Here is a 55347-nt window from a genome sequence, read left to right as displayed (position 1 = left end):
CCCTCGCCATCACCTCGCCGATCGACACTGACCCACAGGATCGTCGAGCCGGAGCGACGGCCACCGCGTGAGCCTTTGCCATCGAAAGGCTTCACCCTTGAACCGTGAACAGATCTCCCGTATCGCCCACACCGATCACCCGATCAAGTCACCGCTCGACGACGCTTCGGTCGATCAACTCCTCGACCGAGGGCTTCCCCGGGGCGACGAGCGCGTCCTCGACCTCGGTTGCGGCAGCGCGGAATGGCTTTTGCGCGCCTTGGCCACGCGGCCGCACCTGCTCGCCGAAGGCGTGGACGTCTCCGAGGACGCCTTGGCACAGGCGCGCCACGCGGCGGACGATCGCGGCGTCGCGGACCGCCTCGTCCTCCACCACCAGGAGGCAGCCGGCTTCGTCTCGGCCCGGCGATTCGACCTGGTGATCAGCGTCGGGGCCACCCACGCTTTCGGCGGGCTGCTCCCCACCCTTGCCGCGGCCAGGGAGCATCTTGCCCCCGGCGGCCGTGTCCTGATCGGGGAAGGCTTCTGGGATCGGACCCCGACCACCGAGGCCGTCGAAATGCTGGGCGAGTTCACCGACCTGGCCACCACAGTGGACCGGGTGGTCGCCGACGGGTGGACGCCGATCCACGGCCATGTCAGCGCCCGCCACGAACTGGACGCCTACGAGTGGGCGTGCTGGGGGTCGCTGGCCGCGTGGGCACTCGACCATCCCGCCGACCCGGACAGCGCGGAAGCGCTCTCGATGGCGAGCATTCGCCGGACCGAGTGGTTGCGCGTCTACCGGGGCACCTGGGGCTTCGTGTCCCTGGTCCTCGGCCGTACGCCCGGCCAAGGCTGAATCGGCACCCGCCCACCGGTCCGGAGCCGGACCGGTGGGCGGGGTCACGGGCGCCTTCGACCGAACTGCCCGTCTGCGGCTACCCCGGCGAAGTACGTCTTCGAGGCACGCTGCTGCGCCAGCCTGCGCAGCACCGAAAGCAGCCTGTCGCCGAGAACGGTCTCCACGACGGCGATCTCGATGATCTGCTCGAGCGACTCGATCCCGGCGATCCCTTCCAGATCCAGGTCGGCGATCCGGTCGGCGATCTCGGCGTAGTCGTCGAGTTTGTCGAGGTACCAGCCGTGCCCGACCTCGCGGATTGTGCACAGGACGCCGACCAGGGCCTGGATGACCAGGTCGTCACCGGACTTACAGGGCCAGCCGCGGCGTTCGGTGAGGTCACGGACCGTGGCGAGCGCCCATTCCCTGGCTTCGTCGTCGACGACCTGTGGGGAGGTGGTGATGCCCTGCTGGGCGATGCCGAGGACGTGGTGGGGGCTGGCTTCCCCGGTGTCGACCTCGGCGAGCACCTCGCCGACCGTCGCGAGTGAAAGGCCGCCGACGTCCATCAGCGCCCTGATCAGCTTGATCCGCTGGACGTGCCCGTCGTCGTACTTCGCCTGGTTGGGGCTGGTCCGCTCGCCCGGCGGGACCAGCCCTTCGCGCAGGTAGTACTTGATCGTGGCGACCGGAACACCGGTTTTCTCACTCAGTTCGGCCATCCGCACGCGTGCCAGCTCCGATCTCGGGGACGGTTCCAGGGTCATCCCTGAAGATTCCTCAGGATGGATAGTTTAGCTTCCCATAACGGAGAGCTTGACTATCCATTCCTGGAGGGATCCATGACCATCTTGACCGATCTCCACGAGAGAACCCGCACCTGGCATCGGGGTTCCTATCGCCTGGCCCAGGCCTTCGCCGTGATCACCGTGCTGTGCGTGCTCGCCATGCTGATCGACCAGCGGACGCTGAACGGCGCGCCGCTCTGGGCGAAGCCGTTCAAATTCGCCGTCTCCGCCGTCCTCTACTTCTTCACTTGGAGTTGGCTCGTCTCGCTGCTGCCCAAGTTCCGGCGGACCGCGAACTGGCTGGCGAACACGCTCGTCGTGATCTTCGCGGCCGAGTACGCGCTGGTGATCTTCCAGGCCGTCCGCGTCCGGGCGAGCCACTTCAACAACACGACCCCACTGGACAACACGATCTTCCAGGTCATGGGCGGGATGATCGCCACGCTGTGGATGGTCAACCTCGTACTGACGATCGCCGTGCTGTTCACCCGGCTTCCCGACCGCCCGACGGCGTGGGCGGCCAGGATCGGCGCGATCCTCGGCGTGATCGGGCTCTCGCTGGCGACGCTGATGAGCGGTCCCACCCCGGACCAGCAGGCACTGCTCGACGCGACCGGCCAGTCCGCGATGATCGGCGCGCATACCGTCGGCCTCCCCGACGGCGGCCCCGGCCTGCCGATCCTCGGCTGGAGCACGGTCGGCGGCGACCTGCGGATCCCGCATTTCGTCGGCCTGCACGGACTCCAGGCACTTCCGCTGCTCGCGCTCGCCCTGGGCGTCCTGGCCGCGCGCTACCCGCGGCTTCGCGACGACGTCCTCAGGCTGCGGCTCGTGGTGATCGCCGGCGTCGGCTACGCGGGCCTTCTCGCGCTGCTGACCTGGCAGGCCGTGCGCGGCCAGTCGATCGTCTCCCCCGACTCCCAGACGCTGACCGCCTTCGCCCTGCTCGTGGCGGGCGTCGCCGTTAGCGGGCTAATCGCGATCGGGCGGCCGTCGAGGGACCGGGAGCTGGAGGACTCGCTGCGATGAGCGTCGAGACACTGTTCACTTGGACCTTCCCGCTGGCGACGCCGTTCTGGCTGCTGATGATCTTCCTGCCGGGCTGGTCGTGGACCCGCCGGATCATGTCCTCGCCGTGGACGCCGCTGCTGCCGCTGATCCCGTACTTCGTGCTCGCCCTCACGCATCTCGGCGAACTCTGGACGGCGGTCAGCAGACCGGATCTCGACGTGCTCAGCGCGTTCACCGGCACGCCGTACGGGGCGGCCACGATCTGGGCCCATCTGATCGCCTTCGACCTGTTCATCGCCCGCTGGATGTACCTCGAATCCCGCGAGCACCGGATCCATCCGCTGGTGACCGGCCCGATCCTGGCACTCACGATCTTCCTTTCCCCGTTCGGGCTGGTGGCGTTCCTGCTCGTGAGAACCGTCCGGATACGCTCGTCGCATGAGTGAGAACGAGGTCGCGGCGGCCGCCGCCATCGCCGAGCGCACCGGCGTCGAGAAGCACGACATCGCCGTCGTGCTCGGTTCGGGCTGGCGCCCGGCGGCGGACGTCATCGGGGAGCCCGAGGCGGAGATCCCGCTGGGCGAACTGCCCGGATTCGTCGCGCCGGGCGCGGTCGGGCACGGGGGAACCGTCCGGTCGGTCCGCGTCGGCGAGAAGCGAGCGCTGATCCTGCTGGGCCGCACGCATTTCTACGAGGGCAAGGGCATCGACCCGGTCGTGCACAACGTGCGCACCGCCGCGGCGGCGGGCGCCAGGACGGTGCTGCTGACCAACGCCGCCGGCGGCCTGCGCGAGGGTTTCCGTGTCGGACAGCCGGTGCTGATCTCCGACCACCTGAACCTGACCGCGCGTTCGCCGATCGTCGGCGCGAACTTCGTCGACCTGACGGACCTCTACTCGAAGCGGCTGCGCGACATCGCGCGCGAAATCGACGCTTCGCTGGAAGAAGGCGTCTACGCGGGGCTGACCGGACCGCATTTCGAGACTCCGGCGGAGATCCACATGCTGCGGACGCTCGGCGCCGACCTCGTCGGCATGTCGACGGTGCTGGAGGCCATCGCCGCCCGCGCCGCCGGGGTCGAGGTGTTCGGGCTTTCGCTGGTGACCAACCTGGCGGCCGGGATGACCGGGGAGCCGCTGAACCACGAAGAGGTCCTCGAAGCGGGCCGCCAGTCGGCCACCCGCATGGGCACCTTGCTCAGGGAACTCGTCGCCCGCGCCTGAGAAGTGTCGTGAAAGGGTCGTTCAGGACATCTTTTGTCCTGAACGACCCTTTCACGACATCCGGAGAAGAGTGTCAGCCGGCGAACTCGGGAAGCCGCTGCGCGACCTCCGCGGGCGAAGGCATCGCGGCGACCTCGTCGGCGAGTTTCCGCGCCGCGCCGAGGACCGTTTCGTCGGTGAGCAGCTTCCGTGCCTGCTCGAAAATGACGTCCTCGACGACGTCGGCGCCGGTCAGCCGCCTGCCCACCCCGGCCGTGACGACGGCTTCGGCGTTGGTGAACTGATCCGCCCCCTGCGGCAGCACCAGCTGGGGCAGCCCGGCACCGAACGCGCCCAGCGTCGTCCCACTGCCACCGTGGTGGACCACGAGGTCGACGTGCGGCAGGAGATCGACCTGCGGCACCCAGACCTCGACGCGGACATTGCCAGGGAGTTCGCCCAGTGCCGCCGGATCCACCGTCGGGCCCGCCGCGAGGATGACGTCCCCGTCGAGCCGCGCCAGACCGCCGATGGCCCGCTTCACCACGTCTTCGTCACCGAACGCCGTCCCGAGGGTGAGGTAGATCAGCGGACGGCTCTTGTCCCGGCCGACCACGCCCGCCGGGAGGTCTCCCGGTTCGGCCCAGCCGACGGGACGCAACGGGATCCTGTTCGCCTCCGCCACGAAATCGGGCTCCTGCACCGATTCTGGGCAGATGTCGACGACAGGATCGCCGAAGGACGGCAGGTACACGCCCTCGAAACCGACTTCCGCGGCGAATTCCGCGAGGCGGCCATGGATGGCGTCTGTGATCCCACCCGGCGAAAACCGGCCGAAACCATGCCCGATCGCGGGGACGCCGGCGAGCCGGGCGGCGATGGCGCCCCCGGCGTTGCCGCTTTCGTACACCACGAGATCCGGCCGGAACCGCTCCAGCAGCGGCGTGAGATCGGCGACGAACCGCCGCGGCAGTACATTCCCGAATACTTGCCCGATCACGGGGTAAAACGACTCGGGCGGCCCGTCGGAGGCGTTGGGCCGGACGCCGGGACCGAGCACCGAAGCCATCGCCTCGTGCATGCCGAGTCCGGCGCTTTCCACGGCCAAACCGGCCTTTTCGACCACCGTCAGCATGTCGTCACCGGTGGCGAAGACGACTTCGTGCCCGGCGTCGCGAGCGGCGGCGGCGAGCGGTAGCAGGGGATAGAGATGACCATGACTCACCAGAGAAGTGAAGATCAATCGCACCCTCTCCAACGTACCCGTAGGCTGACTCGGTGACGACTTCTTTGCCCTCGGGGCTGCGGGATCGGGCGTTCCGCTGGATCGCCGACGACCCGGACGACGATTCCCGTGTCGAGCTGCAGAACATCCTCGCGCGCGCGATGGGCGGCGAACCCGGTGCGACGGAGGAACTCGCGGACCGGATGGCCGGTCCGCTCGAATTCGGCACCGCCGGGCTGCGCGGACCGGTGCGCGCGGGCCCCAACGGGATGAACGTCGCGGTCGTCACGCGGACGACGGCCGGGGTCGCGGCCTGGCTGACCGCACAAGGACATCCGGGTGGGGTCGTGGTGGTCGGCCGCGACGCGCGGCACGGTTCGGAGGCCTTCGCCAACGCCGCGGCCGAGGTGCTGACGGCCGCCGGGTTCGCGGTGAAGGTGCTGCCCGGCCCGCTGCCGACGCCGGTGCTCGCGTTCGCCGTACTGGAACTCGGCGCGGTCGCGGGGATCCAGATCACCGCGTCGCACAATCCCCCCGCTGACAACGGTTACAAGCTTTACGACGCGTCGGGCGGCCAGATCGTGCCGCCGTCGGACGGTCAGATCGAGCGGGCCATCGAAGCCGCTCTCCCGGCGATCAGCGTGCCGCGCGAGCCGGGTGCCGAGGTGCTGGGCGACGAACTCCGCGACGCGTACCTCGCGAAGGTCGCGCTTCTGCCGCGCGGCCCGGAGCGCGAGGTCAAGGTCGCCGCGACGGCGTTGCACGGCGTCGGCGCGGACACCCTGCGCGCGGCCTTCGAGCGCGCCGGTTTCGGCGATCTCCACGTGGTTGCCGAGCAGGCCACGCCGGATCCCGACTTCCCGACGGTCGCCTTCCCGAATCCGGAAGAACCGGGCGCGACGGACCTTTTGCTGGCGCTGGCGTCCGAAGTGGACGCCGATCTGGCCGTCGCGCTCGACCCCGACGCCGACCGCTGCGCGCTGGGCGTGCGCGAGCGGGACGGTTCGTGGCGGATGCTGCGCGGCGACGAAACCGGTGTGCTGCTCGGCTGGCACGTTCTGTCCACAGTAGACAAAGAAGACCCCTTGGTCGCCACGACGATCGTGTCGTCGTCGATGCTCGGCGAGATCGCGAAGGAATTCGGAGCGCGCTACGCGGAGACGTTGACCGGGTTCAAATGGCTGGTCCGCGCGGGTGAAGGTCTCGTATTCGCCTACGAAGAGGCGCTCGGCCTCTGCGTGAACCCCGGTTTCGTACGCGACAAGGACGGCATCTCCGCCGCCGTGTTCGCCGCGGGACTGGCCGCTTCCCTGCGTGCGGCGGGCCGCGGACCGCTGGACGTCCTCGACGAACTGGCCGTGAAGCACGGCGTGCACGTGACGGATCAGGTCTCGCTGCGGGTCACCGACCTCTCGGTGCGGGAGCGGCTGATGGCCGGCCTGCGCGCCGCTCCCCCGGCGTCGCTGGGCGGCACCGACGTCACGATGGAGGATCTGCTGCCCGGCGCCGACGTCCTCCGCCTGACCGGCGAAGGCCTGCGCGTCGTCATCAGGCCGTCCGGAACCGAGCCGAAACTGAAGGCGTATCTCCAGGTGACGGAACCGGTCTCCGGCGATCTCGCCGAGGCACACACCGCGGCGGACGCGCGGCTGGCCGCGCTCCGGGCCGACATCGAGTCCCGGCTGGCCTGAGCATGCCGAGGTTGCTGATCGTCCACCACACGCCGTCGCCCTCGACGCAGGCGATGTTCGAGGCCGTGCTCTCCGGCGCGAACCATCCGGACATCGAGGGCGTCGACGTGGTCCGCCGCGCGGCGTTGGGCGCGACGGTGCCCGACGTCCTCAAGGCGGACGGATACCTGCTCGGCACCCCGGCGAATCTCGGTTACATGTCCGGCGCGCTGAAGCATTTCTTCGACACCGTCTATTACCCGTGCCTGGATTCCACGCGGGGACGGCCGTTCGGCTTCTTCGTGCACGGCAACAACGACACCTCGGGCACCGTGCGCGGAATCGAGAGCATCACCACCGGACTCGGCTGGGAGAGCGCGGCGTCTCCGGTGCTCGTCACCGGAGAACCGGGCAAAGCGGATTTGGAAGCCTGTTTCGAGCTGGGCGGCACCCTGGCCGCCACCCTCATGCCCTGACCCCTCCACGCAATTCGTCACCTACTTGCGACAGCGATCGGCGCAAGTAGGTGACTAGTCGCGATCGCAAGTAGGTGACGAATTGCCCTGGAAAAGTAAGGGGCCTGTTACCGGAAGCCCTGGGGGTCGACCTCCGGCAACAGGCCTAGGCCAAGGGTTCGCCGTGATGGCGATCAACCTTGGCTGCCTCAGCGTACTACATCCGGCACGATCTTGTGCACCCGCCCGGAAAAACGCCTCTCACTCCGGTGTCCGTGCACCCCCAGGGCACGGATTCCGGAGCAAGAGGCCGGGACACGGTACGAAACCGCTTGACAACTGTAAACCACTGCATACATAGGCTGTCAACAGCTGCGAACAGGTCGAATCGCGTTACACTCCCACTACGGAACGGGACCTTGGAACGGATGGGGGGTCATGTCGCCGTACCAGACCTTCGCCCAGAAACTGAGCGCGCTGATCGATTCGGCGCGCGCGAACGAAGGCGCCCCGCACAGCTATCGCGAGCTGTCCGCGGCGATCGATCGCGCCGGCGGGCCCACCATGTCGCCCGCGTACCTCCAGCAGCTCGCCACGGGCAAACGCGTCAATCCGAAGATCCACTACGTCGAAGCGCTGGCGAGACTGTTCGGGGTCCCGATCACCTACTTCTTCGAAGATCAGGAAGCGCAACCCATCGGAGAGGCGAAGCTCATGGCCATGCGCGCGCAGGAGCTCTCCCCGCAAGGCCGTCGTCAGGTCATGGACCTGCTGGAACTCGTCGAACGGTACGAACGTGCCGAACGCGACCAGCCGGGCGAAAGCCGATGAAGGAACGGGAACTCCGCAAACGCTGCCGCAAGATGCTGAACAAGCTCGACATCGAACCACCGCTCGACGTCGGCGTGCTCTGCGAGCGGCTCGGCGAGCAGCGGGGCAGGCCGATCCGGCTGATGCCGTATCCGCTGGAGGTGCCCGGCCCCTTCGGCTGCTGGATCGCCACCGGTTCGGCGGATTACATCTTCTTCCAGCAGGAGACCACGAAGTCCCATCAGGACCACATCATCCTGCACGAACTCGGCCATATGCTCGCCGATCACCATCCCGGCGGCGACGCCGAACCCGCCGATTTCCTGCGCGGCCCGGCCACCGGCCTGGACAGCGACGCGGTACACCGGGCTTTACGCCGCACCTCCTACGATGAGGCGCACGAATGGGAAGCCGAGACCGTGGCGACCATCATCCTCGAATGGGCGTCGGTCTTGAACTACACGATTCCCCGTCGCGCCGACGACGATGACGTCCGCCGTGTCCAAGGCGCGCTGGGCGACCATCAAGGGTGGCTGTGAACTCGCTGTTCTCCCCTCTCAACGTCGTGGCGATGGTGCTGTTCGCGACCGCGCTCGCCTGGCGGATCTACCAGACGTACCGGGCGCCCCGGCTGCTGCCGAACTGGGCGATCACGATCACCATCGTCTGCGTCGCCGGTTCCTTCCTCGCCCAGCAGAAGGTGATCTCCGGCTGGCTGGACGGACTGACCGGCAAAGGCACCGGACGCCTGGTCAACAACATCCTGCTCGCCATCGGGGTCTGCGCGCTGCTGATCGTGTTCCTCGGTTCCGCGCTGGGGCCGCGGCGGCCGGGGCGGGTGCTGTTCGAGCTGATCCCGCTGTCCGGCGCGATCGCGCTGATGCTGGTCGCGATGACCCTCACGCCACCGGAGGTGCGAGGGCTCGCGCTGAGCCCGAAGCTCGTGCACGTGCCCGGGGTCGCGCTGTTCTACCTTGGCGCCGGGATCTACCTGATCTACGGCCTCGCCGCCTGCGCCTGGTGGATCTTCCGGTACATCCGCACCGCGGACCGCCATCTGAAAACCGGGCTGAAACTCAGTGCGGCCGGGCTGATCTGCCTTTCGGTCGGCAGTGTCTTCCGCGCGCTGTACATCGTGATCGCGTGGGCGTTCGGGCCGTCGATCCCGCTCCTGCTCACCGTCGCCGTCCCGCTGGTGCTCCTCGGAATCGTGCTCTTCCTCGCCGGGATCACCTATCCGGGTGTCCGCGCGCGGTTCGCCGCGCTGCGACGCCGCCGCCAGCACCGGCGCCACCACGACGAGCTCACCCCGTTGTGGACCGTGCTGGCCGGGATCTACCCGAACATCGTGCTGCGGACCACGCCTCAGGGACGGTGGGAACAGTGGCGTCCGCGCACCGTCCATCGCCGGTACTACCGCCGCGTGATCGAGATCCGGGACGGGCTCGTCCAGCTGAGTCCCTATCTGGAAACCGATCTGACCGCGCTCGCCGCCGACGATCCTCGCGCGGCCGCGGCCGCGCTGAAGACGGCGATCGCCAGGCAGACCGCGGGCGAGGAGACCGACGGGCGGGCGAAACTCGTGCTGCCCGGCGGCGCCGCGGACATCGAATCCGACGTGCGGCCGCTGCTCGCCCTCTCCGCCGCCGTCTCCGGGAGCGAAGCATGACAGCGCAGTTGCTGGTGACGGCGAGCCGGATCCTGCCTCGCCCGAGCACGCCGCTCGAAGACGGCGCCGTTCTCGTCGAGGGCGACCGGATCCTCGCGGCGGGTCTTCGCGCCGAAGTCGCCCCGCGGGCGGCACCGGACGCCGAACGGCTCGACTTCCCCGGCGCGACGTTGCTGCCCGGGCTGTTCAACGCCCACGTGCACCTGGCGTTCGACGCCACCCGCGAGATGCTGCCGAACTTCCTGGCGAGCGAAGACGAAGCGCTGCGCGCAGGCGCCAAAGACCGCTTGGGACAGCTGCTGCGCAGCGGCGTCACGACGGTGCGGGACCTCGGGGATCGCGACGCGCTGGGCGCGCGAGTCCGCACGGAGCTCGAAGCCGAAGGCACCACCGCCCCGCGGCTGCTGACCGCGGGATCGCCGTTGACCGTCCTCAAAGGACACTGCCATTTCTTCGGCGGCGAGGTCACCGGCGACGACGCGATCCGGGCCATGATCGACGCCAACGCGGCCGCCGGCGCGGACGTGATCAAGGTGATGGCCAGCGGCGGCCAGATCACCGAAGGCGGCGCGGACATGTGGGAGTCGCAGTTCGACGTCCGGGCGCTGCGTGTGATCGTCGAGCACGCGGCGCGCCACGGACTTCCGGTCGCGGCGCACGCCCACGGCGCCGACGCGATCGAGGCGTCGGTCGAGGCGGGCGTCCGCACGATCGAGCACTGCACCTGGATGACCGGGCCGCAGCGGCAGGACAGGCGCGAAGACGTCGCCGAGCGGATGGCGGCCGAGGGCATCGCGGCGTGTTCGACGAGCAGCCGCAACTGGCGGATGCTGGCCGAGCGCATGGGCGAGGAGCTCGCGAAGACCGTCTACGGCCGGCTGTCCTGGCTGGAGGAGCTGGGCGTCCCGCTCCTGGCGGGGACGGACGCCGGGCTGCCCGGTTCGGTTTTCGACGACCCCGTCGGCGCTCTCGAACTCTATGAATGGCTCGGTTTCGGACGGCGCCGGATCCTCGAGATCGCGACCGAGGACAGCGCCGCCGGCCTCGGCCTCGGCGAAGTGACCGGGCGGCTCGCTACGGGCCTGAGCGCCGACGTCCTGGTGGTCGACGGCGATCCGCTCGCCGATCTTTCCGCGCTCCGGAACGTCCGCCTGGTCCTTTCGCGCGGCGCCCGGGCCTGACTCCCGAACGTGGGACGGCAAGTTTGGTGACAGTGTTTTAAAACGGTGTTATTGTTGCCTCCACCTCCAGCGAAAGGAAAGCCATGGAAGGCCCGATCAGACTGTTCACCGTCATCGCGCTCGTTTCCCTGCCGACGGTGATGTACGGCGGTTACGCGCTGATGGGTGTCCTGCGCGACAGGAAACTGACCGAACACCAGCGCGGAATGTTCCGCGCCGGCCACGCGCACGCCGGTGTCCTGCTGGTTCTCGCGCTGGTCGCGTTGCAGATCCTCGGGCAGACCGGTCTCCCATCCGCCGCGCTGTGGATCGTGTGCTTCCTGCTGCTGTTCGGTGTGCTCGCCCAGTCCGGCGGCTTCTTCCTGCACCTGGCACCGGGCAAGGGCAAGCTCGGCGGCCGGGTCACCAGCGTCGGAGCGGTCCTGCTCGGGGCGGCGATCCTGACCACCGCGTACGGCGTGGCCTTCCCCTGACAAAAGCGGTGGAAACGGCTCGTTAAGCTTGCTGACGTGCCTGAATACCTGCCGACAGCCCCCGCCAAGGGGACCCGCGACTTCCTGCCCGCCGAGATGTCCGTCCGGACGCAGGTGTTCGGTCATCTCTACGACGTGCTCGAACTGCGGGGCTTCCTCCGCTACGACGGGCCGATCCTCGAACCCGCCGAGATCTACGAGCGGAAGTCCGGGCAGGAGATCGCGGACCAGCAGCTGTACACGCTGACCACCAAGGGCGGCGAGCGGCTGGCGCTGCGCCCGGAGATGACGCCGTCGGTCGCCAGGATGATCGCGGGCAACGCGAAGTCGCTGCAGTTCCCGGTGCGCTGGTACAGCCACCCGAACTGTCACCGCTACGAGCGGCCGCAGCGTGGCCGGGTCCGCGAGCACTGGCAGATCAACGCGGACATCTTCGGTTCGGACAGCGCGAACTGCGAGATCGAGATCTTCGAGCTCGTCCACGACATGATGAGCGCGCTCGGAGCGACCCCGGACATGTTCGGAGTGCGGGCCAACGACCGGAACCTGCTCTCGTCCGCGCTCACCGACATCGTCGGCGTGACCGCGGAGCAGCTCCCGCAGGTGTTCACCCTGGTGGACCGCTGGGAGAAGTCGGACCGCACGAAGCTGAGCGACACCGCGGCCGAGATCGGGCTGACCGACAAGCAGTTCGAGAAGCTGACCGAGATCCTGTCGTCCGGCGCGGCTTTGCTCGACGAGCTGCCGGACCAGGTCAAGGAGAACTCGAACCTGGTCAAGGTGCTGAACAGCGGTGCCGCGGACCTGATCACGTTCGACCCGATGATCGTGCGCGGGCTCGCGTACTACACGTCGACCGTGTTCGAGGTCTTCGACACCTCGCCGGAGAACCGTCGCGCCCTCTTCGGCGGCGGCCGGTACAGCGACCTGGCTTCGTTGTTCACGTCGCAGCAGATCCCCGGGATCGGCTTCGGCATGGGTGACGTCACGCTGATCGACTTCCTCGACACCCACGGCCTCACCCCGAAGCCGCGCAGTGAGGTCGATGTCGTGGTGATCCCAGTGGTCGAGGAGCTCACGGACGCCTCGCGCGAGGTCGCGGGGCGGTTGCGGAAGGCCGGTCTGCGTACGTCCACGCCCGTCGAACTCCGCAAACTGGGCAAGGAACTCACCCGGGCCGACAAGGCCGGGGCCCGGGCCGTGGTGATCGTCGGCCAGGAGGACTGGGACGCCGGGAACGTGACCGTCCGCGGACTCGCGACCCGCGAACAGCAGACCGTGGCCGTCGACGACGTGGTCGCGGCGGTCACGTCTTTAGTCTGACAGAGCCCTGCGCTGACAACGCAAAGCCGGCGCCCCTTCGACGGGGCGCCGGCTTTGTCGTGTTCAGCGTGACAGCAGGCGCATGGCCGCTTCGGGGTAGCGTTCCCCCGCGACCGCGTCGGCCGGGACCGCCTCCTCGATCGCCGCCACGTCCTCGGCGGTCAGCTTCAGCGCAACGGACCCGACGTTCTCCTCCAGGTACTTGCGCCGCTTGGTGCCCGGGATCGGCACGACGTCCTCGCCCTGGGCCTGCACCCAGGCCAGCGCCAGCTGCCCGGCGGTGACGCCCTTCTGCTCGGCCAGCGCGCGCAGCGCCTCGACCATCGCCAGATTCCGCTCCAGGTTGCCTTCGGCGAAGCGCGGCTGCGTCGTCTGCCGGAAGTCACCGTCCGCGAAGTCCTCTTTGGACTTGAAGCGGCCGGTGAGGAAACCGCGGCCCAGCGGGGAATACGGCACCAGCCCGATGCCCAGCTCACGACAGACCGGGACGACCTCGTTCTCGATGTCGCGCGACCACAGCGACCACTCGGTCTGCACGGCCGCCACCGGATGCACGGCGTGCGCCCGCCGGATCGTCTCCGGACCGGCCTCGGACAACCCGATGTGCCGGATCTTGCCCTGTTCGACCAGCGACGACAGCGCGCCCGCGGTCTCCTCGATCGGCACTTCCGGGTCGACGCGGTGCTGGTAGTAGAGGTCGATGTGATCGACGTTCAACCGGCGAAGCGACGCCTCGACCTGTTGGCGCACATAGAATTCGTCGCCCCGGATCCCGCGCTTCGAGGGATCCGCCTCGTCACGCACGATGCCGAACTTGGTCGCCAGCACGACCTGGTCCCGCTTGCCCGCCAGCGCGCGGCCGACCAGCTCCTCGTTGCGGCCGTAGCCGTACATGTCGGCGGTGTCGATCAGGGTGACGCCCAGTTCGATCGCGCGGTGGATCGTCGCGATCGATTCGGCGTCGTCACCTTGGCCGTAGAACTCGCTCATGCCCATGCAGCCGAGCCCCTGCGCGCCGACTTCCAGCGTGCCGAGCCTGCGGGTGGGCAGGGTGGAACCCGTCATGATCTTCTCTTTCGCGTTCGTGGGAGCTTTACTTACCGGCGGCGCGGGCGAGCCGCTCGGGATAACGCTCACCGGCGATCGCCTCGGCGGGCGCGGCCTTTTCGATGGCCTCGATGTCCACTTCGGACAGTTCCAGCTCCGCCGCGGCGGCGTTCTCTTCGAGATACTTGCGACGTTTGGTGCCCGGGATCGGCACGACGTCGTCACCCTGGGCCTGCACCCAGGCCAGCGCGAGCTGTCCGGCGGTGACGCCCTTCTGCTCGGCCAGCGCGCGCAACGCCTCGACGATCGCCATGTTGCGCTCGAAGTTGCCCTCGGCGAACCGGGGCAGCCGGCGGCGCATGTCGTCCGCCGGAAGGTCCTTCACCGACGTCACGCTGCCGGTGAGGAAACCGCGGCCCAGCGGCGAGAACGGCACGACGCCGATACCCAGCTCGCGAACGGTCGAGAGGATCTCGCCTTCGATACCGCGAGTCCACAGGGACCATTCGCTCTGCAGGGCCGTCACCGGGTGGACGGCGTGGGCGCGGCGGATGGTCTCGGCACCGGCCTCGGAGATCCCGGCGTAGCGGATCTTCCCCTCCTGGACCAGCTCCGCGAGCGCGCCCCAGGTCTCCTCGATCGGCGTGTTCGCGTCGACCCGGTGCTGGTAGAAGAGGTCGATGTGGTCGATGTTCAGCCGTCGAAGCGACTCTTCGCAGCTCTGCCTGACGTACGCCGCGTCGCCGCGAGCGGACATCCCGCCGTCCTTGTCCCAGACGATGCCGAACTTGGTCGCCAGCACGACCTGGTCCCGCTTGCCCGCGATCGCGCGGCCGACCAGCTCCTCGTTCGCTCCGTCGCCGTAGACGTTCGCGGTGTCGAGCAATGTCACGCCCAGTTCGAGGGCGCGGTGGACAGTGGCGATCGACTCCGTGTCGTCGTCGTGGACGCCGTAGGCCGCACTCATCCCCATGCAGCCGAGCCCCTGCGCCCCGACCTCCAGGCCGCCGAGCCTCCTGGTACTGATCACGCTGAAATTCCCTCCACAGTGGCTGCGGTGCCGAGCACCGCGCGCTCCACCTGGTCGTAGTGGTCGATCTTGTAGTCGAGGATGTCGAGGCAGGTCTGCAACTCGGCGATCCGGTCGGCGACCGATTTGCGCTGGTCGACGAGGATCGCCTTGCGCCGACCCGCGCTGGCCGCCCCGTGGTGGCGCAGGGAGGCGTACTCCCGCATCCGCTTGATGGGCATGCCGGTCAGGCGCAGCTTGGTCAGGAACCCCAGCCACCCGAGGTCGTCGTCGGTGTAGGCGCGGCGCCCCGCGGCGTCCCGCGCCGGGGGCTCGACGAGTTTGATGCGCTCGTAGTACCGGAGAGTGTCGATGGACAGTCCGCTACGTCGCGCGGCTTCCGCTATCGAGTAGCTCATGCGAACGACACTACGACCTGGAGTGCGCTCCAGGTCAACTCCGAATACGAGCGATTGATAACAGCGTTGCGTTACCCTGGGCGCATGCCCCGCCCCAGGACGCACGACGAGAATCTCCGGCTGAAACTACTGGACCGCGCCGGCGAGCTCATCTCGTCCGACGGCCCGAAGGCACTCAGCCTCCGCAAACTCGCCGCCGACGTCGGCACGTCCACCACCGCGGTCTATTCACTCTTCGGCGGGAAAACCGACCTCGTCGGCGCCCTCTTCGCCGAGGGCTTCCGACGCTTCGGCCGTCGGATGTCCCGGGTCACCCTGAGCGGCGATCCGATCGAGGACCTCGTCCGGCTCGGCGTCGCGTACCGGGAAAGCGCGCTGGCCGACCCGCACCTCTACGCGATCATGTTCACGAAGTCGGTGCCGGGTTTCGAGCCGGTGGAAGAGACCTCCGAGCAGGCTCGCGCCACGATGGCGCCGCTGGAGGAGACGATCCGCAAGGCCATCGCCGACGGCGTCTTCCTCGACCTGCCGCCCGAAGTCGTCACCGTGGCGTGCTGGGGATTCGTGCACGGGCTGGTGTCGCTGGAGCTGAACGGGAACCTGCCGGAGAAGTTCACCGTGAGCACCGCTTATGAGACCGCGCTGCGGGCGAACGCCTCCGGCTGGCTGCGCCGGTGACTCGCGTTTAGCCCGCTAAACGCGCTCTGCCGCCGGACCGGAACCCTGCTGCGGGATGCCGTGAGGGCCTCCTTGCCTACCTTCAGGGTAGGGAAGGAGGCCCTCACTTACCTCGCCACCTACGCGGCCGGGGTCGCGTCGCGTTTAGCGGGCTAAACGCGCTCAGCTCAGTAGAGCGGAAGCGACCCCTGGTACAGGGTCGCCCCAGCCGCGTCCACGACGGTGATGCCCACCCGCGCGTTCTCGTAGTCCTCACTGACCCCGTCCGGGATCCAGGCCGCGAAAGTCCCGTCCGCGACCGTCGCGTCGATCGTCGTGCCGGTCCCGAAGTCGAGCTTCACGCCCGCTGCGGCCTCGGGAACGACGCCCAGGTACGTGTTCCGGACCGGGACGGGGTCCCCGTTCCGGTCCACCCTGCCGACCGTTTCGGCCTGCAACGTGCGCACAGGCCCCGCGGACCGCCGCTGGTCGTCGAAGACCCGGTAGTACGCGGTCTTCCCGTCCCTGTACCCGAGTCCGCCCTGGCACACGATGGCCTGGCCACCCAGGCGAGCGACGACCACTCCGACATCCTGGCCTTCGAGGTACGCGCCGACCCGGTAGGCGTCCTCGTCGGCCACCGCTTCGGACGCTCCTCTCGTGCAGGTGTTGAAGAACTCACCCGCGGGCGTGGCACGGTCGGGAACCGGGAACACCGGTTTGTCGAGCCTCGACGCGGCAGGCTCCGGAGCGGGCCGAAGGGGATACGGCGCCTGGTACTCGGGCGGCCGGGATTGCTCCCCGGGGGTAGGCCCGACCGCGTAGGTGGTCCGCGACGGCTTCATCGGCGCGATGTGCACGAACAGGTTCTCCGGCCGGAAGACCGGGATGTCCCGTGTGGACAGTGACGCCTCGTTCTGGCCCGTCATCTCCACTTTCGGCCAGTCCGGATCGGCGATGCCCGCGACCGTCCCGGCCCTGGTCATCAGCAGGGCCGCGGTCCGCGCGCCGTCGGTGTAGGCGGGAACGGCGCTCGGGTCGGACACGGTCGCCGTCATCAGCGTGGTCTCGCAGAAGAAGGGTTTGCCGTCCGCCATCATCGCGACGACGGTGACCGGCGGCGAAACGACGGTGAACCGCGGCACCCATTGGTTCCGCGCCGGGAAGCTCGCGGCCCTTCCCTCGGATTGGACGACGGCCCAGCACCGGTTCATCGCCTCCTCCGCCTTCGGCCAGTCGAGGGAGAAGTCAGGGTTCGCGACGACGGGCCCCTGTCCGTCCGGCTTCCGGATGAGCACGGTCGTGATCAGAGCGCCCGCGAGGACCAGCACGACGGCGGCCGCCGCGGCGACGATCGGCCAGCGCCGCCGCGCGGGTTTTCCCATTCCCTCCCGCAGGGACATCCGCAGGTTGTCGAGCACTTCCGGGGGGAGTTCGCGCCTGCCGGGCAGGCCGAGGTCGTCGGTCATTTCTCCTCCAGGGCGGCCCGCAGCTGCGTACGGGCCCGCGAGATGTGGGCGCGAACGGTCACCTCGGCGACGCCGAGCAGTTCGGCGGCGTCGCCGAAGGAGAGATCGCCGAGCAGGCAGAGTTCGACGGCTTGCCGTTGCGATTTCGGCAGCTTCGCGACCAAGGCGAGCACCTGCCGAAGGCGGTCTTCGCCGTCGAGCTGGTCGACGACGGTGTCGGCATGGTCGGACACCGACCGGGGTTCCGGCAGCCGCCGGACGAGCCGGAGCCGCCGCCCGGCGCTGCGGTGTTCGCTGCGTGCGAGGTTGCCCGCGACGGTGTACAGCCAGGGCAGCGCGCTGTCGCGGATGAGCGTGATGTCCGCCCGGCGCCGCCAGGCGGTGAGAAACGTCGTCGAGGTCAGGTCTTCGGCCGACGCCCACGACCCCGTCAGCCGGTAGCCGTGGTTCCACACCGCTTGGGCGTGGCGTTCGAAGAGCTCGGTGAACGCCCCGTGGTCACCGCCCGCGGCCGCCTGCCAAAGCTCTGTGTCGCTCCTGTCGGGAGGAGGTTCGCACGAGTCCACCGGCACCCCCACCGATCCGGTCACTGTTCTGGTCACACCTGTCAGTGACCGGCAACGGCGGAGATGTTGCGAAACGGGTCAGACGGCCCCGTACTGCCGGTCTCCCGCGTCTCCGAGGCCCGGCACGATGAAGCCGGAGTCGTTCAGCCGCTCGTCGATGCTCGCGGTCACCACCCGCAGCGGCAGCCCGGTCTTCTCCAGGTGCTCGATGCCCTCGGGCGCGGCGAGCGCGCAGATCGCGGTGACGTCGGTGGCGCCCCGGTCGGTGAGCAGCCGGATCGTGTACTCCATCGAGCCGCCGGTCGCGAGCATCGGGTCGAGCACCATCACCGGCCGGTCGGCGAGCGATTCGGGCAGCGACTCGAGGTACGGCGTCGGCTTGAGCGTCTCTTCGTCGCGGGCGAGGCCGACGAAACCCATTTGGGCGTCCGGGATCAGCTTGTGCGCCTGATCCGCCATCCCGAGCCCGGCGCGCAGGACCGGCACCAGCAGCGGCGGACTCGCCAGCGCGTAGCCGTCGGTGCGCGCCACCGGCGTGTGGATCCGCTCGATCCGCACGGGCATGTCGCGCGTGGCTTCGTAGACCAGCATGACGGTCAGTTCGTGCAGCGCCGCGCGGAAGGCGGCGCTGTCGGTGCGCGCGTCGCGCATGGTGGAGAGCCTGGCCTTGGCCAGCGGGTGATCAACGACGTGCACATCCATGCCGGTCAATTTAGCCCGTCAGGCCTGGCGCGCGAACCAGCCGACCCAGCGGCGCTGCCACGGCGTCTCCACCGAACGCTTGTCGTGGTTGGCCCGCGCCCACGCCACCGCCTCTTCGGCGCTCAGCCCGGAAAGGGTGGCTAGACAGGACAGCACCGTGCCGGTGCGCCCCACTCCGCCGTAACACGCGACCTCGACGGCTTCGCCCGCCGCCGCCCGGGTGTGCAGATCGACGATCCGGCGCCGCGCGTCCGCCCAGTCCGTCGGCAGCAGGAAATCGGGCCAGCGGATCCACGCCCGCTCCCAGCCCATTTTGTGATCGTGCTTCCGGCGCAGCTTCGCGCCGCCCAAATACAGGCCGAAATCCGGCGAAGGTCCCTCTGGCCAGGGACGACCCAGGCCCCGTCCACGTACTTCGACCCCGTCCGGCAGCTCCACGGCGCCGGGTAGCGAGTTCCCCATCAACGGAGGATGCCACTGTCGACCATAAGATGGACGCTTGGCCCTCTTGTCGGCGCTAGGCTCCTCCAGGTGAGTGAAGAGCCGGCCCTGCCGGGCCCCGAACAGATGCGCATCTCCGACGCCGACCGTGAGCAGGTCGCGCAGGTGCTGCACGCGGCGATGTCCGAAGGGCGCATCACCATCAACGAGCTGGAAGAGCGGCTCACCATCGTGTACGCGGCCAAGACCGTCGGCGACCTCAAGCCGGTCACCGCGGATCTGCCGCAGTCCCGTTCGGCGATCCAGCCGGCGACGTCGCGCGCGCTCGGCCTGCCCGACGATCGCATCGGCGGGCATCCGGGCTCCGGCGCGTCGATCGCCGTCATGTCCGGCGCGTCGCGCAAGGGCAGCTGGGTCGTCCCGCCGCAGCACAACAGTTTCGCGTTCTGGGGCGGCGCCGAACTCGATCTGCGGTACGCGCGGTTCGCCGAGAAGCATTCGACGATCACCGCGGTCGCGATCATGGGCGGGATCGACATCATCGTGCCCGACGACATCAACGTGGACGTCACCGGAATCGGCTTCATGGGCGCCTTCGAGCTGGAGGACCGCGCCGGGACTCCCCCGGCGCCGCCGACCGCGCCGACGGTGAAGATCACCGGCCTGGCGTTCTGGGGTGGCGTCGTCGTGAAGCGGAAACCGCGTAAAAAGGACGTACCCGAACTGGAAGCCTGACCCGAACTGGGGGGTTCATCACATGCGCCGAAGTTTCGTCGCGATCGCTTGTGCCGCACTGCTTTCCGTCACCGCCTTCCCGGCGGTGGCCGCTGAGAAGATCGATCCGCGCCAAGCCGCCATGGACGCGGCGGTCGCCGCGGGCATTCCCGGCATGGTCGCCGTCTCCGACGGATTCCGCGGCGTCAGCGGCGTCGCGAACATCGAGCGCCCGGGCAAGCCCGACGCGTCCGGCCGCTGGCGGATCGCGAGTGTGTCGAAGGTGTTCGTCGCGACACTTGTCCTGCAACTAGTGGCCGAAAAGCGCGTCGGGCTGGACGAACCCGTGCAGCGTTATCTGCCAGGGCTGTTGCCGTATCCGGAGCCGATCACCGTCCGCCAGCTGCTGCAGCACACCAGTGGCCTCCCGCGCGACCTCGCCCCCGAGGACTCCTGGGCGACGGGGCCGGAAATCGACACTGAACGCTTCGAGCACTTCGACAGCGACGACCAGATCCGCCTGAGCGTGACGAAGCAGCCATTGCAATTCAAGCCCGGAACGAGCTGGGCGTACTCCAACACCGGCTACAACGTGCTCGCCCTGCTGGTCGAGAAGACCACCCGGAAACCACTGGAACGCGCGCTCGCCGAGCGCATCACCGGGCCGCTGCACCTGCGCGACACCTCGCTCCCCCGCGACTTCCCGTTCCTGATCGGCGCGGCCGCCCGCGGCTACGAGCAGCTGTACGACGCGCCGCGCGGCCTCACCGACGTCACCACCTACAACTACTCGCGCTACTACGGCGCGGGCGGCATGGTGTCTTCGGGCAAGGACCTCAACCGCTTCTTCGAGGCCCTGCTCGGCGGCCGCCTGCTGCCCGCGGAGCTGCTCGCGCAGATGAAGAAGACGGTCCCGGCGGGCGGCATGGAGTACGGCCTCGGCCTGATGAAGGTGAACCTCAAGAGCGCGGGGATCTGCGCCGAAGACGTCACCATTTGGGGGCACGGCGGTGACTTGCCCGGCTTCGCCACCCTCAGCTTCCGCGACGAATCCGGCAAGAACATCTCCACGATGGCCACTGTGGACCTCACCGCCTCGCCGGATGCCGCGCTCAAGCGTCAGCTGCCGATGATCAACGAGTTCTGCGCGCCGGTGATCCCGGCCAAGGCCGCCGCCCAGGCCCCGGTGCCCAGCCTGTAGGCCGCCTACACTCACCCGTATGACAGCTACGACCAGCTCGTCAGCGGCGACGGTCACCCCGTCGCCGCTGGCGGACGCGACTCGCGACGAGGCGAGCCTGCGCCGGTTCCTGCACGGGCTGCCTGGTGTCGACCAGGTCGGCGTCGAGCAGCGGGCGGCGGGACTCGGCACGCGCAGCATCAAGAAGGCCGCCAAGCTCTGGGCGATCGACACCGCCATTTCGATGGTCGACCTGACGACCCTCGAAGGCGCCGACACCCGGGGCAAGGTCCGCGCGCTCGCCGCGAAGGCCATGCGGCCGGATCCGGACCGCCCGGACACCCCGCAGGTCGCGGCCGTGTGCGTGTACCCGGACATGGTCGAGACGGCTGTCGAGGCGCTTCGCGGCACCGGCATCCACGTCGCGAGTGTCGCCACCGGCTTCCCGGCCGGCCGCACGAGCCGTGAGATCAAGCTGGCCGACACCAAGATCGCCGTCGACGCCGGAGCCGCCGAGATCGACATGGTGATCGATCGCGGCGCCTTCCTGGAGGGCCGCTACTCGGAGGTCTTCGAGGAGATCCAGGCCATCAAGGCGGCCTGTGGCGGCGCTCACCTGAAGGTCATCCTCGAAACCGGTGAGCTGGCCACCTACGACAACGTCCGCCGCGCGTCCTGGCTCGCGCTGCTGGCGGGCGGCGACTTCATCAAGACCTCCACCGGCAAGGTCTCGCCCGCCGCGACGCTGCCGGTCACCCACGTGATGCTGCAGGCCGTCCGTGACTGGTTCGTCCAGACCGGTGAACTGCGCGGCGTCAAACCCGCCGGTGGCATCCGGACGACCAAGGACGCGATCAAGTACCTCGTCGCGGTGCACGAGGTCGCCGGCGAGCAGTGGCTGAACCCGGACCTGTTCCGGTTCGGCGCGTCCAGCCTGCTCAACGACCTCCTGCTGCAGCGCCGCACCCAGGCCGACGGCCACTACAGCGGTCCCGACTACGTGACGGTGGACTGACCCATGGGCATCTTCGAGTACGCGCCCGCGCCCGAATCGCGCGACCTCGCCAACCTCAAACCGCATTACCGGCCGTTCGTCAACGGCGAATTCATCGACGGCTCGGGTGAGCCGCTCAAGACGATCAACCCGGCCACCGAAGAGGTGCTCGCCGAGGTCGGCACCGCGTCGGTGTCCGATGTGGACACAGCGGTGAAGGCCGCACGTAAGGCGTACAACACTGTCTGGTCCAAGATGCCGGGCTCGGAACGCGCCAAGTACCTGTTCCGCATCGCGCGCCTGATCCAGGAACGGTCGCGGGAGCTGGCCGTGCTGGAAAGCCTCGACAACGGCAAGCCGATCAAGGAATCGCGGGATTCCGACGTGCCGACGGCCGCCGCGCACTTCTTCTACCACGCGGGCTGGGCCGACAAGCTCGACTACGCGGGCTACGGCCCGAACCCGAAGCCGCTCGGCGTCGCGGGCCAGGTCATCCCGTGGAACTTCCCGCTGCTGATGCTGGCGTGGAAGATCGCGCCCGCGCTGGCCACCGGCAACACCGTGGTGCTCAAGCCGGCGGAGACCACGCCGCTGACCGCGCTGGTGTTCGCGGAGATCTGCCAGCAGGCCGAACTCCCGCCGGGTGTGGTCAACATCCTGCCCGGCGCCGGGGACATCGGCGCCGCGCTGGTGGGCCACGACGACGTCAACAAGGTCGCGTTCACCGGATCGACCGACGTCGGCAAGGCCATCCAGCGCCAGGTCGCGGGCACGTCGAAGAAGCTCACGCTGGAACTGGGCGGCAAGGCGGCGAACGTCGTCTTCGATGACGCTCCGCTGGACCAGGCCGTCGAGGGGATCGTCAACGGGATCTTCTTCAACCAGGGCCACGTCTGCTGCGCGGGCTCGCGTCTGCTGGTGCAGGAGTCCATCGCGGAAGAGGTGCTCGAAAAGCTCCGCTACCGCGTCTCGACACTGCGGCTGGGCGACCCGCTGGACAAGAACACCGACATCGGCGCGATCAACTCCGCCGAGCAGCTCGCGAAGATCAAGGGCCTGGTGGAGTCCGGCGACGCCGAGGGCGCGCAACGCTGGACCAGCCCGTGCCCGGTGCCGGAACGCGGTTTCTTCTTCGCTCCCACGGTGTTCTCCGACGTGCAGCAGTCGATGCGCATCGCCCGCGAAGAGATCTTCGGGCCGGTGCTTTCGGTGCTGACCTTCCGCACGCCGGACGAGGCCGTCACCAAGGCGAACAACACGCCGTACGGACTCTCCGCCGGGATCTGGACCGAGAAGGGCTCGCGCATCCTGTGGATGGCGAACCAGCTCCGCGCCGGTGTCGTCTGGGCCAACACGTTCAACCGCTTCGATCCCGCCGCGCCGTTCGGCGGCTACCAGGAGTCGGGTTTCGGCCGCGAAGGCGGACGCACCGGACTGGAGGCCTACCTCGATGTCTGACCGTATTTCGGTGGCGAAGACCTACAAGCTCTACATCGGCGGCAAGTTCCCGCGCTCGGAGTCGGGCCGGGTGTATCCGGTCACCGACAGCAAGGGGAAGTTCCTGGCGAACGCCTCGCACGCGTCCCGCAAGGACGTCCGCGACGCGGTTTCCGCCGCCCGCAAGGCTTTCGGCGGCTGGTCGGCGGCGACCGCGTACAACCGCGGCCAGGTGCTGTACCGGGTCGCGGAGATGCTGGAAGGCCGCCGCGAGCAGTTCGTCGCGGAGGTCGCCGCGTCCGAAGGCGTCGCGGCAAAGAAGGCACAGTCCCTTGTGGACGCTTCGATCGACCGCTGGGTCTGGTACGCGGGCTGGACCGACAAGATCGCGACCGTGCTCGGCGGGGCGAACCCCGTCGCCGGCCCGTACTTCTCCTTCACCGTCCCGGAACCGACGGGTGTCGTGGGTGTGCTGGCGCCGCAGCAGTCGTCGTTGCTCGGCCTGGTGAGCGTACTCGCGCCGGTGCTGGCGACGGGTTCGACGGCCGTGGTGGTCTCCAGCGCGGACCGGCCGCTGCCCGCGATCACCCTGTCGGAGGTCCTCGCGACGTCCGATCTGCCTGGTGGCGTGGCGAACATCCTGACCGGCCGCGCGTCGGAGCTGGGTTCGTGGCTGGCCTCGCACGGGGACGTCAACGCCCTCGACCCGACGGGCGCGGAGCCGTCCGCGCGGGCGGACCTGGCGCGCGATGCCGCGGGCACCGTGAAGCGTGTCCTGACCGTCCCGGACGTCGAGCCGGACTGGACCGCCGACGCCGACATCGCGCGGCTGCGGCGGTACCTGGAAGCGAAGACCGTCTGGCACCCGCTGGGCGTCTAGCTCGAAGCGCGTGAAGGCCCCCTTTTCTCAGCTGAGCTGAGGGAAGGGGGCTCACGCGTCCAGGTCGGCGCCGGTCAGAGGCCGTCCCGGCAGCGGCTCGTTCCCGCCGACGGCCCGTAAGCCGTCGATCATGATCCCGATGCAGCGCCGGGTCGCCATCCGCGCGACCTCCTCGCCCTTGCCCGGCATCTGCCGCAGCAACGTCGCGAACAGGATCGCGACGTCACCGGTCGCGACGTCCGTCCGGAGCCTGCCCTCCGCCTGCGCGCCCCGGACGAAAGCGTCCATCACCAGGACCAGTTCGTCACGCAGGGCCTTGATCGCGGGGTCACTCTTCAGGATCACCAGTGCCCGTGGCGACACCATCGCGAGCTGGATGCTCAGCTGAAGCTCCATCGACTGGTGCAGGAGCCGGATAAGGGCGTCCCAGTCCGAGGATTCCTGGTCCCTCGCGGCTTTCGCGTCCCTCAGGACCCGGTCGAAGTTGTCGACGGCGACCGCCCGGATCAGCGCGTCCCGGTCCGGGAATCGCCGGTAGAGGGTGCCGACGCCGACGCCGGCCGAGCGCGCGATCTCCTCCATCGGGACCTCGGCGCCCTGTGCGGCGAAGATGGCTCTCGCGGCGGCCAGGATCTGATCCCGGTTCCGGCGCGCGTCGGCGCGCAAGCGGGTCTCGGGGTCGGCAGTCATGATCCTCGCCTCTCGAAGGGTCCTTCAGGGCCGTGATTCTCGCACGTAAGGGCGTTCCCTTCACGCTTCCCGGGAAACCACCCCTTCGCGAGTGGACGACCAGTCTCCACTTGAGTACCTTGGTGACATAAGCGGAATAAAACCATCCGCATACGTTTTGGGGTCCCCTGTCCGATATCGCCCGAGCCCACCCGACACCTGGGGAAGGACAACCCGATGACTGACGTCGAGGAAACCACCGCGACCCTGCCGCTGGCCCGGAAATGCCCGTTTTCGCCGCCACCGGAATATCAGCGGCTGCGTGCGGAAAGCCCGGTTTCCCGGGTCAATCTGCCCTCCGGCCAAACGGCTTGGGCGCTCACCCGGCTCGAAGACATCCGCGAAATGCTGAGCAGCCCGCATTTCAGTTCCGACCGGCAGAGCGAGTCGTTCCCGCTGATGGTCGAGCGGCAGATCCGCCGCGAGGACAAGCCGTTCCGCCCGTCCCTCATCGCGATGGACCCGCCGGAACACAGCCAGGCGAGGCGTGACGTCGTCGGGGAATTCACCGTCAAGCGCATGAAGGCGCTCCAGCCGCGAATCCAGCAGATCGTCGACGAGCACATCGACGCCCTGCTCGCGGGCCCCCGACCCGCCGACCTCGTCCAGGCGCTTTCCCTGCCGGTCCCGTCCTTGGTGATCTGCGAACTGCTCGGCGTCCCCTATTCGGACCACGAGTTCTTCCAGTCGTGCAGTTCCAAGATGCTCAGCCGGGAAGTCACCGCCGAAGAACGGATGGCCGCGTTCGAGCAGCTCGAGAACTATCTCGACGAACTCGTCACCAAGAAGGAAGCGAACGCCACCGAGGACGACCTCCTCGGCCGTCAGATCCTGAAGCAGCGGGAAACGGGCGAGGCCGGCCACGGCGACCTTGTCGGCCTGGCGTTCCTGCTGCTCATCGCCGGACACGAGACCACGGCGAACATGATCTCGCTCGGCACGGTGACCCTGCTGGAGAATCCCGATCAGCTGGCGAAGATCAAGGCGGACCCGGGCAAGACCCTCGCCGCGATCGAGGAACTCTTGCGGGTCTTCACGATCGCGGAGACGGCGACCTCACGCTTCGCCACGGCGGACGTCGAGATCGGCGGAACGCTCATCCGCGCGGGCGAGGGCGTCGTCGGCCTGAGCAACGCCGGCAACCACGATCCGGACGGGTTCGAGAACCCCGACACCTTCGACATCGAACGCGGCGCCCGGCATCACGTCGCCTTCGGATTCGGGGTGCACCAATGCCTCGGCCAGAACTTGGCGAGGTTGGAACTCCAGATCGTGTTCGATACGTTGTTCCGGCGAGTGCCGGGCATCCGGATCGCCGTTCCGGTCGACGAACTGCAGTTCAAGCACGATTCGACGATCTACGGCCTCCACGCCCTTCCGGTCACCTGGTAGGAGGAGCCATGAAGATCATCGCGGACACCGGTAAGTGTGTGGGCGCGGGCCAGTGCGTGCTCACCGACCCCGAGCTGTTCGACCAGAGCGAGGACGACGGGACCGTCATCGTGCTGAACGCCGAGCCCGAAGGCGATGAGGCAGAGGAGAACGCTCGCACCGCCGTGCACATCTGTCCTGGGCAGGCCCTGTCGCTCGCGTAAGTGGTCGTGAAGGCCTCCTTGCGAAAGTACATGAAGGACCCCTTCGTTGCGCCTGGCGCAAGGAAGGGGTCCTTCATGTACTCGGGAGGGCAAGGACACTGGTACCGAGCCGGTCAAGCCCAACGCCTTACTTGACCGCGCCCATCGACAGTCCCCGCACCAGGTGGTTCTGCGCGATCCAGCCGACGATCATCACCGGCAGTGACGCGAGCAGTGCGGCCGCAGACAGCTGCGCCCAGTACAGGCCCTCGCTGGTGATGAACCCGACCAGGAACACCGGCACCGTCCCGGCCCGCGCGGCGGTGAGGTTGACCGAGTAGAAGAACTCGGTCCACGAGAAGATCACGCAGATCAGCGCGGTCGCGGCCACCCCGGGCGCGACCACCGGCATGATCACCTTCCGGAGCAGGATCGGCAGCGTCGCACCGTCGATCCGGGCCGCCTCGATCATCTCGTGCGGCACCTCCAGGAAGAACGACCGCATCATCCAGATGGCCAGCGGCAGGTTCATCGAGGTGTACAGGATGATCAGCGCCCACACGTTGTCCAGCAGCCGGGTGTTCTGCGAAATCACGTACAGCGGGATGATCGCCGCCACGATCGGCAGCATCTTCGTCGACAGGAAGAACCCGAGTGCGTTGCTCGTCCCCTTCACCGGCGCCAGCGACAGCGCGTACGCCGCCGGGATCCCCAGCAGCAGCACGAAAAGCGTCGAAACGACGGTCACGAACGCCGAATTCGACAGGTACGGCAGGAAACCGCGTTCGAGTACGCCGGCGAACTGGTCGAGCGTCGGGGTGAAGAACAGTCGCGGCGGATCGGTGTAGGCGTCCGCCTCCTGTTTGAAGGCCGTGAGGATCATCCACAGCAGCGGGAACACGAACAGGATCGCGATCACCCAGGTCGCGACCGTCAGCGCGCCCGGGCCGAAGCGGCTTTTCATTTCGCGCCTCCCTGTACCGAGAACGTGCGGAACATCAGCCGCAGCGCGAAGGTCGCGACGATCATCGTCAGGATCACGACGATGACGCCCATCGCGGACGACTGCCCGATGTCGAAGCCTTGGAACGCCCGTTGATAGATGTAGAACGGCAGGTTCGTGCTGGCCGTCCCCGGACCTCCTTGTGTCATCAGGAAGATCGCGTCGAAGCTGTTCACGATGTAGATCGCGCCCAGCAGCGTCGCCAGCTGCAGGAACCGGCTCAGATGCGGCAGCGTGATGGCGGTGAACGTCCGCCAGCGGCCGGCGCCGTCGACCGACGCGGCCTCCAGCACGTCCTTCGGCTGGCTCTGCAACCCGGCCAGGATCAGCAGCATCATGAACGGCGTCCACTGCCAGACGACCTGGGCCATCACCGCCGCGAGCGGGAACTCCGAAAGCCAGTCGACGTCGGTGCCGAAGACGAAGTGCAGCAACCCGTAGGTCGGGTCGAACATCGTCGTCTTCCACAGCAGCGCACCCGCCGCGGGCAGGATCAGGAACGGCGTGATCAGCAGGGTCCGGACCACGCCGCGGCCGAGGAACTTGCGGTCCAGCAGGATCGCCAGCCCCAGTCCGAGCAGCAGCGAGAAGAACACGCACACGACCGTCAGCACCACGGTGTTCAGCAGTGCCCCGAGGAACGTCGAATCGGCGAAGACGTCGATGTAGTTCTGCAGCCCGACGAAATGCCGTGAACCCGGCCGCACCAGGTTCCACGACTGGAACGAGTAGAACACCGTCAGCACGAACGGCAACTGCGTCACCGCGACGACGAACAGCAAGGCGGGCAACAAAGGCAGCCGTCGTTTGAACGGCGTATCGGTGCCACGCTTAGGAGCCGTCGCCTTCTTGGCGTGGGCGGGCTCGGGGCGGGCAGGAGCGGAGATCGTGGACATCACTGCGCCTCCTGATACGACTTGCCGACGGTCTGCGCGTACTCCTGCGACTGCTCGAGTGCTTCGTCCACGGTGATCTGGCCCGCGATCGCCGCCGAAAGCTGCTGGCTCACGCGCGTGCCGAGATCCTGGAACTCGGGGATGCCGACGAACTGGATCCCGGGGTAGGGCACCGGATTCGCCATCGCCTTCCGCTGGTCGGCGTCCGCGATGCCGTCCAGTGTCGGCTGCGCGTAGGCCTTGGCGGCCTCGCGATACTGGGGGATGTCGTAGGTCGATTTGCGCACGCCCGGCGGGACGCGGTTCCAGTCGCCGTATTCCTGGGCGACCCGCTGCACGTAGGCCTTGTCGGTCATCCAGGACATGAACTTGAAGGCCGCATCCTTGTCCTTGGCCACCTTCGGGATCGCCAGCGCCCAGGTGTAGAGCCAGCCGCTGGCCCGCGTCTTCTCCACCGGCGCCGGGGCGTAGCCGGATTTCCCGACCACCTTGCTGGCCGACGGGTCCTCGTTCGTGCCCGCCATGACCGTGGCGTCGTACCACATCGCGGCCTGGCCTTGGGTGTACCGCGTGCCGCATTCGGAGAAGCCCGCGCTCGACGCGCCGACCTCGCCGTGGTTCCGCACGAGGTTCACGTAGAAGTCGGCGGCTGCCTTGAATTCAGGGCTGGTCAGCTTGGCGTTCCAGTCCTTGTCGAACCACTGGGCGCCGAAGGTGTTGGCGACCGTGGTGAACGGCGCGAGGCTCTCACCCCAGCCGGGCTTGCCGCGCAGGCAGATCCCGGCGACGCCCTTGGCCTTGTCGTCGAGTTTCGCGGCGAACTCGGCGATCTGCGTCCACGTCGGCTTGGCGGGCATGGTGAGTCCGGCCTGCTCGAACAGATCCTTCCGGTAGGCCAGGAACGAAGACTCGCCGTAGAACGGCACCGCGTAGAGCGATCCGTTGTGCGACAAGGATTCCTTGATGCTCGGGATGAAGTCGTCCGAGTCGTAGGACGGATTCGCCGCGATATGCGGTTCGAGGTTCTCCAGCCAGCCGTTCGCGGCCCACTGCGGCGCCTCGTAGTTGCTGATCATGACGACGTCGAATTCGCCGCCCTCGGTGGCCGTCGACGCGGTGATCTTCGCGCGTGCCTGGTTTTCCGGCAGGGACACGAATTTGAGGGTGACGCCGGGGTTCGCCTTCTCGAACTCGCCGGAAAGCTCGATGGCGTCCTTCATCTGCGGGTTCGCGACGATCGCGACGACGAGCGTCCGGTCGCCGGTCCCGAGCGCGCCCGCACCGGCGCAACCGGTGAGGGTGAGCAGGAGAACCGCGAGCAGAGCGGCTGCTTTACGCACTTTCGCCTCCCGGTATGACCTGCACCTTCAGGCCGGCGCCGCTGCGCATGAGGGCGAGCGCGTCGGGGTACTGCTCCAGCGGCAAGGTGTCGGTGAGCAGTGCGGCGGTGTCGATGGCGCCGTCGGCGACCAGGTCGAGTGCGGCGCCGTAGCTGTTCATGACGGCCATCGAGCCGACGACGGTGATCTCGTCGTTGTAGATCCGGAACGGCGAAAGCGCGACGCGTGCTTCGGCGGGCGCGACCCCGAAGACCAGCAGGCGGCCTCCGCGTTGAAGCGAGTCGAAAGCGGCTTCGATGGCGGGCGCGGCGCCGGTGCAGTCCGCGGCCGCGTCGAACTTCTCGTCGTCGAGATCCTTCACGTCACCCGCGACCGCGACAGCGCCGAGATCCTTGGCCCGGCCGAGGCGGTCGGTGTTGCGGTCGACCACCGTGACGTGGGCACCCGCACGCTGCAGCAGCTGTTGCATGATCAGCCCCATCGTGCCCGCGCCGACGACGAGGAACCGCTCCCCCGCCTCGACGCCGATCCGGCGAACACCGTGGACGGCACAGGAAACCGGCTCGACGAGCGCGCCCTGTTCCCAGGTCATCGTGTCCGGCATGCGGTAGCAGTTCGCGGCGGGAACGGCGACGTACTCGGCGAAAGCGCCGTTCACGGTGTCGCCGGTCGCGTTCCAGTTCTCGCAGAGGTTGCCGCGGCCGGACCGGCAAGGCTTGCAGTGACCGCAGAACAGCGACGGGTCGACGGCCACCCGGTCGCCGATCTTCCAGCCACCCGGCACGTCGGCGCCGAGTTCGACGATCTCGCCGGCGAATTCGTGGCCGGGGACGATCGGATACGGCGTCGGCGGGAAGTGGCCGTCGGCGATGTGGAGGTCGGTCCCGCAGATCCCGCAGGCACCCACCTTGACGACGACCTGGCGATCCCGCGGTTTCGGATCGGGCACCTCGCCGACCCTGATCTCCCCGGGCTTGTCCACGATCGCGGCACGCATGCCAGCTCCTCTTCTCTCCGCTCAAACGAGCGGGACGGGCCTATGCTTCGGACTGCATGTTCAGGCATGGTGAACTTTTCCCTGGTGTTACGTCAACCTTTCATGCGGATTTCGGGTTATGATGCTCATATGAGCGCGAAGAAGCAGACTCTCGGCCTGGCGGAGTCGCTACGCCTGGCCGCGGTGGCCCGGCGGTTCTACGAACAGGGAGCCTCGAAGCTCGAGATCGCCGACGAGTTCGGCATCAGCCGGTTCAAGGTCGCGCGAATGCTCGACACAGCCAGGGAAAGCGGCATCGTCAAGGTCGAATTCCACCTGCCCGCGCCGGTCGACCTCGTGCTGTCCGAAGAGATCCGTTCCGCGTACCGGCTGGACCGTGTCCTCGTGCTCGAACGAGCGCCGGAGCCGGAATCCCGTGAGGTCGCCCGACGGAAGATCGGCACGCTCACGGCTCAACTCCTGGCCGAGATCGTCACTCCCGGCGACGTCCTCGGCCTCTCCTGGGCACGTTCCGTGAACGCGATGACCGACGCGATCCAGTCGCTGCCGAAGTGCCCGGTCGTGCAACTGTGCGGGGTGCAGGCGGGCATGGACATGCGGGACCGATCGGTGGAGACGGTCAGTCGCGTCGCCGCCGTCTCCGGCGGACAGGCGTACCCGATCTTCGGCCCGCTCGTCCTCCCCGACCGCCGCACCACCGAGACGCTGCGCAGGCAGCCCGGGATCGCGGAGACGTTCGGGCAGTTCAAAAACCTGACCAAGGCCGTCGTCAGCATCGGCGCGTGGAAACCCGAGGAGTCGACGGTCTACGACGCTCTCGACGAAGCCGAGCGCGGCGCCATAGCGAAACGCGGTGCCAAAGCCGAAGTCTCCGCGCGCCTGTTCGACGCCGACGGCACCCCGATGTCCACCGGGCTTGCCCACCACGTGCTGGCCATCAGCGCCGAGGAGCTGCTCGCCGTCCCCGAAGTGATCGCGCTGGGCTACACGGAACCGAAGGCCGAAGCGATCGACGCCGTCCTGCGCTCCGGCATGGTCTCGACGCTGATCACCGACGCCGCCGCGGCCGTCCCGCTCCTCAAGCTGGCCGAGGCACGCCCGCCCGCCTAGCCGCCTCGTCCTGAGCCGCCATCACGTCGTCGCCGTGCCGGAACGCCCACTCCCCGAAAGCTTCGATGGGCGCGAGCAACGTGGCTCCGAGGTCCGTCAGCGAGTACTCGACCTTCGCCGTCCGGCCGCAGTCACGCCTACTGACCAGACCGTTGAACTCCAGCCGCCGGACGGTCTCCGTGAGCACCTTCGTGCTGATCCCGCCGAGCCGTCGCCGCAGTTCGGCAGGCCGCAGCGGCCCGTCGCGCAAGGCCCACAGCACGACCGGGTTCCACGTGTTCGCCATCAGGTCGAAGGCCAGCCGGGCACGGCAATCGGCGAGGAAGACGTCGTTCATCGGACCTCCGGTAACCAATCGGTACCCGCACGGCTTTCTACGGTCATGGGGTAACTCGATCTTAGGGAGCGGCACATGCGTATCGGTATCTTCGGCGCGGGCGGGATGGCGGAGGCGCTCGGCGGCCAGTGGGCCGAGGCCGGGCACGAGGTGATGGTCGCCGCCCGCGACCGGGCCAAGGCCGCCAGAATCTCTCCGAGGGTAGGGACCTGGGAGGAGACCGCCCGCGCCAGTGACGTGATCCTGCTCGCCGTTCCCGCCGCGTCGGTGACGGAAATCCTTGCCACCGCGGGGGATCTCGCCGGGAAGGTCTTGATCGACTGCACCAACGCCGTCGGCCAGGGCGCCGCGCTCACGGTCCCCGACCAGGCCGCCCGGATCGCCGCCGCCGCACCGGACGCGCACGTGGTCAAGGCTTTCAACCTGTGCCATGTGGACGTCTGGCGGATGACTCCGCCGGTGTTCGGCGGCCGTCCGCTCGCGGTGCCGATCTGCGGCGACAAGGTCGGAGAAGTGAGCGAACTGGTCCGCGACCTCGGTTGCGCTCCGCTGGTCGCCGGCGGCCTCGACCGGGCGGCCCTCATGGAGGCGACGATGGCGTTCATGGTCGGGCTCTGGTTCGACGGCCACGACGCCCAGGCCTGCTTCCCGCCCCTTCCGGTGTGATTTCAGGGGCGTCCCCGATGTGCCGCGCCGGGCGGACGCGCGAGCCTGTGTGGCATGGGGACGAAGACTTGGCGACAGCTGACCGTGTGGCTGCACGTCATCACGTCGGTGGGTTGGATGGGGCAGGCCTTGGCGCTGTTCACTCTCCTGACGATCAGCCGAACGAGCGAGGACGGCGCGGTCCGAGTCGCCGCGACGTCCATGGCGCACGAGATCGACTCGTTCCTGCTGGCGCCGCTCGCCAACGCGTCGGCCTTCACCGGCTTCATGCTCGCCGCGGCGACGGCCTGGGGTTTCACCCGGCATTGGTGGGTGCTGGCGAAGTTCGCGATCACGCTCGTCCAGCTCTACGCCGGGATCTTCCTGCTGTCCAGCGCTTTGCAGGATTCCGTGGTGGCGGCGCGGGCCGGTGAGCCGGCACCGGTGGCGCTGGTTACCGGGACCGTGCTGATGGCGAGCGCGCTCGCGTTCCAGGCGTGGCTTTCGGTGGCGAAACCGTGGGGCAAGGCCCGCTCCGGCGCGAAGCTGCCGACGGCGCCGACCTGGGTGTTCGTCGCCGCTGTCCTCGCGCCGCTCGCCGACATCACGGTGGGCTTGATGCTCGGCTATCCGTTGCCCGCGCTGTCACTGATCGTGCTGATCGTGCAACTGGTGCGGCGCCGTCGGCTGCTCGCTGCACCGAGGTCGTGAAAGCCTCGTTTCACGCACGCGCGTGCTAGGAAAGGACCGTTCCTTGCAAATTTTGCAAGGAACGGTCCTTTCCTAGCACGGGGTGAGCGAGTCGGCGTCAGAGCTGGTCCACCGCCGTGATCCGGATGACCGCCGAGCCCGCCTCGTCCGAAGCCGCCAGGTCGACCTCGGCGCTGATGCCCCAGTCGTGGTCGCCCGCCGGATCGTCGAAGATCTGCCGCACCCGCCAGATCTCCTTCTCCTGCTCGATGATCAGCAGCTTGGGGCCGCGCGCGTCCGGCCCGATGCCCAGGGTTTCGTGCTCGTCGAAGTAGTCCTCGATGGCGTCTTCCCACGCGTCGGCGTCCCAGCCCGAAGCGGCGTCCAGCTCGCCGAGTGTCCCGTAGGCCCGCCGCGACGCCAGCTCCACACGGCGGAACAGCTCGTTCCGCACGAGCACCCGGAACGCCCGCTCGTTCCGCGTGACCGCGGGCGGCTCGGACGGCGGCCGCAGCGAAACGGGACCCTCCTCTTCGGGGTGCCGCAAGGCTTCCCATTCGTCCAGGAGGCTGGAGTCGACCTGGCGCACCAGTTCGCCCAGCCATTCGATGAGGTCCTGCAACCCCTCGGTCTTGGCCTCGTCGGGGACCGTGTGCCGCAGCGAGTCGTAGGCGTCGGTGAGGTACCGCAGCACCAGCCCTTCCGACCGGGCGAGCTGGTAGAAACCGATGTACTCCACGAAGTTCATCGCGCGCTCGTACATGTCGCGCACGACGGACTTCGGCTTGAGCTCGTAGTCCTCGACCCACGGATGCCCTTGCCGGTAGCGGGAATACGCCGCCTCCAGCAGTTCCTCCAGCGGCTTCGGGTACGTGACGTTCTCGAGCAGTTCCATCCGCTCGTCGTACTCGATGCCCTCGGCCTTCATCGCCTGGACGGCCTCGCCGCGCGCCTTGAACTGCTGCTGCGACAGCACCGGACGCGGATTGTCCACAGTGGATTCCACAATGGACACGACGTCGAGCGGATAGGACGGCGACTCGACGTCGAGGAGCTCGATCGCGGCCAGCGCGAACGGCGAAAGCGGCTGGTTCAGCGCGAAGTCGAACTGCAGGTCCACGGTGAGCCGCACGATGCGCCCCTGCTCGTCGGGCTCGTCGAGCCGTTCGACGACGCCCGCCGCGAGCAGCGCGCGATAGATCGCGATCGCGCGCAGGATCAGTTTCCGCTGAGCGGGACGGTCGGAATGGTTGTCCTCCAGCAGATGCCGCATCGAGTCGAACGCGTTGCCCGGACGGGAGACGACGTTCAGCAACATCGAGTGGCTGACCTGGAAACTCGACGTCAGCGGTTCCGGCTCGGCCGCGATCAGCCGGTCGAAGGTGCTCTCCGTCCAGTTGACGAACCCTTCCGGCGCCTTCTTGCGGACGATCTTCTTTTTCTTCTTGGGATCGTCGCCCGCCTTCTCCAGCGCCTTGGCGTTTTCGACGACGTGGTCCGGTGCCTGTACGACGACGTAGCCGTCGGTGTCGTACCCGGCGCGGCCGGCGCGGCCGGCGATCTGGTGGAACTCACGCGCCTTGAGATGCCGCTGCCGCACGCCGTCGTACTTCGTCAGCGCCGAGAAGACCACTGTGCGGATAGGTACGTTGATGCCGACGCCGAGGGTGTCGGTCCCGCAGATCACCTTCAGCAGCCCGGCTTGCGCGAGCTGCTCGACCAGGCGCCGGTACTTCGGCAGCATGCCGGCGTGGTGCACGCCGATACCGTGCCGGACCAGCCGCGACAGCGTCTTCCCGAACCCGGCCGAGAACCGGAAGCCGCCGAGCATCTCGGCGATGGCCTCCTTCTCCGCCTTCGAGGTGACGTTGATGCTCATCAGCGTCTGTGCGCGTTCGATCGCCGCCGCCTGCGAGAAGTGCACGACGTACACCGGGGACTGACCGCCGTGGAGCAGCTCGGACATCGTCTCGTGCAACGGCGTCAGCGCGTAGCGGAAGGTCAGCGGCACCGGCCGCTCCACCGAGGTGACCACCGCGGTCGGACGGCCCGTCCGGCGGGTGAGGTCCTTCTCGAAGAACGAGACGTCGCCCAGCGTCGCCGACATCAGCACGAACTGCGCGTTCGGCAGTTCCAGCAGCGGCACCTGCCAGGCCCAGCCGCGATCCGGCTCCGAATAGAAGTGGAACTCGTCCGCGATGACCTGCCCGACCGGCGCGTCGGCGCCGAACCGTAACGCCATGTTCGCCAGGATTTCCGCCGTGCAGCAGATGATCGGCGCGTCCGCGTTCACCGCCGAGTCGCCGGTCATCATGCCGACGTTCTCCGCGCCGAAGATCTCGATGAGCTGGAAGAACTTCTCCGAGACGAGCGCCTTGATCGGCGCCGTGTAGTAGCTGCGGCGGCCGTGCGCGAGCGCGGTGAAGTGCGCCCCGACGGCGACCAGGCTCTTTCCCGAGCCCGTCGGCGTCGACAGGATCAGGTTCGCCCCGGAGACCACTTCGATGATGGCCTCTTCCTGTGCCGGGTACAGCTCGAGCCCGCGCTCGGCCGTCCAGGTGGAGAAGGCTTCGAACAGCGAGTCGGGGTCGGGACGCGCAGGCAGGAGGTCTGTAAGTGTCATCAGAGGACCTATCGTGCCATCCGTTGGTCGCTTCTTGCCCAGGGGTGATCGCGCCCTCCGCCGGAAACCCGTAGGCTTCGCGTTACCGCGCACCTATCGGGCAAGCATCACCCGGTCGCGCGCACACAGGCGGTAATCCGAGAGGGCTTAGGAATGGCACAGGACATCATCCCGATCGAACTCGGCCTGCCTCAGGGTGACGTCGTCACCCTCTGGGCGCCGCGCTGGCGGGAAGACGGCGAGGAGTGGGAAGCCTTCCTCGGCGACGAGGAAGACCTGTACGCCTTCCCGGACGCGGCGCATCTCGCGGCCTTCGTGCGGACCTCCGAGCAGCACGACCTGCTCGACCACCCGGCGTGGGAGGTCGTGCCCGCGCTGAACGTGCCCGAGCTGATCCCGGACGACGACCACACCTACGACCTGGTGGGCGTCCCTGAGCTGGTCGCCGAGAAGCCGGACCAGTGGACGCTCGGCGAGCTGGCCGAGATCATCGGCATCGTGCGTTCGCTCGCGGACGTGTGCGAGCTCGACGAGGTCCACGAAGTCCTCGACGCGCACGAGAGCTTCTCGCTGCTGGATCAGGGCACGCTGCCCTTCTCCGGCCGCGACGGCGAGCGTCTCTGGGCGGACCTGTCGCAGGCGGTCTCCGAGAAGTGGGACACCGTCCTCGACGCGATCGACGGTCTGGTGACCGCTCCCGACGTCGACGAGAAGGTGCTGGAGCAGACGGCGGAGGAGCTCGCGACCTTCCTCGCGGAGTCCGCCGAAGCCGAAGCGGCCGCCGCCGACGAGGACCTCGTGGACGTTGACGACGAGGACGAGGAAGACGACGAGCCCGTCGGCTTCTGGGGCGAGGTCGGCATCGACCCGATCAAGATCATCACCTCCGGCGCCGAGTACTACACGCTGCGCTGCTACCTCGACGACAAGCCGATCTTCCTCGGGAGCGAAGGCGAGATCGACGTCTTCACCTCCGAGAAGGCCCTCATCCGCGCGATCGCGGACGGCAAGGACCTGGCGGACAACGACCTCTCCCAAGTGTCCACTTGGGACGAGGTGGCCACGAAGGCCACCGCGGGCGAGCTCGAGATCGACGTCGACACCGAGAACACCTACGTGTTGAACGGCATCGCCGACGACATCGCCGAAGGCCCCGAAGCGATCGACCCGACCCAGCTGGAGCTGGCCGTCGAGCTGATCACCGACGCCGCCGAATGGGCCGAAGACGACAGCGTCGACACCGCGCTGGCCTCCAACGAAAGCCTCGGCTGGCTGGTGTCGTTCGTGCTGCGGCCGGACCCCTCGCGGCTCGAGCCGAGCGCTCCGTTCGACGCCGAGCAGTCCGAGTGGCGCAAGCTCGTCGAGACCTTCGAGAACCGCCTCACGGTCGTCTGATCCACCTACGGGACGCTATGAAAGGCCCCTTCATTGCAAATTTTGCAATGAAGGGGCCTTTCATAGCGCTTGGGGGCCCTCGTCTTTGACGGGCACCAGCGCGATGGCCAGCACCGGGAAGACCGCGGCCACGCAGAACGCCAGGGCGTACCGCGAATCACCGATCACGAGACCCAGCAGCGGCGGCGTGAGTGCCGCGGCGATGTTCTGGCCGGTGTTCTGCGTGCCCATCGCCCGCCCTGCCCACGCGAGCCCGGCCATCTCCGCCGAGGCGGTGAACCCGAGCCCGTTGTCCGACACGGTGATCACCGCGGCCAGCACGAGCGCGAGCAGCACCAGCCACGGCCACGTCGCGTCCCCGAGCGCGACCAGCAGCATCACCCCGGCGCTCGCGACCGCCAGCTGCCGCATCGGCCGCAGCCTGCTGCCGGCGCGGTCGGACCAGTAGCCCGACGCGATCCTGCCCAGCGCGCCGAGGATCTGGACGGCGCCGACGAACCAGCCCGCGGACGCCGCCGTCCAGCCGTGCATGGTCACCAGGTACACGGGCGTGAAGGCGGAAACCGTGAACTGCGGGACGACGAGCAACGCGCTCGCGCCGTGGACCCGCCACAACGCCGGCTTCCGGTACGGCGACGGCGGCTTCTCCCGCTTGCCCGCTTCGGCCTTCGGACGCGGCGGATCGACCAGCAGCCAGGCGACGAGGAGCGCGACCGCGATCGCGGTCAGCGCGGGCAGCAGGAGCGAGACCTGGAATCCCCAGCGATCCGCGAGCGGCGGGAGACCGAAGGCGGCGACGCCCACCCCGAGCGGCTGGGCCATCTGGCGGATGCCCATCGCGAGGCCCCGCTCGGCCGGGCCGAACCAGCCGAGGACGGCCCGGCCGCTCGCGGCGTTCACTGACGCGGTGCTCGCACCGGCGAGCAGGAACACCCCAAAGAGGATCCCGAGCGAGTGGTCGCCGACAGCCGCGTACACGAGGAGTAACCCCGAGACGCCGAGTCCGAGGGCCATTACCAAACGCTCTCCGTAACGGTCCGCGGCCGCACCCCACAGGATCAAGGTGAACAACAGGCCAAGACTCGGCGCCGCGACCACGGTTCCCGCTTCGGCGAGCGTCAACCCCTCCGCACGCTGCATGGACGGCACCAGGAACGGGAGCCCGTAGAGGAACGAACAGCTCGCGGTCTGCGCGGCGAGGCCGAGCGCGAGGATGAGCCAGCGTCGTTTTCCGCCGACCCCCACGTCCACGACCTGCGTCATCACGACCACCGTTTCACTATTTGGGAACGCTCTCCTACATAGTGAACGATAGTTGTCTATGCTAACGACCGCAAGGCGGCATACCCGGGCTTGATGACCGTGTTGATGATGCCGAGACGCTGATCGAAATCGAGGAACGCGGATTTCATCGCATTGATGGTGAACCACTCGAGATCGGCGAGCCCGAAGCCGAACGCCTCGGCCAGCGCCGCGAATTCGCTGGTCATCGAGCAGCCGCTCATCAGCCGGTTGTCGGTGTTGACGGTGACCCGGAACCGCAGCCTGGCGAGCAGGCCGATCGGATGCTCGCCGATCGAGCGCGCCGCTCCCGTCTGGACATTGGACGTGGGGCAGATCTCCAGCGGGATCCGGCGGTCGCGGACGTAGGCGGCCAACCGTCCCAAATGGACCGTGCCGTCACTGTCGGTCTTGATGTCCTCGACGATGCGGACCCCGTGGCCGAGCCGCTCGGCGCCGCAATGCTGAATCGCCTCCCAAATGGACGGCAGCCCGAACGCCTCCCCGGCATGAATGGTGAAATGCGCATTATTCGTCCGCAGAAACTCGAATGCGTCGAGATTTCTGGTAGGCGGAAATCCGTCTTCCGGTCCGGCGATGTCGAACCCGACCACGCCGGCGTCGCGGTAGCGGACGGCGAGACCGGCGATCTCGAGGGCCCTGGCGTGCTGGCGCATCGCGCAGAGCAACGTCCCGACGCGGATCCGGCCGCCGCGGTCCGCCACTCTCCGTTCACCTTCGGCGAATCCGGCCTGAATGGCCTCGACCACCGCATCGAGTGACAGTCCGCGTTCGACGAAGAGTTCGGGGGCATACCGCACCTCGGCGTAGACGACGCCGTCGGCCGCGAGGTCTTCCACCGCCTCGGCGGCCACTCTGACCAGCGCTTCCTCGGTCTGCATGACACCGCAGGTATGCGCGAACGTCTCAAGGTACGAGACGAGGGAGCCGGAATCGGCGGCGTCGCGGAACCATCGGCCGAGTTCGACGGGATCGCTGGTCGGCAAGGCCGTGTAGCCCGTCTGCTCGGCCAGTTCGGCGACCGTGGCGGGACGCAATCCGCCGTCCAGGTGGTCGTGGAGGAGAACCTTCGGAGCGCGGGCCAGTACCGCCTCCGGGATGCGTGGTCTGCTGCTTTCAGAGGACATACGTAACGGTAACCAGCCTGTCATTCCCCTACATGGTGGTAACTCGTACGCTCTGGTTAACCCTCGGCTTTGTCGATCACGGGCTGAATCGGCCATCAGGGTCAGAGCTCGACATTGTCCGATACCCGGGGGCCATACGCAGAGCAATTTCGCAATGGATAAGCTTCACGTCACGTCCCTCCCATTTCCCCGCCCACGAAGGACACCGCAGTGACCACTGACAACCACATTGCCGCCCCGTCCTTCGACCGGATGCGCAACATGCTGGTGCGCGCGGCCGAAGTGCGTGAGAGCGAACAGCAGCAGATCTTCGACGCGCTCGACGACATCTACGCACGTCTGGCCCCGGTCGACTCGCTCGGCGCGGTGCGCAAGCGGCTCTCGGAGATGCCCGACCGCACCGAGACGAGCGTGCTCGCCGAACGTCTCGACGAGACCATGTCGCGGCTCGAAGCGCAGGACACCGCGATCGCCGCACTGACCCGCGCCGTCGAAAGCATCGTCGACAAGCTGGCGAAGCCGTTCGCTCAGCTCGACGGCCGCCTCGACGGCATGGCCGCGCGCCTCGAAGGCGTCGGGGGCCGGATGGACGGGCTCGAGGACAAGCTCCAGAACATCCACCGCCGTCTCGACGAACTCGGCGCGCACCTCGACAAGCAGGACGTGAAGACCGACGCGCTGCCGCAGTCGGTGATCGGCCCGGTGCGCGAGCGCGTCGAGCAGGCCGAGTCGACCCTGCGGGACCGCGTCGACACCGTCGACCGCGAACTGCGCACCCGCGTCGAGAACCTCGACAAGGCGACCAAGGAAAGCCTCACCGCGAACACCGAGGCGCTGAAGACCGCGCTGACCGAGACCGGCGAGATGATCGACGCTTCGGACCGCCTCGACGGCCTCGGCGACCGCCTCGAAAAGGTCACCTCGCACCTCGACCACCTGGCCGAGCGCCTCGACAAGGTCGAAGACGGCTTCACCGGCCGCCTCGGCGACCTCGACGGGTCGATCCGCTCCGGTCTGTCGAAGGTCGAGAGCACGCTGTCGAAGCAGCCGGACACCGACTCGGTCGACACGCTGGTGCGCAAGAGCAACGACGAGTCCGTGCGCCGCATCGGCGGCCAGCTGGACGAGGCCATGGCGACCTTCGCGGAGCTGATGCTCGGTGGTGGCCCGGCCGTGCAGCAGATCTCCCCGCCGCCGCCCGCCCCGCGTCAGCCGCGTCGCAGCTCGCGCAACGGCCGCGCGCCCAAGGCGGCCGACGCCAAGGCCAAGGCCGACGGCACCGACGAGACCACCGACTGATCCGCTTGTAGCGCGTGAAGGCCCCTTCCCTCGGTTGAGCCGAGGGAAGGGGCCTTCACGTTTCTCCTGGCCCTTCGCCGCCCGGGCACCGACCTGCGTTTAGCCCCCTAATCGCGATCCGCCACGCCCTCCGCAATTCGTCATCTGGTTGCGGCGGGGCCAACCGCGACGAGGGCGTGCGTCCGCCGGTGCCCGGCGTGGGACGGCCGACGTCGATGTCCCCAACGTGGCATTGGAGACACTTCCTCCTGGCAAGACCCCCCCGCACCCAACGCAATTCGTCATCTGGTTGCGGTAGTTGCGCGTGCAACTACCGCAACCAGATGACGAATTGCGTGGGTCAGGGCCGCACGGTCTCCAGGACGAGCGGAGCGGAGGCCGGGGCCTCCGAGGAGACGGCGTAGGCGTCAGCGAGCGCAGCGAGAGCCGAAGGAACAGCGTCCGGCGTATCGGTGTGCAGCTCCAGTAGCGGCTGCCCGGCCGAAACCTTGTCGCCCGGCTTCGCCAGGCACAGCACGCCGGCCGCGGCCTGCACCGGATCCTCCTTGCGCGCCCGCCCGGCCCCGAGCCGCCAAGCGGCGACCCCGACCGAATAAGCGTCCAAACGCGACAAAACCCCATCAGCGGGCGCCGAGACGACGTGGACGTGCTCAGGTCGTGGCAAAGGAGCGTCCGGATCCCCGCCCTGCGCGGCGATCATCCGGCACCACGTCTCGTAGGCCTTCCCCGACGCGAGCACCGCGGCCGGGTCCACATCGGACAGACCAGCCAGCGCCAGCATCTCCCTGGCCAACGCCACGGTCAGCTCGACGACGTCGGCCGGGCCGCCGCCGCGCAGCACCTCGACCGACTCCGCGACCTCGATCGCGTTGCCGACGGCGTATCCCAACGGCACGTTCATGTCCGTGATCAGCGCCGTCGTCGCGACGCCGTGCGCGGTCCCGATCTCCACCAGGGTCCGCGCGAGTTCACGCGCCTGCGGAAGCGTCTTCATGAACGCGCCCGAGCCGGTCTTCACATCGAGGACGAGCCCGGCCGCACCTTCCGCGATCTTCTTGCTCATGATCGAGCTCGCGATCAGCGGGATCGACTCCACCGTCGAGGTCACGTCCCGCAGCGCGTACAGCTTCTTGTCGGCCGGAGCCAGCCCGGAAGTGGCCGCGCAGACCACCGCGCCGACCTCGTCGAGCTGCCGGATGATCTCCGATGTCGACAAAGCGGCACGCCAGCCGGGGATCGACTCCAGTTTGTCGAGTGTCCCGCCGGTGTGCCCGAGCCCGCGTCCGGACAGCTGCGGTACGGCCGCCCCGCAGGCCGCGACGAGCGGCGCCAGCGGAAGCGTGATCTTGTCGCCGACCCCGCCCGTCGAATGCTTGTCGATGGTCGGACGGCTGACCTTCAGGTCGAGCCGCTCCCCCGACGAGATCATCGCGCCGGTCCAGCGCGCGATCTCGCCGGAATCCATCCCCCGCAGGAAGATGGCCATCGCGAGCGCGGCCATCTGCTCCTCGGCGATGTCGCCGCGTGTGTACGCGTCGATCGTCCAGTCGATCTGGTCGTCGGTGAGCCGTCCGCCGTCCCGCTTCGCGCGGATGACGTCGACGGCGGCGAACGCGCTCATGGCAGGTCGTCCGGCCCGAACGCGTCCGGCAGCACCGCGGACATCGGCAGGATGCCGCTGGGAGTGTCCACAAGGCACTCCGCGCCGCCGTGCTCGAACAGGATCTGACGGCAGCGCCCGCACGGCATCAGGAGGTCACCGGCGCCGCTGCGGCAGGCGACGGCGACGAGTTTGCCGCCGCCGGTCAGCCGCAGCTGCCCCGCCATCGTGCATTCCGCGCACATTCCCAAGCCGTACGAAGCGTTTTCGACGTTGCAGCCGACGACGATCCGGCCGTCGTCCACCACACCCGCGACGCCGACGTGCAGGCCCGAGTACGGCGCGTACGCCGACTTCGCCGCCTCGACGGCTTGAGCCCGCAAGGCTTCCCAGTCGTACTCCGCCATGTCAGTCCTCACCTCGCCGATAGGTGGCGCCGATCGCCTTGGGCGGCCGCAGCCGCTGCGAAGCCACCGCCAGCACGATCAGCGTCACGAAGTGCGCGGTGTACGGGATGAGGTCGCTGGGCAGGTCGTCGTTGGTCCAGTAGATCGCGTACAGCGCGACGGCGCCGACGACACCGAGCGCGGAAGCGATCCACTGACGGCGGAACAACTGCACCGCCACGATCACGGCCAGCAGGATCACCGCGCCGTACAGCAGCGCGAGCACCGCGGTGCCGCCACCGGCGAGCTGGAGTCCGTCCGCGTAACCGAACAGCGCCGCGCCGCCGAGCAGGCCGCCCGGCCGCCAGTTGCCGAAGATCATCGCCGCGAGGCCGATGTACCCGCGGTTGTTGGTCTGGTTCTCCAGGTAGTCCGCACCGCCGGCGAGCAGCACGAGCGAGGCGCCACCCATTCCGGCGAGCCCGCCGGAGATGATCATGGCGACGTACTTGTGCAGGTAGACCTTCACGCCGAGGGACTCGGCCGCGACCGGGTTCTCACCACAGGACCGCAGCCGCAGGCCGAATCGCGTCCGCCACAGCACGAGGTAGCTGATCGGGACCAGCGCGATCGCGATCATCGTCAGCGGCGCGACCTCGGTGACCAGGCCGTTGAGGATGCCGGCGAGGTCGGAGATGAAGACGCGCTGCATCTTCTCCAGATCCGAGAGCCAGTCCGAGAGGAACGTCGCCGAATAGGTGTCGAACTTCGGGACCGGCGGCGACTGGCGCGGGTTCCCCGAAAGCGGGGTGAACACCAGGTTCGCCAGGTACTTCGCGACCCCGAGACCGAGCAGGTTGATCGCCACACCGGAGACGATGTGGTTGACGTTGAAGGTCACCGTCGCGACGGCGTGCAGCAGACCGCCGAGCGCGCCGAACACCACCGCCGCCAGCAATCCGGCCCAGACGCCGCCGTAGAACGCGCCCCAGGCGGCACCCCAGGTGCCGAGGATCATCATGCCTTCGAGGCCGATGTTGATCACGCCCGCGCGTTCGGCCCAGAGGCCGCCGAGCGCGCAGAGCAGGATCGGCAGCGCCAGCCTCAGCGCGGTGTGCGCGGTGTTGGTCGAGGTCAGCGTGTTGACGCCGGTGGCGTACGACGCGATCGCGAGCACGCCGACGGCCAGCAGCCCCCAGATCGCGCCCTTGAGCCAGCCGGGAATGCGGCGCTTCGGCGGCTTCACCGGCATGGTGGTCCCGCCCGTGTTGGGCGACAGAACGTCCGCGGTGGTCACACCGCACCTCCCTCGGAAACGCTCGATCCCTTGCGGCCGTTGCCTGCCAGCGCGCGACCGACGCGACGCTGTTCGGCGGCCAGGTCCGCGCGGCGCACGATCTCGTACGCGATGACGACCGACAGCACGATCACGCCCTGCATGATCGTGGCGATCTCTTTGGACACGTTGATCTGTTCGAGCGACACCGCGGACCGGTCGAGGAACGCCCACAGCAGGGCGCCCAGCGCGATGCCCGCCGGGTGGTTGCGGCCGAGCAGAGCGACCGCGATACCGGTGAAGCCGTACATCTGGGTCGAGGTGATGCCGTAGCTGAAGTCGCGGCCGAGCAGTTCCGGCATCGCGACCAGACCGGCGACGCCACCGGAAAGCAGCATCGCGATCAGCGTCATCTTCTTGGCGTTGACCCCACCGGCGGCGGCCGCCGTCGTCGACTCACCGGAGGCCTTGAGCTCGAACCCGAACCGGGTCCGGTTGAGCATGAACCAGTAGGCCGCGCCGATCAGCGCCGCGATGAACACGAAGCCGAACAGCTCACCGGAAAGGATCGGGATACCCGGGATCCGGCCGGTGCCGTCGATCTGCCGGGTGGCGATGTTGTTGCCGGTCTGCACGCCGAACTGGTCCGCGTTGACCAGGAACGCCACGATGCCGCCGACGATCGCGTTCAGCATGATCGTCGAGATGACCTCGGAAACGCCTCGGGTCACCTTCAGCACGGCCGGGATGGCCGCGTACAGCATGCCGCTGGCCACCGCGACGACCAGGATCGCCAGCACGTGGATCACCGGCGGCAGCTGCAGTGCCCCGCCGATGATGGCGGTGACGATGGCGGCGAACCGGTACTGGCCCTCGACACCGATGTTGAAGAGGTTCATCTGGAAGCCGATGGCCACCGCGAGCCCGGACAGGTAGTAGACCGTCGCGAGGTTCACCGTGTCGACGGCCGTCGAGCCCTTGAAGAGCTGGCCGATCATCGTGCCGTAGGCCTGGAGCGGGTCGGCGCCCGAGATGATCAGCGCGATGGCCGTCAGGATGACGGCGAACACGATCGCGAGCAGAGGCGGCAGCAGCCTCGTACGCCAAGAACTCACGATGCACCTTCTTCGGATTCGGAAGCACCCGTCATCGCGGAGCCCAGTTCCTGCGGGGTCACGGTCGCGGGGTCGGCCTGGCCGACCAGTCGTCCGCGCAGCATGACCTGAATGGTGTCGGAAAGCCCGATCAGCTCGTCGAGGTCGGCCGAAACCAGCAGCACGGCGAGCCCGGCCGCGCGGGCCTGGCGGATCTGTTCCCAGATCAGCGCCTGCGCGCCGACGTCGACACCACGCGTCGGATGCGACGCGATCAGCAGCACCGGATCGCCGGAAAGCTCACGCCCGACGATCAGCTTCTGCTGGTTACCACCGGAAAGCGCGGCGGCCGGGACGTCGATGCCCGGCGTGCGGACGTCGTACTGCGCGACGATGCGGCGGGTGTCCTCACGCGCGCCGGCGATGTCGAGCAACTGTCCTTTCGCGACCGGCTCGCGGGTCTGGTAGCCGAGGATCCGGTTGACCCACAAGGGTTGCGTGAGCAGGAGGCTGTGCCGCGTGCGGTCTTCGGCGATGTAGCCGATCCCGGCCTCGCGGCGGGCGAGCGTCCCCAGTTTGTGCAGTTCGACGACCTGGCCGTCGACCTCGGTCAGTTCGATCCGGCCGCCGCCCTTGCGCATGCCCATGATCGTCTCGACGAGTTCGGTCTGGCCGTTGCCCTCGACGCCGGCGATCCCGAGCACCTCGCCCGCGTGCACCGTGAAGGAGATGTGGTCGAGCACGTTCCGCTCGGAACCCTCGACGCTCAAGCAGACGTCGTCCAGGCGGAGGACGGGCCGATCGGTCACAGTGGACTCACGGGTCTCCGGGCTGGGGAGCTCCGAGCCGACCATCATCTCGGCCAGCTGACGTGAGGTGATCGTCTTCGGATCGGCCGTGCCGACGGTGGTGCCGCGGCGGATCACGGTGACCGTGTCGGCGATCGCGCGCACCTCGTCGAGCTTGTGCGAGATGAAGAGGAAGGTGAAGCCGTCCTCCTTCATCGCGCGGACGGTCTCGAACAGCGCGTCGACCTCCTGCGGCACGAGCACCGCGGTGGGCTCGTCGAGGATGATGATCCGGGCGCCGCGGTAGAGCACCTTCACGATCTCCACGCGCTGGCGGTCGGCGACGCCGAGTTCTTCGAGCAGCACGTCCGGCCGGGCGCGCAGGCCGACCCGTTCGGCCAGCTCCGCCAGTTTCGCCCTGGCAGCGCGGCCGATGCCGTGCAGGTTCTCCGCGCCGAGGAAGACGTTCTCCCCCACGGTCAGGTTGTCGGCCAGCATGAAGTGCTGGTGGACCATCCCGATCCCGGCCTTGATGGCGTCCTGCGGGTTGCGCAGCCGCACCGGTTCGCCGTTGATCGCGATGTCGCCCTCGTCCGGCTGCTGCATGCCGTAGAGGATCTTCATCAGGGTCGATTTGCCCGCGCCGTTCTCGCCGCAGACAGCGTGCACCTCGCCCTTGGTGACGGTGAGGTTGACGTCGGAGTTGGCAACGACACCGGGGAACCGCTTCGTGATCCCGGTCAGCTGCACGGCCGGTTCACCCCGGTCGGGGGCGTCGGTGACCTCGGCCTGGGGAGCGCTCATGAAAAAGCCATCCAGTTCTGGGAGTTAAACAGGTGAGGGCTCGGAAGGGGTCACCCTCCCGAGCCCCGCTGCCTGGTGGAGCTTACTTCTGCGGCTTGTCCGACACGGTGATCGCCCCGGAGACGATCTGCGCCTTGTAGCCCTCGAGGACGTCCTTGATGTCGTCGACCTTGCCACCGGAGGTGGCGTAGCCGATGCCGTCGACCTTGAGGTCGAACCGCTTCGGCAGCGACGTCAGGTCGCCCTTCGCGAGCGCGCGCAGGTAGTCGAACACCGCCACGTCGACGCGCTTGAGCATCGAGGTGATGATGACGTCCTTCGACGCCTCGACCGTCTTCTGGTTGTACTGGTCGGAGTCGACGCCGATGGCGAGCGCGTTGTTCGACTTCGCGGCCTCGAAAACGCCCTTACCGGAGGCACCGGCGGCGTGGTACAGCACATCCGCGCCCTTGGCGATCTGCGCGGCGGCCTTCACGTTGCCCTTCGCCGGGTCCTGGAACCCGGAGAAGTCACCGGCCGGGGTGAGGTACTCGTCCTCGATCTTGGCCTTGCTCGAAGCGGCCTTCACACCCTGGAGGAAGCCGGCCTCGAACTTCTGGATCAGCGGCGTGTTCACGCCGCCGACGAAGCCGACGTGGCACTTCTTCGACTTGTACGCGGCGGCGACACCGGCCAAGAACGAGCCCTGCTCCTCGGCGAAGACGAGCGAGGTGACGTTCGGAGCCTCGACGGACTCGTCGACGATCGCGAACTTCGTGTTCGGGTACTTCGGCGCGACAGCCTTGACAGCGTTGGCGTAAGCGAAGCCGACCGCGATGATCGGGCTGAAGCCCTGCGAAGCGAGCTGGTCGAGACGCTGCGACTTGGCGGCCTCGTCTTCGGTCGCCGCGGCGGTGCTCTCGGTGACCGTGGTGACGCCGAGTTCGGCCTTCGCCTTGTCGGTACCGGCGGCGGCGGAGTCGTTGAAGGACGCGTCGCCACGACCGCCGACGTCGAAGGCCAGCGCGACCTTCAGCTTGCTGCCGTCGACCTTCTCACTGGACTGGCTGGTGCTGGTCGAGGCGGCCGCCGCGGCGGGCGGCTTCGGCGCCGTCACGCAGCTGGCGGACTGATCCCCAGAGCCCGCGTTGTTGTTGTTCCCCGCACCTGAATCCTTCGCGCATCCGGCCAGTACCAGAGCACCGGCCATGGCGGCGGCGGCCAGCGCGGTTCCACGCATGCGACGCAACGTGTGTCTCCCTCCCCGCTGATCCAGCGGATGGTCCGAAGAAACGACCCGGCGACAGTGCCGGGTTCGACCGAGAGACGGTACCTAACGGCTGCTTAGCCGCCATAGGAAAGGCACGCTACGTAACACAAACGTTTACTCATGAGTCGTACGCGCGACGAACGGAGTACGCACGGTGACCACAACGGAGTAATCGCAGGCAGCACCCGGCCCACTGGCCGCGAGAAGGACCCAAGATCGTCACGCACCGTTCAGAGCGCCCCGCGACGCCCCTCCCGTCCACAGTGGACGAACCGGTGAGTTACCGGTCCGCGTCACCCGATCGGGCAGGGGCCTCGATGTCTGGTCCATCACACAGAGGAACCCGGAGGTGAGCCCACCGTGAGGTGCGGGTCTAGCATCCTTTTCATCCACGCTCGATGACCATGATCTCGGCACCGTCGCCGGAGCCGTCCCCAGGTGGACGACCCGGCGCAGGCGCGGAAACCAGCGGTCAGCGGGCCCAAGCCATGACGTTGGAGGCCGTTCACCGATGTCCACCACGGCTAGCACCGCCACCGAGGCGGCCGCGAGCGATCGGGCGGGTGCCTCACGCCGACAGGGGACCTTCTACCGGGGCGACCCCGGCATGTGGTCCTGGGTGCTGCATCGCATCACCGGCGTAGCCACCTTCTTCTTCCTCTTCGTGCACGTGCTCGACACCGCGCTCGTGCGCGTGTCGCCCGACACGTACAACGAGGTCATCGAGACCTACAAGACCCCGATAGTCAACCTGCTCGAGGTCGGCCTGGTCGGCGCGGTGCTGTTCCACGCGCTCAACGGCATCCGGGTCATGCTGGTCGACTTCTGGGAGAAGGGACCGAAGTTCCAGAAGCCGATGCTCTGGACCATCCTGGCCATCTGGGTCGTGGTGATGATTCCCGGTGCCTACTTCATGTTGAAGCGCACCGTCGAAGTTATGTTCGGGGGGCACTGACCATGGCATCCGAAGTTCTCGCACTCGACAAGCCGCGTTCGCCGAAGCGCCCGGCCGCCCGCCGCAGCAACTTCGAGCTCTACAGCTGGCTGTTCATGCGCATCTCGGGCCTCGCCCTGATCGTGCTGGTGCTCGGCCACCTGTTCATCATGAACATCCTCGACGGCGGCGTGCACCGCATCAACTGGGGCTTCGTCGCCGGCCGCTGGGCCTCGCCGTTCTGGCAGTTCTGGGACCTGTCGATGCTCTGGCTCGCCGAGATCCACGGCGGCAACGGGCTGCGCACGATCATCGACGACTACGCCCGCAAGGACAGCACCCGGTTCTGGCTGAAGATCGTGCTCTACGTCTCGATGGTGCTGATCCTCGCCGTCGGCACGATGGTGATCTTCACCTTCGATCCCGGCATCTCGGCCAACTGACGCCCCACCACAGGTAAGCGGAGTCCTCATGCAGTTCCACAAGTACGACGTGGTGATCGTCGGCGCCGGTGGCGCCGGCATGCGCGCGGCCATCGAATCCGGCCAGCGTGCCCGCACCGCGGTCCTCACCAAGCTCTACCCGACGCGTTCGCACACCGGCGCCGCCCAGGGTGGCATGTGCGCCGCGCTGGCGAACGTCGAAGAGGACAACTGGGAGTGGCACACCTTCGACACGATCAAGGGTGGCGACTACCTGGTCGACCAGGACGCCGCCGAGATCATGGCGAAGGAAGCCATCGACGCGGTCCTCGACCTCGAGAAGATGGGCCTGCCGTTCAACCGGACGCCCGAAGGCAAGATCGACCAGCGCCGCTTCGGCGGGCACACCCGTGACCACGGCAAGGCCGCGGTGCGCCGCGCCTGCTACGCCGCGGACCGCACCGGGCACATGATCCTGCAGACCCTGTACCAAAACTGCGTCAAGCACGGCACCGAGTTCTTCAACGAGTTCTACGTGCTCGACCTGGTGCTGACCCCGGACGAGGACGGCAACCCGGCCGCTTCCGGCGTCGTCGCCTACGAGCTGGCGACCGGCGAGCTGCACGTCTTCCAGGCGAAGTCGATCGTGTTCGCCACCGGCGGCGCGGGCAAGATCTTCAAGACCACGTCGAACGCGCACACCCTCACCGGTGACGGCCTCGGCATCATCTTCCGCAAGGGCCTGCCGCTGGAGGACATGGAGTTCTTCCAGTTCCACCCGACAGGTCTCGCCGGGCTCGGCATCCTCATCTCCGAGGCCGTGCGCGGTGAGGGCGGCATCCTCCGCAACGCCGACGGCGAGCGGTTCATGGAGCGCTACGCCCCCACCATCAAGGACCTCGCGCCGCGTGACATCGTCGCCCGGTCGATGGTGCAGGAAGTGCTGCAGGGCCGCGGCTGCGGGCCGAACAAGGACTACGTCGTCCTCGACGTCACGCACATCCCGGAAGAGACGCTGAACGCGAAACTCCCGGACATCATGGAATTCTCGCGGACGTACCTGGGTGTCGACCCGGTCACCGAACCGGTGCCGGTGTTCCCGACCTGCCACTACGTGATGGGCGGCATCCCGACCAACATCCACGGCGAGGCGTTGCGGGACAACGAGAACGTCATCCCCGGCCTGTACGCCGCGGGCGAGGTCGCGTGCGTTTCCGTGCACGGCTCGAACCGGCTGGGCACCAACTCGCTGCTGGACATCAACGTCTTCGGCCGTCGTGCCGGCATCGCCGCCGCCGAGTACGCGCTGGCGCACGAGCACATCGAACTGCCGGAGAACCCGACAAAGGTCGTCGAGGACCAGCTGTCGCTCCTGCTGTCGGAGCACGGTGACGAGCGCGTCGCCGACATCCGCACCGAGCTGCAGCGGACGATGGACTCGCACGCCTCGGTGTACCGCACGGAGGACACGCTCAAGCAGGCGCTGACCGACGTGCAGGCGCTGAAGGAGCGGTACAACCGGATCACCGTGTCGGACAAGGGGAAGCGGTACAACACCGACGTCCTCGAGGCCGTCGAGCTGGGCTTCCTGCTCGAACTCGCCGAAGTCCTGGTCGTCGGCGCCCTGGCGCGCAAGGAATCCCGCGGCGGCCACGCCCGCGAGGACTACCCGAACCGCGACGACACGAACTTCATGCGGCACACCATGGCCTACAAGCAGGGTTCCGAGCTGGCCGCCGACATCCGACTGGACTACAAGCCGGTGACCTTCACCCGCTACGAACCGATGGAGCGGAAGTACTGATGACCACGGCCACCCCCGAGAAGTCGGAGGCCGTGTCCTCCGACCACACGCCGATCACCGTCACGCTGAAGATCCTCCGGTTCAACCCCGAAGTCGACACCGAGCCGCACTGGGAGTCCTACGACGTCCCCGCGCAGCGCACCGACCGGCTGCTGAACCTGCTCTTCTACGTGAAGGACTACATCGACGGGACGTTCTCGTTCCGTCGCTCGTGCGCGCACGGCGTCTGCGGTTCCGACGCGATGCAGATCAACGGCATCAACCGGCTGGCGTGCAAGGTCCTGATGAAGGACCTGCTGTCGCAGGACGGCAAGAAGACGACGATCACGATCGCGCCGATCAAGGGTCTGACCACGCTCAAGGACCTTTACGTCGACATGGACCCGTTCTTCGAGGCGTACAAGGCTGTGAAGCCGTACCTCATCGCCTACGGGAACGAGCCCACGCGCGAGCGGATCCAGTCGCAGGCCGACCGCGACCGGTTCGACGACACGACCAAGTGCATCCTGTGCGCCTGCTGCACGTCCTCGTGCCCGGTGTACTGGAACGACGGCTCGTACTTCGGCCCGGCCGCGATCGTCAACGCGCACCGGTTCATCTTCGACTCGCGTGACGAAGGCGCCGAAGAGCGGCTCGACATCCTGAACGACTCCGAGGGCGTCTGGCGCTGCCGGACGACGTTCAACTGCACCGACGCTTGCCCGCGCGGCATCCAGGTGACGAAGGCCATCCAGGAAGTGAAGCGCGCTTTGCTCTTCAAGCGCGTCTGACGCTTCTGGCTCCAAGTACATGAAGGCCCCCTTCCTTGCGCCTAGCGCAAGGAAGGGGGCCTTCATGTACTTGGAGCTGAGTTATCCACAATGGGGCAGTTATCCACAGGCCGGTAAATCGGCTCTGGCGGGACAGGCTGCTCCGGGCTCACGCTGAGCTTCATGACCAAGAGGGGGACATGGGCTCAGCATCCCGAACTGCTGCACGAACGGAGTCGCAACGGCGTCGTCCGGGCATCCGATCTGGAAAGCCTCGAGATGAGCAGCCGGACGATCTACACCCGCTGCCTGCCCGGCGGCCCGTGGCAACGCTTGCTGCCGGGCATCATCCTGCTGCACAACAACGAACCCACGAGCGAGCAGCTCGTGACCGCGGGGCTCCTGCACGGCGGAGCGGACGCGGTTCTCACCGGAATCGAAGCCTGTCTGCGGCACGGGCTGCGTACATCCGCGATGCCATCGGACGCGGGTCTGCATCTGCTGATCCCGCATGATCGGAAGATCCGCAGCACCGGCTTCGTGACGATGGAACGGACGATCCACTTGCCGTCCCCTGTCGTCCGGAACGGCGTTACCCTTGCCCCGCTGATCCGGGCCACAACGGACGCGGCGCGGCGGCTCGGGGATGCCCAGCAGGTCGAGGCGATCTTGATCGAAGCGGTCCAGAAAGGCGGATGCCATCCGAAGGTCCTGCTTCGCGAACTCGATCACGGCTCACTTCGAGGTACCGCTGTACCGAGGCGCCTGCTCACGAACTGGGTAGATCTCCGGTCCATGGCGGAATCGCGCGCCAAGACCCTCAGCCAGCGCATGCCGACACCACCGAGCCACTGGAATGCGGCGATCTATGACCGGCAAGGCAACTACATCGGACGTCCCGACGCGTTGTGGAAGGACGTCGGTCTCGTTTGGGAGATCGACTCCTTCGAGTTTCATTTCCGCAAGTCGGACTATGCACGAACCGTCGAGCGCAATACGCGGTATGCGGCGGCGGGCCTCGTCGTCGTGCAAACTCTGCCCTCCCGGCTTCGAAACGACCCCGACGGTGTCCTCGCTTCCCTCACTGCCGCGCACGACGTTGCCGCGGCCAGACCCGGACCCGCCATCCACCTGGCGACAGCAGCCTGAAGTACATGAAGGCCCCCTTCCTTGCGCCTAGGTACAGGAAGGGGGCCATCATGTACTTCACAGAAAGTGAGCTACTCCAGCACGCGCGCGTCCAGCGAGTGGCCGGCGGAGGAGTCGGCGGTCCCGGGCAGCAGGTCGAAAGCCTCCGGGTCGATGTAGTCGACAGCGCCCGTGCTCACGTCCCGCAGCATGTTGTACAGCCCGGCCATCACGGCACGCGTGAAGTGCTCCCGGTGCTGCTGCCCCAGCGTCTGCGTCTGCCCGCGCACCTCGAACAGCACCGTCCCGGTCCCGTTCAAGGCGAACGAACACCGCGCCTGCCCCGGCAGGTCGCGATCGGCGCCGTGCGGATACCGCGCCCCGACGAACCCGCGCGACGTCATCCCGTTGAACGCGCTGATCGCCAGCTGCCGCGATTCGTCCTTTGTGTACACATCGCGGTACTTCGCGTACTTCTGGCCGGGCTCGAAGAACTTGTCGGGCAGTGGCGGGTAGTCGATGCCGACGTCGAGGAGCCGGTTGCTGCCTTCCTGCCGCACGCACGCGCCCTGATGGTGCAGGTCGACGTAGACGTCGGGGACCTTTCCCCGTTGAGCGGTCAACCCGGTGTACACCGAACGCAGCGCCCGCGCCTCGGGCGTGATGAACCAGCCCGGCTGATCCGGCGCGCCGGGGAAGTCCTCCGCGCGCGGGACGTAGTTCAGGTCCGGGTTGAAGTCGCGGTTGACGTCGAATCCCGGCCGTTTCCGATAGTCGTCGCCCTGGAGGACGTCGCTGAGGTAGTTCCAGGCGGGCGGCCGGTCCTTGAGTTGCGGGAACTTCCGCTGCACTTCCGCCCACGACAGGTCGTTGCCGCGCCGGTCGAGTTCGGCGCCGTCCGGGTTCAGTTTCGGGACCGCGACGAAGGTGATGGTCTTCCGCAGCCGTTCGGCGTCCCGCGATTCCGACGTGCCGAGGTAGTCGAGGATGCGCAACAGCGCGTCGGTGCCGGTCTTCTCGTTCCCGTGGATCTCACTGGAGACCACGAAGACCTTCGGGCCGGTCCCGACGGTCGCCTGGTGGATCACGCGTCCGCGGTTGGACCGCCCGACTTCCTTGACGGCCACCCGCCCCTTGCTCACGCGCTCGAGCCTGCCGAGTTCGCGGACCATCTCGCGATAGTCGGTGAACTCGTTGATGGGCAGCTCCCGTGGCTCGTCGCTGCAGGGTGCCACCGGAGCCGCGGCCGCCGCGGGCGTACTGACAAGCGGGAGCATCGCCAGCCCCACCACCACGGGAACCAACCGACCGAACACCGACATCGTGAACTCCCCACTGTCGAAGGTGTTCCCAACGTAACCAGCGGGACCCGATCGCGGATCCGACGAAAGGCGCTTCACCGCCAAGAGAGCCGTTGGAAACGGTGCGTGACTGAGATAGTCTGGAGCGTCACCAAGCCGGGTGATCGAGGGGCGGCGAGGCGATGACGGCAGGTTCGGAGCTGCGTGCGCTCCTTTCGCAGCGATTCCTACCTTTGATCGCGGAAATCGAAGAACTCGTTTACAAACACGGTTACATCCGTGTCTTCGGCGGCACGGTCACCATGCTGGGGTTTGTCGGCCTGCTCGGCCAGGTCCTCGGCATCGCCTGGCTCAGAACGGTTTTCGCCACCGCCGCCGGCGTCTTGTTCGTTATGGCCGCACTGGTTTCGTTCGCGGGAACGCAACGACAACGCAACAAACTCGTCAACGTGGAGAACATTCTTCACGACTACGCCGACAGTATGCACACGGATTCACCGATCGTCCTCCGCGAGTGGCGGCAGGAAACCATCGTCGAGAACAACGGTGACGTCTACTGCAAACGCAACATCATCCTCAACGCCGCCGCGGACGGCAAG

Annotated in this window: 55 protein-coding genes and 1 pseudogene (1 of these 56 running past the window's edge); 31 read left to right on the top strand and 25 right to left on the bottom strand. The window is 67.9% G+C overall.

Going from position 1 to position 55347, the window contains the following annotated elements; all coding sequences use genetic code 11:
- Positions 1–97: 97 nt before the first annotated feature.
- A complete protein-coding gene (locus tag ACLJO0_RS10140; RefSeq protein WP_410577754.1) occupies positions 98–841 on the top strand; it encodes an SAM-dependent methyltransferase in 744 nt (247 codons plus the stop codon).
- A gap of 44 nt (positions 842–885) precedes the next feature.
- Here ACLJO0_RS10140 and ACLJO0_RS10135 read toward each other — a convergent pair whose 3' ends face one another.
- Positions 886–1590: a MerR family transcriptional regulator gene (locus ACLJO0_RS10135; RefSeq protein WP_410577752.1), complete on the bottom strand. Its 705-nt coding sequence runs from the start codon at positions 1588–1590 to the stop codon at positions 886–888.
- 75 nt (positions 1591–1665) lie between these two features.
- Between ACLJO0_RS10135 and ACLJO0_RS10130 the strand changes: the two genes are divergently transcribed.
- Genes ACLJO0_RS10130 through ACLJO0_RS10120 form a run of 3 tightly spaced genes read left to right on the top strand, consistent with a single transcriptional unit; the run spans position 1666 to position 3846 of the window.
- Positions 1666–2640 (top strand): hypothetical protein, encoded by a 975-nt coding sequence (locus tag ACLJO0_RS10130; protein WP_410577750.1) that lies wholly within the window; start codon positions 1666–1668, stop codon positions 2638–2640.
- Positions 2637–3068 (top strand): ABA4-like family protein, encoded by a 432-nt coding sequence (locus tag ACLJO0_RS10125; protein WP_125796481.1) that lies wholly within the window; start codon positions 2637–2639, stop codon positions 3066–3068. Before ACLJO0_RS10130 ends, ACLJO0_RS10125 begins: the two co-directional genes overlap by 4 nt.
- Entirely contained in the window at positions 3061–3846 is a 786-nt protein-coding gene (locus ACLJO0_RS10120) for a purine-nucleoside phosphorylase (protein WP_125798284.1), read from the top strand. Before ACLJO0_RS10125 ends, ACLJO0_RS10120 begins: the two co-directional genes overlap by 8 nt.
- Before the next feature lie 73 nt (positions 3847–3919).
- On the opposite strand, the gene ACLJO0_RS10115 is transcribed toward ACLJO0_RS10120, so the two are convergent.
- Complete coding sequence (locus tag ACLJO0_RS10115) at positions 3920–5074, bottom strand: glycosyltransferase (protein WP_410577748.1); 1155 nt, start codon at positions 5072–5074, stop codon at positions 3920–3922.
- Between the two features lie 29 nt (positions 5075–5103).
- Here ACLJO0_RS10115 and ACLJO0_RS10110 point away from each other — a divergent pair, with 29 nt between their 5' ends.
- The 8 genes from ACLJO0_RS10110 to hisS all read left to right on the top strand — a co-directional run bounded on the left by ACLJO0_RS10110 (position 5104) and on the right by hisS (position 12631).
- Positions 5104–6741 carry a phospho-sugar mutase gene (locus ACLJO0_RS10110; protein WP_410577746.1) on the top strand — a complete coding sequence of 546 codons (1638 nt, stop codon included), beginning with the start codon at positions 5104–5106 and terminating at the stop codon, positions 6739–6741.
- Positions 6742–6743: 2 nt separating this feature from the next.
- Complete coding sequence (locus ACLJO0_RS10105; protein ID WP_410577744.1) at positions 6744–7196, top strand: flavodoxin family protein; 453 nt, start codon at positions 6744–6746, stop codon at positions 7194–7196.
- 417 nt (positions 7197–7613) lie between these two features.
- The gene (locus ACLJO0_RS10100; RefSeq protein ID WP_410577742.1) at positions 7614–8006 is read left to right on the top strand and encodes a helix-turn-helix domain-containing protein; all 393 of its coding nucleotides are present in this window, start codon (positions 7614–7616) and stop codon (positions 8004–8006) included.
- A complete protein-coding gene (locus ACLJO0_RS10095; protein ID WP_034304696.1) occupies positions 8003–8524 on the top strand; it encodes a hypothetical protein in 522 nt (173 codons plus the stop codon). Before ACLJO0_RS10100 ends, ACLJO0_RS10095 begins: the two co-directional genes overlap by 4 nt.
- A complete protein-coding gene (locus tag ACLJO0_RS10090; protein ID WP_410578219.1) occupies positions 8521–9654 on the top strand; it encodes an MAB_1171c family putative transporter in 1134 nt (377 codons plus the stop codon). Before ACLJO0_RS10095 ends, ACLJO0_RS10090 begins: the two co-directional genes overlap by 4 nt.
- The gene (locus tag ACLJO0_RS10085) at positions 9651–10835 is read left to right on the top strand and encodes an amidohydrolase family protein (RefSeq protein ID WP_410577740.1); all 1185 of its coding nucleotides are present in this window, start codon (positions 9651–9653) and stop codon (positions 10833–10835) included. The genes ACLJO0_RS10090 and ACLJO0_RS10085 overlap by 4 nt, the downstream gene beginning before the upstream one ends.
- 83 nt (positions 10836–10918) lie before the next feature.
- On the top strand, positions 10919–11308 hold the full coding sequence (locus ACLJO0_RS10080; RefSeq protein WP_410577738.1) for a hypothetical protein: 390 nt from the start codon (positions 10919–10921) through the stop codon (positions 11306–11308).
- Positions 11309–11344: 36 nt separating this feature from the next.
- Positions 11345–12631: a histidine--tRNA ligase gene (hisS, locus tag ACLJO0_RS10075; protein WP_410577736.1), complete on the top strand. Its 1287-nt coding sequence runs from the start codon at positions 11345–11347 to the stop codon at positions 12629–12631.
- Between the two features lie 63 nt (positions 12632–12694).
- Here hisS and ACLJO0_RS10070 read toward each other — a convergent pair whose 3' ends face one another.
- Genes ACLJO0_RS10070 through ACLJO0_RS10060 form a run of 3 tightly spaced genes read right to left on the bottom strand, consistent with a single transcriptional unit; the run spans position 12695 to position 15106 of the window.
- Positions 12695–13696 (bottom strand): aldo/keto reductase, encoded by a 1002-nt coding sequence (locus tag ACLJO0_RS10070; protein ID WP_410577734.1) that lies wholly within the window; start codon positions 13694–13696, stop codon positions 12695–12697.
- 28 nt (positions 13697–13724) lie between these two features.
- Positions 13725–14708, bottom strand: coding sequence for an aldo/keto reductase (locus ACLJO0_RS10065; RefSeq protein ID WP_410577732.1), 984 nt, complete (start codon positions 14706–14708; stop codon positions 13725–13727).
- Complete coding sequence (locus ACLJO0_RS10060; RefSeq protein WP_125796472.1) at positions 14705–15106, bottom strand: MerR family transcriptional regulator; 402 nt, start codon at positions 15104–15106, stop codon at positions 14705–14707. The genes ACLJO0_RS10065 and ACLJO0_RS10060 overlap by 4 nt, the downstream gene beginning before the upstream one ends.
- 84 nt (positions 15107–15190) lie before the next feature.
- Between ACLJO0_RS10060 and ACLJO0_RS10055 the strand changes: the two genes are divergently transcribed.
- Complete coding sequence (locus ACLJO0_RS10055) at positions 15191–15784, top strand: TetR/AcrR family transcriptional regulator (RefSeq protein ID WP_410577730.1); 594 nt, start codon at positions 15191–15193, stop codon at positions 15782–15784.
- A 167-nt stretch (positions 15785–15951) separates the two neighbouring features.
- Here the strand turns inward: ACLJO0_RS10055 and ACLJO0_RS10050 are convergent, their stop codons facing one another.
- The 4 genes from ACLJO0_RS10050 to ACLJO0_RS10035 are packed head-to-tail and all read right to left on the bottom strand — an operon-like array spanning position 15952 to position 18962.
- The gene (locus ACLJO0_RS10050; protein WP_410577728.1) at positions 15952–17232 is read right to left on the bottom strand and encodes a hypothetical protein; all 1281 of its coding nucleotides are present in this window, start codon (positions 17230–17232) and stop codon (positions 15952–15954) included.
- Positions 17229–17822, bottom strand: a complete 594-nt coding sequence (locus ACLJO0_RS10045) for an RNA polymerase sigma factor (protein WP_410578218.1) — start codon at positions 17820–17822, stop codon at positions 17229–17231. The genes ACLJO0_RS10050 and ACLJO0_RS10045 overlap by 4 nt, the downstream gene beginning before the upstream one ends.
- A 54-nt stretch (positions 17823–17876) precedes the next feature.
- Entirely contained in the window at positions 17877–18500 is a 624-nt protein-coding gene (gene upp / locus ACLJO0_RS10040; RefSeq protein ID WP_037332384.1) for a uracil phosphoribosyltransferase, read from the bottom strand.
- An 18-nt stretch (positions 18501–18518) separates the two neighbouring features.
- On the bottom strand, positions 18519–18962 hold the full coding sequence (locus ACLJO0_RS10035) for a protein-tyrosine phosphatase family protein (protein WP_410577726.1): 444 nt from the start codon (positions 18960–18962) through the stop codon (positions 18519–18521).
- Positions 18963–19067: 105 nt separating this feature from the next.
- On the opposite strand from ACLJO0_RS10035, the gene ACLJO0_RS10030 reads away from it, so the two are divergent.
- Genes ACLJO0_RS10030 through ACLJO0_RS10010 form a run of 5 tightly spaced genes read left to right on the top strand, consistent with a single transcriptional unit; the run spans position 19068 to position 24146 of the window.
- Positions 19068–19676, top strand: a complete 609-nt coding sequence (locus tag ACLJO0_RS10030; RefSeq protein WP_410578217.1) for a DUF1707 domain-containing protein — start codon at positions 19068–19070, stop codon at positions 19674–19676.
- 22 nt (positions 19677–19698) lie between these two features.
- Entirely contained in the window at positions 19699–20856 is a 1158-nt protein-coding gene (locus ACLJO0_RS10025) for a serine hydrolase domain-containing protein (RefSeq protein ID WP_410577724.1), read from the top strand.
- Between the two features lie 19 nt (positions 20857–20875).
- Positions 20876–21850: a deoxyribose-phosphate aldolase gene (deoC, locus tag ACLJO0_RS10020; protein WP_410577722.1), complete on the top strand. Its 975-nt coding sequence runs from the start codon at positions 20876–20878 to the stop codon at positions 21848–21850.
- 3 nt (positions 21851–21853) lie between these two features.
- Positions 21854–23287: an aldehyde dehydrogenase family protein gene (locus ACLJO0_RS10015; RefSeq protein ID WP_410577720.1), complete on the top strand. Its 1434-nt coding sequence runs from the start codon at positions 21854–21856 to the stop codon at positions 23285–23287.
- Positions 23280–24146, top strand: a complete 867-nt coding sequence (locus tag ACLJO0_RS10010; protein ID WP_410577719.1) for an aldehyde dehydrogenase family protein — start codon at positions 23280–23282, stop codon at positions 24144–24146. Before ACLJO0_RS10015 ends, ACLJO0_RS10010 begins: the two co-directional genes overlap by 8 nt.
- A 51-nt stretch (positions 24147–24197) precedes the next feature.
- Here the strand turns inward: ACLJO0_RS10010 and ACLJO0_RS10005 are convergent, their stop codons facing one another.
- Positions 24198–24836, bottom strand: a complete 639-nt coding sequence (locus tag ACLJO0_RS10005) for a TetR/AcrR family transcriptional regulator (RefSeq protein ID WP_125796464.1) — start codon at positions 24834–24836, stop codon at positions 24198–24200.
- A 216-nt stretch (positions 24837–25052) separates the two neighbouring features.
- Between ACLJO0_RS10005 and ACLJO0_RS10000 the strand changes: the two genes are divergently transcribed.
- Both ACLJO0_RS10000 and ACLJO0_RS09995 read left to right on the top strand, forming a co-directional pair.
- Positions 25053–26267: a cytochrome P450 gene (locus ACLJO0_RS10000; RefSeq protein ID WP_410577717.1), complete on the top strand. Its 1215-nt coding sequence runs from the start codon at positions 25053–25055 to the stop codon at positions 26265–26267.
- 8 nt (positions 26268–26275) lie between these two features.
- Positions 26276–26470 carry a ferredoxin gene (locus ACLJO0_RS09995; protein WP_410577715.1) on the top strand — a complete coding sequence of 65 codons (195 nt, stop codon included), beginning with the start codon at positions 26276–26278 and terminating at the stop codon, positions 26468–26470.
- Between the two features lie 127 nt (positions 26471–26597).
- Here ACLJO0_RS09995 and ACLJO0_RS09990 read toward each other — a convergent pair whose 3' ends face one another.
- From ACLJO0_RS09990 to ACLJO0_RS09975, 4 genes are read right to left on the bottom strand one after another with little or no spacing between them, the layout of a single operon-like run.
- Entirely contained in the window at positions 26598–27413 is an 816-nt protein-coding gene (locus tag ACLJO0_RS09990) for a carbohydrate ABC transporter permease (protein WP_378444438.1), read from the bottom strand.
- Entirely contained in the window at positions 27410–28348 is a 939-nt protein-coding gene (locus ACLJO0_RS09985) for a carbohydrate ABC transporter permease (RefSeq protein ID WP_125788967.1), read from the bottom strand. The genes ACLJO0_RS09990 and ACLJO0_RS09985 overlap by 4 nt, the downstream gene beginning before the upstream one ends.
- Positions 28348–29688 carry an ABC transporter substrate-binding protein gene (locus ACLJO0_RS09980; RefSeq protein WP_410577712.1) on the bottom strand — a complete coding sequence of 447 codons (1341 nt, stop codon included), beginning with the start codon at positions 29686–29688 and terminating at the stop codon, positions 28348–28350. Before ACLJO0_RS09980 ends, ACLJO0_RS09985 begins: the two co-directional genes overlap by 1 nt.
- Positions 29681–30685, bottom strand: a complete 1005-nt coding sequence (locus ACLJO0_RS09975) for a zinc-dependent alcohol dehydrogenase family protein (protein ID WP_410577710.1) — start codon at positions 30683–30685, stop codon at positions 29681–29683. Before ACLJO0_RS09975 ends, ACLJO0_RS09980 begins: the two co-directional genes overlap by 8 nt.
- Before the next feature lie 129 nt (positions 30686–30814).
- Between ACLJO0_RS09975 and ACLJO0_RS09970 the strand changes: the two genes are divergently transcribed.
- Positions 30815–31795: a sugar-binding transcriptional regulator gene (locus tag ACLJO0_RS09970; protein WP_410577708.1), complete on the top strand. Its 981-nt coding sequence runs from the start codon at positions 30815–30817 to the stop codon at positions 31793–31795.
- Here the strand turns inward: ACLJO0_RS09970 and ACLJO0_RS09965 are convergent.
- Positions 31764–32132: a winged helix-turn-helix transcriptional regulator gene (locus tag ACLJO0_RS09965; protein WP_410577707.1), complete on the bottom strand. Its 369-nt coding sequence runs from the start codon at positions 32130–32132 to the stop codon at positions 31764–31766. The two genes, ACLJO0_RS09970 and ACLJO0_RS09965, sit on opposite strands and share 32 nt — an antisense overlap.
- Before the next feature lie 69 nt (positions 32133–32201).
- On the opposite strand from ACLJO0_RS09965, the pseudogene ACLJO0_RS09960 reads away from it, so the two are divergent.
- Both ACLJO0_RS09960 and ACLJO0_RS09955 read left to right on the top strand, forming a co-directional pair.
- Positions 32202–32798, top strand: a pseudogene (locus ACLJO0_RS09960) (NADPH-dependent F420 reductase); the annotation flags it as partial.
- Between the two features lie 54 nt (positions 32799–32852).
- Complete coding sequence (locus tag ACLJO0_RS09955) at positions 32853–33488, top strand: hypothetical protein (protein WP_410577705.1); 636 nt, start codon at positions 32853–32855, stop codon at positions 33486–33488.
- A gap of 97 nt (positions 33489–33585) precedes the next feature.
- Here ACLJO0_RS09955 and ACLJO0_RS09950 read toward each other — a convergent pair whose 3' ends face one another.
- Positions 33586–36090 (bottom strand): DEAD/DEAH box helicase, encoded by a 2505-nt coding sequence (locus ACLJO0_RS09950; RefSeq protein ID WP_410577704.1) that lies wholly within the window; start codon positions 36088–36090, stop codon positions 33586–33588.
- Positions 36091–36243: 153 nt separating this feature from the next.
- Between ACLJO0_RS09950 and ACLJO0_RS09945 the strand changes: the two genes are divergently transcribed.
- On the top strand, positions 36244–37485 hold the full coding sequence (locus ACLJO0_RS09945) for a primosomal protein (protein WP_410577703.1): 1242 nt from the start codon (positions 36244–36246) through the stop codon (positions 37483–37485).
- Positions 37486–37545: 60 nt separating this feature from the next.
- Here the strand turns inward: ACLJO0_RS09945 and ACLJO0_RS09940 are convergent, their stop codons facing one another.
- Together ACLJO0_RS09940 and ACLJO0_RS09935 are read right to left on the bottom strand one after the other, a co-directional pair.
- Complete coding sequence (locus ACLJO0_RS09940; protein WP_410577701.1) at positions 37546–38748, bottom strand: MFS transporter; 1203 nt, start codon at positions 38746–38748, stop codon at positions 37546–37548.
- Between the two features lie 56 nt (positions 38749–38804).
- The gene (locus tag ACLJO0_RS09935; RefSeq protein ID WP_410577699.1) at positions 38805–39914 is read right to left on the bottom strand and encodes an adenosine deaminase; all 1110 of its coding nucleotides are present in this window, start codon (positions 39912–39914) and stop codon (positions 38805–38807) included.
- Positions 39915–40124: 210 nt separating this feature from the next.
- On the opposite strand from ACLJO0_RS09935, the gene ACLJO0_RS09930 reads away from it, so the two are divergent.
- Positions 40125–41213: a PA containing protein gene (locus ACLJO0_RS09930; protein ID WP_125796451.1), complete on the top strand. Its 1089-nt coding sequence runs from the start codon at positions 40125–40127 to the stop codon at positions 41211–41213.
- Positions 41214–41553: 340 nt separating this feature from the next.
- Here ACLJO0_RS09930 and ACLJO0_RS09925 read toward each other — a convergent pair whose 3' ends face one another.
- From ACLJO0_RS09925 to ACLJO0_RS09900, 6 genes are all read right to left on the bottom strand, one after another.
- Entirely contained in the window at positions 41554–42834 is a 1281-nt protein-coding gene (locus ACLJO0_RS09925; protein ID WP_410577697.1) for a thymidine phosphorylase, read from the bottom strand.
- A complete protein-coding gene (locus tag ACLJO0_RS09920) occupies positions 42831–43220 on the bottom strand; it encodes a cytidine deaminase (protein WP_125788954.1) in 390 nt (129 codons plus the stop codon). Before ACLJO0_RS09920 ends, ACLJO0_RS09925 begins: the two co-directional genes overlap by 4 nt.
- 1 nt (position 43221) lies before the next feature.
- Positions 43222–44496 (bottom strand): ABC transporter permease, encoded by a 1275-nt coding sequence (locus ACLJO0_RS09915; RefSeq protein ID WP_410577695.1) that lies wholly within the window; start codon positions 44494–44496, stop codon positions 43222–43224.
- Positions 44493–45590 (bottom strand): ABC transporter permease, encoded by a 1098-nt coding sequence (locus ACLJO0_RS09910; RefSeq protein WP_125796448.1) that lies wholly within the window; start codon positions 45588–45590, stop codon positions 44493–44495. The genes ACLJO0_RS09915 and ACLJO0_RS09910 overlap by 4 nt, the downstream gene beginning before the upstream one ends.
- Positions 45587–47161 (bottom strand): ABC transporter ATP-binding protein, encoded by a 1575-nt coding sequence (locus tag ACLJO0_RS09905; protein WP_410577693.1) that lies wholly within the window; start codon positions 47159–47161, stop codon positions 45587–45589. The genes ACLJO0_RS09910 and ACLJO0_RS09905 overlap by 4 nt, the downstream gene beginning before the upstream one ends.
- Before the next feature lie 82 nt (positions 47162–47243).
- Positions 47244–48380, bottom strand: a complete 1137-nt coding sequence (locus ACLJO0_RS09900) for a BMP family protein (protein ID WP_125796446.1) — start codon at positions 48378–48380, stop codon at positions 47244–47246.
- Positions 48381–48921: 541 nt separating this feature from the next.
- Here ACLJO0_RS09900 and sdhC point away from each other — a divergent pair.
- The 5 genes from sdhC to ACLJO0_RS09875 all read left to right on the top strand — a co-directional run bounded on the left by sdhC (position 48922) and on the right by ACLJO0_RS09875 (position 53468).
- On the top strand, positions 48922–49365 hold the full coding sequence (gene sdhC / locus ACLJO0_RS09895; protein WP_410577692.1) for a succinate dehydrogenase, cytochrome b556 subunit: 444 nt from the start codon (positions 48922–48924) through the stop codon (positions 49363–49365).
- A 2-nt stretch (positions 49366–49367) separates the two neighbouring features.
- Complete coding sequence (locus ACLJO0_RS09890) at positions 49368–49787, top strand: succinate dehydrogenase hydrophobic membrane anchor subunit (protein WP_037315751.1); 420 nt, start codon at positions 49368–49370, stop codon at positions 49785–49787.
- A gap of 28 nt (positions 49788–49815) precedes the next feature.
- Positions 49816–51570: a succinate dehydrogenase flavoprotein subunit gene (sdhA, locus tag ACLJO0_RS09885; RefSeq protein ID WP_410577691.1), complete on the top strand. Its 1755-nt coding sequence runs from the start codon at positions 49816–49818 to the stop codon at positions 51568–51570.
- On the top strand, positions 51570–52340 hold the full coding sequence (locus ACLJO0_RS09880) for a succinate dehydrogenase iron-sulfur subunit (RefSeq protein ID WP_125680091.1): 771 nt from the start codon (positions 51570–51572) through the stop codon (positions 52338–52340). The genes sdhA and ACLJO0_RS09880 overlap by 1 nt, the downstream gene beginning before the upstream one ends.
- A gap of 162 nt (positions 52341–52502) precedes the next feature.
- Positions 52503–53468: a hypothetical protein gene (locus ACLJO0_RS09875; RefSeq protein WP_410577690.1), complete on the top strand. Its 966-nt coding sequence runs from the start codon at positions 52503–52505 to the stop codon at positions 53466–53468.
- A 71-nt stretch (positions 53469–53539) separates the two neighbouring features.
- Here ACLJO0_RS09875 and ACLJO0_RS09870 read toward each other — a convergent pair whose 3' ends face one another.
- Complete coding sequence (locus ACLJO0_RS09870) at positions 53540–54769, bottom strand: M14 family zinc carboxypeptidase (protein ID WP_410577689.1); 1230 nt, start codon at positions 54767–54769, stop codon at positions 53540–53542.
- Positions 54770–54930: 161 nt separating this feature from the next.
- Between ACLJO0_RS09870 and ACLJO0_RS09865 the strand changes: the two genes are divergently transcribed.
- A protein-coding gene (locus ACLJO0_RS09865) for a DUF4064 domain-containing protein (RefSeq protein WP_410577688.1) crosses the window boundary here: on the top strand, positions 54931–55347 show its beginning. The gene runs 501 nt beyond the window's last position; the window shows 417 of its 918 coding nt (coding positions 1–417); its start codon is at positions 54931–54933; its stop codon lies beyond the right edge, outside the window.

The sequence above is a fragment of the Amycolatopsis sp. lyj-108 genome (assembly GCF_046549005.1).
GTDB lineage: Bacteria > Actinomycetota > Actinomycetes > Mycobacteriales > Pseudonocardiaceae > Amycolatopsis.
Note: the sequence above shows the minus strand (reverse complement) of the source record. Positions and strands in the feature narration are given on the sequence as shown.

Bases quoted from the DNA above. Each gene is read 5' to 3' on its own strand.
- ACLJO0_RS09950 (WP_410577704.1), bottom strand. From the start codon at position 36,090: ATGACACTTACAGACCTCCTGCCTGCGCGTCCCGACCCCGACTCGCTG.
- ACLJO0_RS09900 (WP_125796446.1), bottom strand. From the start codon at position 48,380: ATGCGTGGAACCGCGCTGGCCGCCGCCGCCATGGCCGGTGCTCTGGTA.
- ACLJO0_RS09925 (WP_410577697.1), bottom strand. From the start codon at position 42,834: ATGAGCGCGTTCGCCGCCGTCGACGTCATCCGCGCGAAGCGGGACGGC.
- ACLJO0_RS10085 (WP_410577740.1), top strand. From the start codon at position 9,651: ATGACAGCGCAGTTGCTGGTGACGGCGAGCCGGATCCTGCCTCGCCCG.
- ACLJO0_RS10060 (WP_125796472.1), bottom strand. From the start codon at position 15,106: ATGAGCTACTCGATAGCGGAAGCCGCGCGACGTAGCGGACTGTCCATC.
- ACLJO0_RS10055 (WP_410577730.1), top strand. From the start codon at position 15,191: ATGCCCCGCCCCAGGACGCACGACGAGAATCTCCGGCTGAAACTACTG.
- ACLJO0_RS09940 (WP_410577701.1), bottom strand. From the start codon at position 38,748: ATGACGCAGGTCGTGGACGTGGGGGTCGGCGGAAAACGACGCTGGCTC.
- ACLJO0_RS09995 (WP_410577715.1), top strand. From the start codon at position 26,276: ATGAAGATCATCGCGGACACCGGTAAGTGTGTGGGCGCGGGCCAGTGC.
- ACLJO0_RS10025 (WP_410577724.1), top strand. From the start codon at position 19,699: ATGCGCCGAAGTTTCGTCGCGATCGCTTGTGCCGCACTGCTTTCCGTC.
- ACLJO0_RS10000 (WP_410577717.1), top strand. From the start codon at position 25,053: ATGACTGACGTCGAGGAAACCACCGCGACCCTGCCGCTGGCCCGGAAA.
- ACLJO0_RS09985 (WP_125788967.1), bottom strand. From the start codon at position 28,348: ATGTCCACGATCTCCGCTCCTGCCCGCCCCGAGCCCGCCCACGCCAAG.
- ACLJO0_RS09935 (WP_410577699.1), bottom strand. From the start codon at position 39,914: ATGTCCTCTGAAAGCAGCAGACCACGCATCCCGGAGGCGGTACTGGCC.
- ACLJO0_RS10070 (WP_410577734.1), bottom strand. From the start codon at position 13,696: ATGACGGGTTCCACCCTGCCCACCCGCAGGCTCGGCACGCTGGAAGTC.
- ACLJO0_RS09875 (WP_410577690.1), top strand. From the start codon at position 52,503: ATGACCAAGAGGGGGACATGGGCTCAGCATCCCGAACTGCTGCACGAA.
- ACLJO0_RS10010 (WP_410577719.1), top strand. From the start codon at position 23,280: ATGTCTGACCGTATTTCGGTGGCGAAGACCTACAAGCTCTACATCGGC.
- ACLJO0_RS10130 (WP_410577750.1), top strand. From the start codon at position 1,666: ATGACCATCTTGACCGATCTCCACGAGAGAACCCGCACCTGGCATCGG.
- ACLJO0_RS09965 (WP_410577707.1), bottom strand. From the start codon at position 32,132: ATGAACGACGTCTTCCTCGCCGATTGCCGTGCCCGGCTGGCCTTCGAC.
- ACLJO0_RS09955 (WP_410577705.1), top strand. From the start codon at position 32,853: ATGGGGACGAAGACTTGGCGACAGCTGACCGTGTGGCTGCACGTCATC.
- ACLJO0_RS10120 (WP_125798284.1), top strand. From the start codon at position 3,061: ATGAGTGAGAACGAGGTCGCGGCGGCCGCCGCCATCGCCGAGCGCACC.
- deoC (WP_410577722.1), top strand. From the start codon at position 20,876: ATGACAGCTACGACCAGCTCGTCAGCGGCGACGGTCACCCCGTCGCCG.
- ACLJO0_RS09905 (WP_410577693.1), bottom strand. From the start codon at position 47,161: ATGAGCGCTCCCCAGGCCGAGGTCACCGACGCCCCCGACCGGGGTGAA.
- ACLJO0_RS10005 (WP_125796464.1), bottom strand. From the start codon at position 24,836: ATGACTGCCGACCCCGAGACCCGCTTGCGCGCCGACGCGCGCCGGAAC.
- ACLJO0_RS10015 (WP_410577720.1), top strand. From the start codon at position 21,854: ATGGGCATCTTCGAGTACGCGCCCGCGCCCGAATCGCGCGACCTCGCC.
- ACLJO0_RS10050 (WP_410577728.1), bottom strand. From the start codon at position 17,232: ATGACCGACGACCTCGGCCTGCCCGGCAGGCGCGAACTCCCCCCGGAA.
- ACLJO0_RS10030 (WP_410578217.1), top strand. From the start codon at position 19,068: ATGCGCATCTCCGACGCCGACCGTGAGCAGGTCGCGCAGGTGCTGCAC.
- ACLJO0_RS09870 (WP_410577689.1), bottom strand. From the start codon at position 54,769: ATGTCGGTGTTCGGTCGGTTGGTTCCCGTGGTGGTGGGGCTGGCGATG.
- ACLJO0_RS10095 (WP_034304696.1), top strand. From the start codon at position 8,003: ATGAAGGAACGGGAACTCCGCAAACGCTGCCGCAAGATGCTGAACAAG.
- ACLJO0_RS09890 (WP_037315751.1), top strand. From the start codon at position 49,368: ATGGCATCCGAAGTTCTCGCACTCGACAAGCCGCGTTCGCCGAAGCGC.
- ACLJO0_RS10080 (WP_410577738.1), top strand. From the start codon at position 10,919: ATGGAAGGCCCGATCAGACTGTTCACCGTCATCGCGCTCGTTTCCCTG.
- ACLJO0_RS09920 (WP_125788954.1), bottom strand. From the start codon at position 43,220: ATGGCGGAGTACGACTGGGAAGCCTTGCGGGCTCAAGCCGTCGAGGCG.
- ACLJO0_RS09990 (WP_378444438.1), bottom strand. From the start codon at position 27,413: ATGAAAAGCCGCTTCGGCCCGGGCGCGCTGACGGTCGCGACCTGGGTG.
- sdhA (WP_410577691.1), top strand. From the start codon at position 49,816: ATGCAGTTCCACAAGTACGACGTGGTGATCGTCGGCGCCGGTGGCGCC.
- ACLJO0_RS10035 (WP_410577726.1), bottom strand. From the start codon at position 18,962: ATGGGGAACTCGCTACCCGGCGCCGTGGAGCTGCCGGACGGGGTCGAA.
- ACLJO0_RS09880 (WP_125680091.1), top strand. From the start codon at position 51,570: ATGACCACGGCCACCCCCGAGAAGTCGGAGGCCGTGTCCTCCGACCAC.
- sdhC (WP_410577692.1), top strand. From the start codon at position 48,922: ATGTCCACCACGGCTAGCACCGCCACCGAGGCGGCCGCGAGCGATCGG.
- ACLJO0_RS10100 (WP_410577742.1), top strand. From the start codon at position 7,614: ATGTCGCCGTACCAGACCTTCGCCCAGAAACTGAGCGCGCTGATCGAT.
- ACLJO0_RS10135 (WP_410577752.1), bottom strand. From the start codon at position 1,590: ATGACCCTGGAACCGTCCCCGAGATCGGAGCTGGCACGCGTGCGGATG.
- ACLJO0_RS10105 (WP_410577744.1), top strand. From the start codon at position 6,744: ATGCCGAGGTTGCTGATCGTCCACCACACGCCGTCGCCCTCGACGCAG.
- upp (WP_037332384.1), bottom strand. From the start codon at position 18,500: ATGGATGTGCACGTCGTTGATCACCCGCTGGCCAAGGCCAGGCTCTCC.
- ACLJO0_RS10125 (WP_125796481.1), top strand. From the start codon at position 2,637: ATGAGCGTCGAGACACTGTTCACTTGGACCTTCCCGCTGGCGACGCCG.
- ACLJO0_RS09945 (WP_410577703.1), top strand. From the start codon at position 36,244: ATGGCACAGGACATCATCCCGATCGAACTCGGCCTGCCTCAGGGTGAC.
- ACLJO0_RS09975 (WP_410577710.1), bottom strand. From the start codon at position 30,685: ATGCGTGCCGCGATCGTGGACAAGCCCGGGGAGATCAGGGTCGGCGAG.
- ACLJO0_RS09970 (WP_410577708.1), top strand. From the start codon at position 30,815: ATGAGCGCGAAGAAGCAGACTCTCGGCCTGGCGGAGTCGCTACGCCTG.